This window comes from Cellulosimicrobium sp. NPDC057127 (genome assembly GCF_042670945.1).
Lineage (GTDB): Bacteria > Actinomycetota > Actinomycetes > Actinomycetales > Cellulomonadaceae > Cellulosimicrobium.
In genome coordinates, this window is the sequence record NZ_JBHUUP010000003.1 from 232179 (window position 1) to 286708 (window position 54530).

A 54530-nucleotide genomic window follows, 5' to 3' on the forward strand; every position below is an offset into this window, starting at 1 on the left:
TTCCTCGGCGGACTCGTCATCGGCGCGACGTGCCTGGTGATCGTCGCGTGCGCGTGGCGTGCGCACCTGCCGACGGGGGAGCGTGATGCCGTGCTGGAGTCCGGCGGCGAGACCGACCGCACAGCCGCGACCGGGGCAAACGGTGCGCTCGACGACGCGCGGATGGGGTAGAGTATCCGAGGCTTCACGGGGTCCGGACCGCTCGGAACCGGCTCAGTGATCCAGCCACGGGCTGTGGCGCAGCTTGGTAGCGCACCTGACTGGGGGTCAGGGGGTCGCAGGTTCAAATCCTGTCAGCCCGACGGACATCGCGTTGCCAGGCTGATTTCCACGAGATGGGGATCAGCCTCGTGTTGCATGAGCGCATTCGCATGACAGGTCTCCGCGCCGAAGCGGAGACTCCGCAGTCTTGCCGACGGCAATCTCCCTGCGGCGCAAGGCGGAGTGTCAATCCGGTTCCGCGCACGGCTCCATATAAACTCGGTCTAAGTCGGTAGCGTGTCGGCGAGGATGAGCCTCAGTGCAAGATTCCACATTGCGCTGGCCGACGCACGCCTGGAAAGACACGCGGCACCCGCTGGGTGCATCGATCGCAGACCTCGCAGGAGCAGCAGGATGAAGATCAGCAAGTCGGAGCCGGACCTCGCGACGATCGTGTCCTGGATTAAAGCTGATGAACTCGACCTGCAACCAGACTTTCAGCGAGGTGAAATCTGGGATAAGCGCAGGAAGCAGCGACTCATTGATACTGTCCTGAGAAAGTGGTTCATCCCCGCAGTTCACATTGTCATCGACAGTGACGGCAGGGAAGTTGTTCTCGATGGACAGCAACGATTGGTAGCCTTGAAGGAGTTCTTCTGCGACGAGTTTGCAGTAGACGGCAGGCTCGAGCCTGCTAGCGACCTGATAGCAGGCCTTGATGGAAAACGATTCAGCGAACTGCCTGACCCAGTTCGCCGTGGTATTGAACGATTTTCGATTCAAGTCATCACCCTTACCGAATTTCGGCCACAAGAGCCGAATGAACTGTTCTTTCGGCTAAACCAATCGTACAATCTGACCCCTCCAGAGAAGCGTAACGCGCTGCACGGGCGGGCTCGCGACCAGGTCAAGGACCTCGTTTCGGAGCTCGCCAACATCGGGTTGCTTCGACGAGAGAGCATCGGGTTTTCGAACGGGCGGCTTGCATACGACGACATCATCTCCAGAACGTGCGTGTCGCTCGAAATTGGAACCTTGCGTGAGCACATAAACAACGATGTGGTGGAGCGCTTCTATCGCACTAGCACGTTTTCGACAGGTACAATCGACGCAGTGCTCAGTTCCGGGAGAGCACTGCACCACCAAATCCGACGCGTCGACGAACGCGTCCGTTTCAACAAGGGGACCCTTCAGACGTGGCTGACGTACTGTTGCTGGGCGATTCCAGCGACCGGACCACTGCCAGACACCCTTCTAAACGACTTTGAGAGGGCGCGCGCGAGATTCAGGAAGGGCGAAGTGGTCTCGCCCGACGGATTGGAGGGGGTGATCGCGGTTTACGACGACCGCGCATCCTACCGGGTAACCGATGTCTCATCCGTGCTCGCACGAGATCTCGCCGTTCATCTGTTCTCGATGCTGAGGTTCGGTACCCGGAGCCTCCGACAGTCAGAATTGGTTGCAAGGGAGCTCCACACTCTAGGCAGAGAGCGAGCGCAATCCGCAATCTTCGATTTTATAAAGCTCGCTGACTGGGGCGATCACACGTCGGAATGGACGATGTGATGCGACGCGTCGCCGAAGAGGAAGCGTGGACGAACGCTCGCAAGGCTCACGCAGGGAGCCCGGCCCAACCATTCGAATTTGAACCCGGGGCGACGATTGACCTGGCCGCGCCCTGCGTCGTCGTCGGTGGACGAAACGGCTCTGGGAAATCTCGACTGTTGCGGGCGATCCACAGGGACTTCGAGTCGAGTTCTTTGCTATTGAACGTACACCAGCTGGTCGAGCAGGCGATGAGTGTATTGCGAACGCGCGACGACCTTGCCGAGATGGCCGATGAGTTCGGACCGCTAGGCCCCGATCTTGAACGAGCCGACGACGTCAAACGGGTCGTAGGTCGGGACTACGAGAAAATCGAATGGTTCGGGCTCGAGATCGAGCCAGACGACAACCTTGTTGCCGACCAGTTTCGTTGGTCGGGGGATCAGCCACTCTTTCCCTACTTTCTAGTCCAGTACCGCGCACGTGAATACTCCAGTCTTGAGATGGGATTGGGCGAGTACTCCGTGCATCTCCTCTTTTGGATCCTGGAGCAGCATCGGCATCGGGAAGACCTCACTATTCTATTGGACGAGCCCGATGCGTACCTGCCTCCCGTAGGAGCGTCAAGTCTCCTGCATCGACTCGTGAGCGTCGCCATAAAGCGCAAGTGGCGCATCGTCATGACTACCCATTCGGAAGAAACAATAAGGCACGCGATCCGTGAGGATGCATTTGTATTGTTGCGAGTAGACCACGATGGCGCCGTCATCGCGGAACGTGCTGACGGAGACCCAACCGTCGCGACCAGCGTGCTTTCGCCAGAGTCGGTTCGCCACGTGATTTTCTGTGAGGACGAGTCTGCGGCTGCGCTGACGAATTCGATCTTGAAGGTGTGCGGCGCGGGTCTAAACAGATCGACAACGGTAGTTTGGGGTAATGGCCACGGGTTTCTTCGCTCATTGCACGAACACCTTCCGCGTCCTCCGAAACCCGACGTTCGGTTCTCCTATGTCTTCGACGGTGATCAAAGGGCGGGGATTCCTGGTGATAAGCGGGGACGCTGGCGAGCTATTTGTCTGCCTACGGAGCGCGATCCCGATGCGTTGTTCAGATCCGTGGGGGATTCACGGTCCGCTCTAGCCGATAGGTTGGGCAGCCCCATCGAGGACCTGTCGCGTGTTCTCGACACACTTGAAGGGCTCGACTCCCATGATTGGGTCAACGTGTTGGGCGAACATTACGGGCGGCCGCTAGTCTTATGGGCGCTTAGCACGCTTTGGGTAGAAGCGCATCGGGAGGCCACTGAGGCGTGGGTCGCCGACTTGCGGCGAGCATTTGCATAATCGCCGCTTGAGACCGCAGTGGGCCTGTCTCCGAGGCGATGGGCTCTGGCAGACGGCAGTAGACAAGATTGTCGATCGCGGGTTGGCGGGCTCAGTGCTTACGGTGGTCGAGGATCTTCGCTAATGGCACGGGCCTACGCGCTGCGCGCGCAAGAGCTCCTGATCATGTCGGTCTGACGTTCGTACCGTCTAGCGGACGCGAGAATGGGGGAAGGTAGCTCGTTGCAGGGCGCGCGGCCATGTCGCAGCAGCGCTTAAAAGGCCGTGTTCATCGCTCAATTGCGTTGGGCGCCCAATCGCGAGACTGGTTGTGCACGCGTGTCGTCGACCCGTTACTCGCCGTGTTGCTCCGCCTGCTTCTCCCCGTTCTCGAGGCTCTCAGCGATTTCCGCGGCGATAAGGTCAAGAACAGAGTCGAGGCTGGTCACTCGCTCCGCGACTTTGGTGGCGTCGGTCGCCGGTACATAGCCGTTGCCGGCGCTATTGGCAATGAACCCGTAGACGCCAACGCGGTCGAGGTAAGTCTCGGTTAGTTCGCGGGCCTGGCGCACCATGTAGTCGAGTTCCTTGGGCGTCTCGAGTCGACCGGCCCAGATCGCGTAGACCTTGGGGGCCGCCTTCTGTCGCCAGTGGTCCCAGTGTCGGATCTCAGGCGTGTTGCGCTGCCTATAAAGCTTGAGGTCGGTGGCCTGGAATTTCAGTTCCTTGCGTCGATTGGTCCAGTCTGATCGCACGCTTCTCGCGGGTGTGTCGCCGAACGCCGGCGCCCCAGTGAGTTTAGCTTCACAGCAGACGATCGGCTCGGTCGCGACGCCCTTGGCGGGGGCGGGCCACGCAATGTCGATCTGGTGGAGTTGGGAGAAGCCCTTCACCTGAGTGCGAGGCGCAAGTGGGCTTCCGGTTTTATTGCTGAGAATGGCGGTAAGAACCTCAGAGAAGAAGTTGCCCTTCTTGCGGTAGATTCCGCCAGCGAGCTGCGCGGCCGAGTAGCCAGCGGCCTTGACACTGGCCGGCGCGCGAGGGATCACTTGTTCGATCCGATATGTGTCGATACTCCACAAAAGCCCAAGGAACTCGGTCTCAATCTTCTCGAACCGAGTCACGTCATGATCTTCGATGTGGGCTTTCAAGTCGAGCAGTCGTTCGCCGGGTATGCCGACGAGCCTCTCGACGCGCTGCTGGTCTTCGGGCTTGGACGAGGGCGGCATGGAGTCATTCTGCCCGACGCAAACGCCGTTCCCGCAAGTGTCTCGCCGCGCTGCGCAGTTGCGCGATCTCGTCGTCGCCGAGTCCACATGCTGCGCCGAGCACCGCAGCATCGACTCTCTTGGACACTTCGGCCCAGGAGCCGCTTTTCAGTTTGCGGTCCAAGTTCGGCTTGACCGGCTTGAGCTCCTGCCAGGCGCGCACCATGATGCTGGGGCTCGGCAACGGCAGCAGGGCGGCTTCGCGAGGCTCCATTTTCAGAATGCCTCCCCCGTAGGAGCGTCCGTTCACCTCGGCGCCGAGCATGGTCACCGAGTTCAAGCACATGAACGGGAGCGCGGACAAGGCCTCCTTCGGTACGTCGTCCTTAAGGGTGACGCCGTGCATGGAGTTGAGGAAGCCGGTCCTAGCCGTGTTAGCGATGAGCCGGGGGTAGTTATGGCTCATGTATGTGAAGAACAGGTCGGGGATCGGTGCGAGCGGAGGGCGCCACCACGGTGTGCGGATCTGGCACTTGTACGCCTGATCAACGCCGAGAGACTCACCGTGAGCCGCGTACGCAACGCGCGCTGCGCTGCTGTCGTCAGGAGCAGGGCGAAACAACCAAACTCGCTCACCGGCTTCGCGCAGGGCGTGCCACTGCTGCGTGGTGAAGGCGGAGCCGCGCAGGTGTCGTGTGCCTGGAGGGCTGATGCGCGCGAGCTGAAACGGCTCGAGTCCGTAGTGAAGTCTGGTCGTCTCGTTCAATGCAAAGAACGAGTTGCCGCCCGTGACCGTCCCGAGAGAGGAGGACCCGTATGTGCTGAGGGTCGTGAAGTGCTCAGACGTCACCTCGCGATACAGGCCGCGCGCGGTTTTCGGAATCAAGATGTCGGTCCACTTGCCCGTCTCAGGGGGTGTCACGTTCAGCTGCATGTACGGACGGATCTGAGCGAGGTCCTCGGCGGACTCCACGTGCCAGAGCGAGAAGGCGTCACATCCGCCTCGCCCCTCGGCAAGAAGCAGCACTACGTCCGCCAGGGCGTCTCGAAATTGGAGGCGCTCGAAGAGTACTAAGTTGACGCGCTCGAAGCGCGCCTTCAACCAGCGTCGGATCGGCTCTGCGTATCCAACCGTCAGGAGCTCGGCGGGCAATACCATCGCGAGTCGTCCGTCTGGCTTGAGAAAGCCCGAGGCGTGCGCGAGGCTCGCAGCCCAGGAAGATGCGAGGCCGTTAAGATGTACGCCCTGCCGAAGGGCGGCGCTGGACGAGAGGTGGCGTGAGGCGCCGGCGTGCTGCTGATAGCGGACGAACGGTGGGTTCCCGATCACCGCGTCGACGTAGTCAAGTTGTGCTCCAAGCTGGTCGGGCGTGGGCACTGCGAAGAAGTCTGAAGCGATCAGATGGGCGTCAAGCCCTTCTTCCTCGAGGAGTCGATCGGCTTCGCGAAGCGACGCCTCGTGTAGGTCGATTCCGAACACCTGGCTGTCAAGGTCACTCGTTTGCTGCCCCAATGCCTTGAGCTGCTGGCCGGCAGCCATGAGGAAGACGCCGTCGCCGCAGGTGGGATCGAGCACGAGCGCCTCTGGATCGTCGCGAATGGCCCAACCGGCCAGATGCTCTGCGATCGCGGGCGGAGTGAAGAAGGCGCCCCTGGCCTTGCGCAACTCCGCGCTGTCGCCGGGGAAGTGCTCCATGCCCTCCAGCATACGGTTGAGCCTTGCCTCCTCCCGGACGGCTCGCGGCGGCGGACTGGGGCGCGCACTTCTGACCATCGTCGCATCCTTCGCTTCTTCGTAATCGAAAATCTGTTCGAGGCATCCTGCCAGCCGCCGCTGACATCCAGCGTCCGGGTCTGGCCCGGCCGGCCGAGCAGGCAGTGGTGCGTGCGAGGGGTGGCGCGAGCTTCCCCGTCATCCGAGGTTAGGCGTGTCGGAGGTCCGCCATACCGTCCGCTTGTGACAAGTGAGCGGAGGTACACGGATCAGCAACTCGTCGACGCGACGAGTGCCTCGACGTCTTGGCGAGGAGTGCTGCGCGAACTTGGGCTCGCGGCGAGCTCGGCGTCCGCGATCAGATCAGTTCGTTCGCACGCTGACCGTTTGGGTCTCGACTACGACCACTTCACCGGGCAACGCCGGTGGACGGAGAGCGCCCTCCAAGCGGCGGTAGCGAGCAGCGAGACGTGGACCGACGTAGTCAGCGTCCTGGGACTGCACGGCGGCTCAGCCACCGCAACGTTGAAGGGGCATGCCGCGCGTCTGGGCCTTGACGTCACCCATCTGACGCAGCAATGCGCGGCGTCGGCAACAGACCTCCGTCCCGACATTGTCCATCTCGACCGGGCCGGCTCGATGATGGCAGCCGCCTGGTTCATGCTGTGCGGCCTCGAGGTCTCCTGGCCCCTGGAGCCCTGCCGTTACGACCTGCTCGTTCGTAGGGAGGAAGCCGTGCGCCGAGTTCAGGTCAAGACCACGCGGACACGCGAAGGGAGCGGTTGGAAGGTCTATCTGTCCAAGGGGCGACGTGAGAGGAAGCCGTACGACCCGGATGAGATCGACGACTTCTTCATCATCGACGGTGACCTCTCCTACTACGTGATCCCTCTCGCTACGGTCGGTGGTCTCCACGCGATCCGCCTCGGCGCGTACGAGGCGTACCGTGTGACGGCAACCAGCGGCGGGAGCGACACGACAGAGCCGTCGGCAAGGACCTCTGATAGCGCGAGAACAGCTGTCTGACCGGTGACGCGCTGTAGGCGCGGCGTCGCGACGTGAATTCTCGGGCGGCGGCGTACGCCGCCGCCCGAGAGGCGGTGGTCAGAGAGCCGCGGCCTCGTCGGCTATGGTCGTCGTCGGGCCGTGGCCGGTGTGGACGACGGTCTCCGCCGGGAGCGTGAGGATCCGCCGGCGGATCGAGTCCTTGATGACGCGCTCGTTGGAGTACGAGCGTCCGGTCGCACCGGGGCCGCCCTGGAACAGGGTGTCGCCGCTGAACAGCACGGGAGTGTCCAGCCCTTCGCGGATGAACAGGCAGGTCGAGCCTGGGGTGTGGCCGGGCGTGTGGATCGCCTCGATCGTCAGCCCGGCGACCTTGATGATGTCGCCGTCCCAGAGCTCGTGCGTGGGTTCGTGGTCGGCGTGCGTCAGGCGCCACAGCGCCAGGTCGCCCGGGTTGAGGTACGTCGGCGCACCGAGGAATGACGCGGCGCGCGGGGCCTCGGCGACGTGGTCGTCGTGACCATGGGTGAGCACGATGGCGACGACGCGACGCTCACCCACCTGATTGCTGATCGCGTCTACATCGTGGGCCGGGTCGATGACGACGCACTCGTCGTCGTCACCGACGATCCAGACGTTGTTGTCCACCTCCCACGAGCCGCCGTCCAGGGTGAACACGCCGGACGTCTCGAGGTGCTCGATGCGCGCGCTCACAGCTCCACCACCGATCGCAGCACGGAACCGTCCTTCATCTTGTCGAACGCCGCCTCGACGTCACCGAGCCCGACGCGCTCGGTGACGAAGGCGTCGAGGTCCAGCCGGCCCAGCCGGTACTGGTCCACCAACATCGGGAAGTCGCGCGACGGCAGCGCGTCGCCGTACCAGGCGGACTTGAGCGAGCCGCCCCGGCCGAAGACCTCGTCGAGAGGAAGCGTGATCGTGGTGCCCGGGTCCGGGACGCCGACGAGGACGACACGCCCGGCGAGGTCGCGCGCCTCGAAAGCCTGCTGGTAGGTCGCCGCGATGCCGACGGCGTCGATCACGAGGTCCGCACCGAAGCCGCCGGTGATCTCGCGGATCCGTGCCACGGCGTCCTCCTTCGCGGAGTTCACGGTGTGCGTCGCGCCCAGCGCGCGGGCCGTCTCGAGCTTGTCGTCCGTGACGTCGACGGCGACGATCGTCGTCGCGCCGCCCAGCTTGGCGCCCGCGACCGCTGCGGTGCCCACGCCGCCGCAGCCGATGACGGCGACCGACTCGCCCCGCTTGACCTCGCCGGTGTTGAGGACGGCGCCGATCCCGGCCATGAGCCCGCAGCCCAGCAGCCCGACGGCGGCGTTCTGCTCGTCCGCGATGTCGCCGTCGATCGGGGTGCACTGGCCCGCGGCGACGAGCGTCTTCTCCGTGAAGGCGCCGATTCCGAGGGCGGGGGAGAGTTCCGTGCCGTCCTCGAGCGTCATCTTCTTCGTCGCGTTGTGCGTGTTGAAGCAGTACTGCAGCTGGCCCTTGCGGCACGCGCGGCACTGCCCGCACACGGCCCGCCAGTTGAGGATGACCTTCTGGCCGACCGACACCTCGGTCACTCCCTCGCCGACGGCCTCGACGACCCCGGTGGCCTCGTGCCCGAGCAGGTACGGGAAGTCGTCGCCGACACCGCCCGCGACGTAGTGCTTGTCGGTCTGGCAGACACCGGACGTGAGGACGGCGACGAGCGCCTCACCGGGTCCGGGGTCGGGCACGATGATCGTCTCGACGGTGACCGGTGCGTCCTTGCTGCGCGCGACGACACCCTGTACGCGGTGAGCCATCTGTCCTCCTCGGGTTTCGGGCGGGGAGGCGAACCCCGCACCGTGCGACTGCCCCGAACCTACGGACAACCCGCGGACCGCGGACCTACCCGCGAGGGCGGCCGGCCTACCCGAACGGGTAGTCAGGGCCGGGCGCCGTCACCGGTGCCGGCGACGAGTTGGGCGCGGCGTCGCACCGCGACCACGCGCATCATCGCCGACACGTGGTACTTAACCGTGTTGGTGCTGATGGCCAGCTCGTCGGCGATCTCGCGGTTCGTCCGGCCCTGCGCGATGAGGGTGCGGATCTGGTTCTGCCGGTCGGTCAGCTCTGCCCCGATGCTGTCCTGCGCGGCCGCCGGGTCGGCGCCGTCGAGCGGGAACCGCAGGTGCAGGTGGCCGCCCCACCCGGGCGTCGCCTCGACCGTCCAGTCGCCGTGGAGCTGCTCCACCCGCTGCGCGATGGGCCGGAAGCGGTCGTCCTCGCGACTCGCGGTGCCGTGCCCGTTGTCGTGGACGTCGACCAGGAGGTTCGTCCCGTCGCAGTCCCACTGCACCCGGGCACGTGTCGCGGACTGCTCGTCCATCTGCGCGAGAAGCGCCACCCGGACGCACGAGCGGGCGCTCTCCGCGATGGCGGTCGGCACGGCACGCCCGTTGGCGGGCGGCTGGACGAAGTCGATCGCGAGGGACCCGTAGCGGGTCAGGGTCCGCAGCTCGGAACGCAGGCGCTCGAACGCCTCGACCGCCGGCTCGAGGCCGTCGTTCCTCACCGGACGCCGCTCGTCGAGCGCGATGAGCGCGTCGACGGCGACCTGCTCGGCCTTGATCCGGGCCGAGCGGTCGGTGAGCTCGCTCGAGCGCAGCACGGCGAGCACCGACCGCAGCGCCACCTCGGCGTGCTCGACGTCGCCGCCCTCGTCGATCCCTGGCCCACGCATCCGCAAACCCTACCCAGCAAGCCTGGCGACGAACCGACCTGTCGTCGCGCTCGTCGCTCGGTCGAGCGCTCTGAGGTTCGTGCACGGCATCAGGGAGCGGCCTAGGCTGAGATCAGCAGTCGGCGCCTACCTCGCGGAGGCCTTCATGCCCGGCTCCAGCATCACCGCGTGCCCGCTCCGTGGCCAGGTCGATCCGCGACTCCTGCGATTCAGCGCTGGGGCGACTGCGGGCGTTCTCGCCGTCGTGCTTCTCGTCGTCGACGTCGCACGCCCGTTGAGCCTCGGCCTGCTGGCGTCCCAGGTCGCGCTGTTCGGGTTCACCGCGTTCGTCAGCTTTCAGTGGTCGCTGTGGGCCCAGATCTACGCCCGACTCATCTGGCCGCGCATCGGGCCGCCGGCCAGATTGGAAGACGCTCGGCCGCCGAGGTTCGCACAGCTCGTCGGCTTCGTGCTCACCGCTCTCGCGCTGGCCCTCTTCATCACCGGCTTCGACGTCGCCGGCTACAGCCTGACGCTGCTCGCTCTCGGCGTCGCGGTACTCAACGCGTCCACGGGTTGGTGCCTGGGCTGCAAGGCCTATCTGCTGATCCGCCACCCGCGCCAGGCTTGACCTCGACGGGACGAGCCGCGGTACCGGTGCGACGGGCAGCTCCGCACGTCGCGCGGTGATGGGAGCCCCTACGCTCGCTGCATGCCCACAGTCCTCCTCGTCCGCCATGGCCGCACCACCGCGAACGCCGGAGGGATCCTCGCCGGGCGGGCGCGCGGCGTCCGGCTGGACGCCGTCGGGCGCGACCAGGCGGTCCGGGCGGCCGAGCGCGTGGCCGGTGTGCCGCTCGCGCGCGTGGTCACCAGCCCGCTCGAACGCTGCCGCCAGACCGCGCGGGCGCTCGTCGAGCGCCAGGGCGAGGCGCCGGAGCAGGTCGTCGAGCGCGGCATCACCGAGTGCGACTACGGGCAGTGGCAGGGGCGGGCGCTGAAGGACCTCGCCGGTGAACCACTCTGGAAGGTGGTGCAGACGCAGCCGTCGGCGGCGGCGTTCCCGGGCGGGGAGTCGCTCGCCGCGATGCAGTCCCGCAGCGTCGCGGCGATCCGGCGCCACGACGCGGAGGTGGCGGAACGCTACGGCGCCGACGCGGTCTGGGCCGCGGTGTCCCACGGGGACGTGATCAAGTCCGTGCTCGCGGACGCGCTCGGGATGCACCTGGACCTGTTCCAGCGCATCGTCGTCGGCCCCGCGTCCGTGTCGATCGTCAGGTACGGCCCGCACCGGCCGGACGTGATCGCGACGAACAGCGAGGCCGGTGACCTGTCCTGGCTGCGTGCGGCCGCGCCGGCCGGTGACGCCCCTGTCGGTGGCGGGGCCGGACACGGCGAGCCCGACGGCGAGGCGGGCCTACAGCCGTCCTGACCGGCGGTCCGCTCGTAGAGTGGGGGCCATGCCTACCCTCGTGCACGCGTTCGACTGGCCCGACCGGGTCGTGGTCGGCACGGTCGGAATGCCCGGATCCCGCACGTTCTACCTGCAGGCCCGCGAAGGCAACCGGACGGCCGCCGTCGTCCTCGAGAAGGAGCAGTCCGCCGTCCTCGCCGAGACGATCGACCGCGTCCTCGACGAGCTGATGGACGACTCCGACAACAAGTGGAGCGTCCCCGCCGACGTGCCCGCCGAGCTCGTCGACGACGACCCCCTCGACTTCCCTGTCGAGGAGGAGTTCCGCACGGGATCCATGCGGCTCACCTGGGACCCGCGCACGGCACAGGTGGTCGTCGAGGCGTTCCCGCTCGTGGACGCCGACGACCTGGATCCCGACGAGGACGAGCCCGAGCCGGACGAGGCGCTCCTCGTCCGGATGCCCGTCGGGACCGCACGCGCCTTCGTGCAGCGCACGCGCGCCGTCGTGAAGTCCGGCCGCCCGCAGTGCCCCCGCTGCGGTGAGCCGATGGACCCCGACGGGCACGAGTGCGCGCTGCCCGACGAGGCGTGACGACCACGCACGACGACCTCGACGCGGCACCGCTCGAGGTCGTCGGACGCATCCGCGTCGCGTCCAACGCGACGTTCCGCGCCCGCATCGGCGACGTCGACGTCGTCTACAAGCCGGTGGAGGGGGAGCGGCCGCTGTGGGACTTCCCCGACGGCACGCTCGCTGGCCGCGAGGTCGCGGCGTACCTCGTCTCGGAGACGACCGGGTGGGGCGTCGTGCCCCGAACGTGGCTGCGTGACGGGCCGCTCGGCCCCGGCATGGTGCAGCTCTGGCAAGAGATCGATGCGTCCCAGTCACCGGTCGACGTCGTCCCGACGCCCGACGTCCCGCCCGAGGGCGTGCGGACGGTGCTGGAGGGGCTCGGCGAGGACGACCAGCCCGTCGCCCTCGTCCACGAGGACTCGGCGGCGCTGCGCCGGATGGCGGTGCTCGACGTCGTGCTCAACAACGCCGACCGCAAGGGCGGGCACGTGCTCCCGCTCGCGGACGGGCGACGCCTCGGTGTCGACCACGGCGTGACCTTCCACGTCGAGCCCAAGCTCCGCACGGTGCTGTGGGGCTGGCTCGGCGAGAGCCTCAGCGACGACGAACTCGATGGCGTCCAGCGCGTGCGCTCGGGCCTCGGCACGGATCTCGACGGCGACCTCGCGCGCCGGCTCGGCGACCTCCTCACGGCCGACGAGGTGGCGGCGCTCGCGGACAGGTGCGAACGGCTGCTCACCACGGCGCGGTTCCCCGCGCCGTCGGGAGACATGCCCGCCGTCCCGTGGCCGCTGTTCTGAGGCAACTGCTCAAGCCCTCGGATGAGAACCCACGCTTATTTCGACGGGCCAACGAGGCAGTGCCCTGTCTCAGGCGCCCAGAGGCTCTCCACCTCACTCGTAAGGAAGAGGTCGATCGGGGCTCCGCGCGGACCGGGGCTGCAGTTCGACGTCACGTGTGACCATTCGTCTCCGGCGTCGTAGCCCCACGCGATGTCCCAAACCGGAAGCAGGCGACCATCGGCGAGACGGACCTCGGTCAGGACGCCGTCTCGGTCCTGGAGTACCGCCAGGATCTCCAGGTCACGGGGGTGGGGGTCCACCGGCTCGTACGCCGACGCCATGCCGCACACCATATGCCGAACGACAGGTCGGAGGACCCGGGCCGCAAGGTCAGCGCGCTCCTTGCGGGCACTGGGCGTCGGCGTGTTTCGCCCCCCGCCCGAGCGCCGACGTCGCGTAGTCCGCGATCATCGGCCGTCACGGCCGCGCGGGGTCAGTGCGGGTCCGACGCGTTGAGCGTCGCGACGACCTGGTCGTAGTCGCCGCGCGCCTCGCCGTGGCGCAGGAGCTTCACGCGCTCGACGAGGATCTCGTGGGCGTCGGGCTGGGTGCGGAGCAGCTCGACGACCTCGCTGACGAAGTCGTCGAGCGGCATCGCGAAGGCGCTCTCGCGCTGGCCGGGGAGTAGGTCGGTCGCCACAGACGGCGGCACGATCTCGGTGACGCGCACGCTCGTGTCGGCGAGCTGCAGGCGAAGCGCCTCGCTGAGCATGTGGATCGCCGCCTTGGACGCGTCGTAGCTCGGCGTGGCCTTGAGCGGCGCGAACGCGAGGCCGGACGACACGGTGACGACGGTGGCGTGCGGGCGGGTCTGCAGGTGCTCGACGAACGCACCGATGAGCCGGATCGGACCGAGCACGTTCGTCGTGAAGATCTCCTCGGCGCTCTCGAGGAAGCCCTCGGGGTGGTGCCAGTCCTCGATGCGCATGATGCCGGCCATCGTGACGAGGGTGTCGAGGTCGGGGTGCCGTTCGAGCACCTCCTTGGCGGCCGATGCGATGCTCTCCGGGTCCGTGGTGTCGACGCGGACGGTGTCGATGCCAGGGTGCTCGGCGGCGATCTGCTCGAGCAGCTCGGTCCGCCGCCCACCGACGACGACGGTGCTGCCCTGCTCGTGGAGCGCGACGGCGAGCGCGAGCCCGATGCCGCTCGTCGCGCCGGGGATGAAGACGGTGCTGTTCGTGATGTCCATGGCTCGATCCTCGGCAGCCGTCGCCGGCGGCGGCAGAGACCGGTCAACGGGGGACCGGCGATCCCTGGCACGGACCGCCCCCGCCGACCACGATGGGCCTCATGGACCGTGCCGCCCTCGCCGACTTCCTCCGCCGCCACCGCGAGGCTCTGCAGCCGGGCGACGTCGGGCTGGGACCCGGGCTGCGCCGTCGGGCACCGGGGCTGCGCCGCGAGGAGGTGGCGCAGCTTGCCCTCATGTCCACGGACTACTACACGCGCCTGGAGCAGCAGCGCGGTCCGCAGCCGAGCACGCAGATCCTCGCCTCGATCGCCCGCGCGCTGCGCCTGACGGCCGACGAGCGCGACTACCTCTACCGCGTCGCCGGCCACGGCGTGCCGGACCGCACCGCCGACCCCGGCCACGTCGCGCCCGCGCTCCAGCGCGTGCTCGATCGGCTCTCCGACACCCCGGCGCTCATCCTGGACCCGCTCGGGCAGACGCTCGCGCAGAACGACCTCGCCCGCGCCCTCTACGGCGACGCCACCGCGCACACGGGCTGGGAGCGCAGCGAGATCTACCGCTGGTTCGCCCACCCCGAGACGGCGCGCGCCGTCTATCCCGAGCACGACCGCGCGCGGCAGGGCCGGGCGCTCGTCGCGGGCCTGCGAGCCGCCGTCGGGACCCTCGGGGCGACGTCGCGTGCCGGCGAGCTCGTCACCGCGCTCCAGGAGACCAGCCCGGAGTTCGCCGCGCTGTGGGACCGGCAGGAGGTCGCGCGGCGGTTCGCCGACCACAAGGTGCTCGTGCACCCCGAGGTGGGCGAGATCGAGGTGGACTGCCAGGTGCTGCTCACCGAGGACCAGCTCCAGGCGCTGCTCGTCATCACGGCTGCACCAGGCAGCGAGTCGGAGGAGAAGATCCGACTGCTCGGCGTGCTCGGGACGCAGGACCTCACCGCGGACGAGCCCGCGGACCGGAGCGAGGCAGCGCCGGGCCGACGAGTTTGACACCTCCCACCGGTCCACGTGCCGTACCCGCGACCGAAGGAGACGACCGATGCGTGACGTGATCTACTCGATGAGCACCTCGCTGGACGGCTACATCGCCGGGCCGGACGGCGACTTCGACTGGGGCGGTCCCGATCCGGAGGTGTTCCAGCACTTCACCGACGAGATCCGGCAGGTCGACGTCCACCTGCTCGGGCGTCGGCTCTACGAGACGATGCTGTACTGGGAGGATCCGGACAACGCCGCGTCGTTCGACGAGGGCGAACGCGCCTGGGCGGACCTGTGGAACCCGTTGCCGAAGGTCGTGTTCTCGACCACGCTCACGCAGGTGCAGGGTGCGGCGCGCCTGGCCACGGGTGGGGTGGTGGCCGAGATCGAGAAGCTGAAGGCCGAACCGGGGGAGGGCCTCATCGCGATCGGCGGCGCGACGCTCGCCGCCGAGGCGGCCGCGCACGACCTCATCGACGAGTACCGCGTCATGGTCTACCCGGTGCTGGTCGGCGGAGGCGTCTCGTACTTCGCCCAGCACGGGCGGCACGTCGACCTCGAGCTCGTCGAGAGCCGCGTCTTCCCGACGGACGTCGTCTACCACCGCCACCGGGTCGTGCGGTAGCGGCCGACAACCGGGAGCGAAGGGCACATCTCGGCCGTCGTTGCTAGGTTGCCGTGCGTGTCCTCGAACTGGAAGCGGCGGCGAGCCGCCCGGCGACTCAGGCCCGGCGACGGGCACTCCCTGCCACGCTTCCGCTGGTGGCAGCCGCTCTCGCGCACCCTGTTCCACCTGCGGCTCACCGGCGAGGACGGCCGCGCGGAGACGTGGTCCGTCGACGTGCGGCTCTGGGGCGACAAGGACGACGGCGAGGTGCGCGCCCGCCTGTACCGCGACGGCCGCCATCAGGCGACCTCCAAGCTCCCCGCCGAGTTCCCCGTCACCGGCGGGGTCGTCGAGGTGGCCACGAGCAGCTACGGGCTCAGGCGCTGCCACTACGTGCGCGAGGACGGTACGCAGCAGCAGCTCGTACCCGACCCGGCGTCCGCCGAGGGGCGCCGCGCGCGTCTCGACCGCGAGCACCCAGGCGCCAGCCGGACCATCGGGGTCGTCTCCTGGGCGGTCCTCGCCGTCGCGCTCGTGCTCGGTGTCCCGCAGATCGTGGAACAGGTCTCGCAGATCCCGCCCGTCGCGGAGCGGGTCGGCACCTTCACCTCCCCGATCCACCTCACGGGGACGGTCAACGTCGCGCTCGTGGTTGCGACCCTCGTGGCCAGCACCGAGCGCGCGCTGCGCCTGCGCTACCACTGGCTGCTCGACGGCGGGCTGTTCGATGGCGATGACTGAGCGGTCAGTCGGGGAAGGGGAGCGGGTCACGACGCCCGACGCACGGATCACCGTGCTGCCCGACCCGGCTGAGGTGTTCGACCCGGGCCAGCCGTGGCTCAGCCGCGTCCTGCACCCCCTCGTGTCCGTCGACCTCGCGGCGGTGCACCCGAGGTGGTCGGGCAGGATCCACCTGCTCAGCCCCGTCGAGCCCGAGTCCGGGCTGCTCGGTGAGGAGACCACCCGCCATCACGACGACCAGGTGACCGAGAACTGGATCTCGTTCCACGTCGACGACGACGGGCGCTACCGCTTCCTCGGCGACCGGCGGTTCTTCGAGATCGAGGACCAGGAGGCGCGGGGCAGGGTCTCCGCCTCGCTGGCAGCGACGTACGCGCAGGCGCAGGAGCAGCTCGCGGGCACGCGCGTCCGGTACGCGCAGCTCGGCGCGCTCGTGTGGGGCGACCCGGCGGAACCGACCCGTCAGCGCCTCGGGGCGTCCACCGACAACGCGCTCGTGGACCAGCTCGGTGGCGATCCTGGGCACGGCAACTGGACGGCTTTCGAACCGCCCGCCGCGTACGTGCTCGACCAGGACGACCCGGTCACCCCGACGCTGCGCCTCGCCGACGGGCGCCCGTTCACGTTCGTCGCCGCGACGGCCGGGTACCCGTGGCGCACCCAGGGTCCGGACGCGATCCTGCTGTTCTTCGAGCCCGAGACGCGCACCGCGGTGCTGACCTTCGACTGGAGCTGAGCGTCCCGACCGGCGGGCGGCCGGACGACGTGGCACTGTGGCCCCTGACCGCGTGACGAGAGGGGACCAGATGGCTTGGGGCAGGCGCCGATCGCAGGAGCGCGCACCGCAGCGCGCCGACGACCCGAAGCCCGAGGCCCTCCAGCCCGCCGGCGGTACGCCGGTCGACCGCGGGAGCACGACGGCGGAGCCCGGGCCGGGCGGAAGGGAGCGCCCCGGCGTCTCGCAGCTCTGGGCCGACGGCGTGGGGCGTGCCGGGACGCGGTCGCTCCAGGTGCTGGCGATCCTCGCCCTCATCGCCGTCGCGGTGTTCGTGGTCACGCGGCTGACGCTCATCGTCATCCCCGTGCTCATCGCGCTCGTGCTCGCGGCCGCGATCTCGCCGCTCGTGAGCCTCCTGCGGCGCAAGGGCGTGCCGTCGTTCCTGGCGACGATCATCTCGCTGGTCGCGCTCGTGGCGGTGCTCACCGGCGTCGTGTGGCTCGTCGCCGCGGCCGTCGTCGACCAGTGGCCGACCCTGCGCGACCAGGCGATCGAGGGCTTCGACGAGCTCCAGACGTTCGCCGAGAACCTGCCGTTCGACATCTCCCAGGAGCAGCTGCAGTCGGTGCAGGACTCCGTCGTCGGGTTCCTGCAGTCCGACGCCGTCGGTGCCGGGGCGCTCGCGGGCGTCTCCCAGACCGTCGACTTCGTCGCCGGCTTCCTCGTCATGATCGTCGTGCTGTTCTTCTTCCTCAAGGACGGCCCGGCGATGTGGGAGTTTCTCCTGCGCCCCTTCGAGGGCGAGCGGTACGCGCGCGGCCAGCGCGTCGGCGACGCGACCGTCAGCACGCTCGGCGGCTACGTCCGCGGCACCGCGATCATCGCGCTCGTCGACGCCGTCGCCATCGGCATCGGCCTCGCGATCGTCGGCGTCCCGCTCGTCGTCCCGCTGTCGGTCCTCGTGTTCCTCCTCGCGTTCATCCCGCTCGTCGGCGCGACGCTCGCCGGCATCCTGTCCGCGCTGGTCGCGCTCGTCGCCCTCGGGCCGGTCGAGGCACTCATCGTCGTCGCGATCGTCGTCGGCGTGAACCAGCTGGAGGGCGACCTGCTCCAGCCCGTCGTCATGGGCCGCACGCTGCGCCTGCACCCGCTGGTCATCCTCGTCGCCCTGACCGCCGGCACCGTCCTCGCCGGCATCACCGGCGCCGTGCTCGCGGTCCCGATCGCCGCGTCCATCTGGAAGGCGATCCAGGTCTGGGACGGCCCCGACCTGCCCGCACGGTTCGCCCGGCAGAAGCGGCGGGAGACCGTCGAGACCGGCTGACCACTAGTCTCGGCCCACGTGATCACCACCCTGCTCGTCGCCCACCCCTGGTTCTCCCCGGCCGTGCTGGCCGTGCTCGTGCTGCTCGGCCCGCCCGTCGGCACGTGGCTGCTCGCACGCCCGCGCACCGCGTGGACGCTGTGCGGCGTCTCGCTGCTGCCGGTCGCCCTGCTGACCCTCGTGCCGACGGGCCGCGAGGTGCTCGAGCGCTGCGCCGTCGGCTGGGCGCTGCCGACGTTCGGCCGCGTCGAGCTCATGGCCAACGTGATCCTGTTCGTCCCGCCGGTGCTGCTCGCGGCGGTCGCCACCCGCCGCCCGGTCCTCGCGCTGCTCGGCGGCCTCGCGACGTCCGCCGTCATCGAGACCGTGCAGGCGCTCGCGCCCGCGCTCGGGCGGTCCTGCGACACCAACGACTGGCTGTCCAACGCCATCGGCTCGCTCGTCGGTGCGGCGCTCGCCGCCGTCGCGATCCGGCTCGAGCGCCGGTCACGACCAGCCCGCGTGCGCTGAACGCGCGCCGGGCGCATCGCGGGTAGCGTCGCCCCTCGTGCTCATGCAGGTGATCCTCACCCACCCGTGGCTGCCCCCCGCGGTCCTCGTCGCGCTCGTGGTCCTCGGCCCGCTCGCCGGGCGACGCCTCGTCGACCGCCCGCGCGCCGCATGGGCGGCCTTCGCCGTCTCGCTCCTGCCCGTCGCGTTCCTCACGCTCGTGCCGACCGGCGGCGACGCCGAGCGCTGCGTCCTGAACTGGCAGCTCCCGTCGCTCGGCAACGTCGAGATGCTGGCGAACATCGCGCTGTTCGTCCCCCCGGTGCTGCTCGCGGCCGTTGCGGGCCGACGACCCTGGTGGGCGCTCGCGGGCGGCGTGGTCGGATCCGTGGCCATCGAGGCCCTGCAGACGCTCCTGCCCGCGCTCGGCCGGTCGTGCGACACGAACGACGTGCTCGCCAACGCGATCGGCGCCGCGATCGGGGTTGCGCTCGCGGCGGTCCCGCTCGTGCTCGCGCGGCGCTCCGCACCGAGCGCGGCGCAGGAGGACGCCGACGTCGAGGTCCCCTCGTCGCGCTGACGCCCGCGCCCTCAGGCCTCGCCGCGCTCGAGGCCTGACACGGCCTTCTCGATCCGGCGAGCGCGCACGGCGTCGTCCGGCGCCGTGACGACCTGGGTGATGACCAGGAATCGGTCGACGCGGGACAGCCCGGCGAACCGCGCCGCGGCGGCGGGCGAGCGCTCCAGCGCTGCGGCCAGGTCCGGCGGCACCTCGGCCGCAGCCGGGCCTGCGTACGCGCGGTCCCAGCGTCCGTCGGCCTGGGCCCGCTCCACCTCGGCGTGCCCGCGGGCGCGCATCCGGCCCGACGCGACGAGGTCGGCGACGATCGCGACGTTCCGCCGCGACCACAGCGAGCGGGCGCGCCGCGGGGTGAAGTGCTGCAGGAACGTAGCGGCGTCGCGTGCGTTGCGACGGCCGTCGATCCACCCGCTGCACAGCGCCTCCTCGAGCGCCTCGGCGTAGGTGAGCGACGTCGGCTCGGTCGTGCCCTTCTTCGCGAGGACGAGGCGCACGCCGTCGGACGTGCCCTCGTGGATGTCGAGCCACGCCCGCCAGGCGGGGGCGTCGGGGACGATCAGCGGTTCGGGTGCGGGAGCGTCGTCGGCCATGGTCGCCATCCTCCCGCGCGAGGCGGTCGGGCGCGGTCCTCTTCTCGGGTCACGTGGTAGCCGTCGTAGCCGCCGCGAGCCGGGCGGAGAGCGCGGCCGCGGCCTGGCGCAGCGGCTCCGGGCCGACCACGGTGAACGGGGCGTCGAAGCGCAGCACGAGCGCGACGAGGCTCGGCCAGGACCACGAGCCGACCACGAGGCGGCACGAGCGCTCGTCGACCGCGGTGACCTCGCCGTCGTCGACCCACCGCGCCACCTCGGTCGCCGGCAGCTCGACGACGACCTCGCCGGTGCAGGGCCACCGGTCCTCCGCCTCCGACCCCTTGGACCGCGCGGCGAGGAACGAGCGCGCGTCCGGCGCGGGCAGCGGTCGCGGGACGAAGCGGACGCCGCCGGGCGTGCGCGGGGACAGGCGGTCGAGGCGGAAGATCCGCCAGTCGTCCCGGCCGAGGTCCCACGCGACGAGGTACCAGCGGCCGCTCTTCGCGACGACGTCGTGCGGCTCGACGTGACGCGGCGGGCCGTCCGCGCCCGCGTAGTCGACGCGCAGCGTCCGGCGGTCGCGCACCGCGGTGCTCACGGCCTCGAGCACGTCCGGTGCCACGCGAGCCACCGGTTCCGAGCCGGTGAACCGGATGCCGTCGACCCGGTGGCGGAGCCGCGAGGGCATGACCTGCCGGACCGTCGCGAGCGCCCGCTCCGCGGCCTCGTCGACGGCGACGCCGCTGGACGGCGCGCTCTGCAGGGCCACGGCGATCGCCACGGCCTGCTCGTCGTCGAACAGCAGGGGCGGGAGGTCGGACCCCGCCGCGAGGCGGTAGCCGCCGTGCCGGCCCTTCGTGGCATCGATCGCGTACCCGAGCTCGCGGAGCCGGTCCACGTCCCGGCGCACGGTGCGCGGCGTCACGCCGAGCCGCTCGGCGAGCACCTGCCCGGGCCAGTCGCGCCGCGTCTGCAGGAGCGACAGGAGTGACAGCATCCGTGACGAGCCTCCGATCATGCGACCAGTCTGCTGCACTCAGCGGACCGCACCTGTCCTCTGAGGCTGGGAGCGTCCTCCTGACGGCGGACCGCCGCACCGCACCAGCGACGAGAAGGACATCTCATGAGCATCAGCACCACCACGCACCTCAACTTCCGCGGGACCGCGCGCCAGGCGCTCGACTTCTACGGCACCGTCTTCGGCGGGGACGTCGTCGCGACGACGTACGGCGACGTCGGCATGCCGAAGGAGCTGCCGGGTGCCGACAAGGTCGTCTTCGGCCAGGTCACGACCGCGGACGGGTTTCGTCTCATGGCGTACGACGTGCCGGGCCACGACGACACCGACCCCGCCGCGATCGCCGGCACCACCACGCGCGAGAACGGCGCCACGATCACCGACCGCACGTTCTTCCAGTCGGTGCGTGGCGAGACGCTCGCCGAGGTCGCCGCGTACTGGGAGGCGCTGTCCGACGGCGCCGACGTGATCGAGCCCCTCGCCGCGTCGCCGTGGAGCCCGGGGTTCGGCATGCTGACCGACCGGTTCGGCGTCACGTGGGTGCTCGACGTGCAGCCCGCGCACGCCGGCTGACGCCCCGCGCGCTCGGCGCCGTGGGAGACGGCGCCGAGCGCGACCGGCCGCCGAGCGGGACCAGGGCCCCGGCGAGGACGGCGCCGCCCACCGCCCAGGCGAGGTCCCCGATCGTGTCGGTGTACCCGACGCCGATCCGGTCGTCGAGGTACGTGTAGCCGGCCCACTCGCCGATCTCCCACAGGATCGCGCCGAGCGCACCGAGGCCGGTCGTCGTGACGACCGCCGCGACGCGACGTCGCGCACCGGGATCGGCACCGACGCCGGGAGCGAGGCCCCAGCGCGCCAGGGCGAGGTAGGCGACGGCCGCGATGAGACCCGTGCAGGCGGCGTGCACGGGCAGGTCGAGCCACGGCACGGCCTCGTACCAGGAGAGCTGCGCCGCCCAGGCGGCGAGCAGCAGCGACGCGCTGTACGGGACGTCCAGCGCGGCGGGGACCCCGAGCGCGCGCGGGACCATGGTGCCGCCGAGCACGAGCAGGAACAGGGCGGCGCCGAGCCCGCCCAGCACGAACGGGGCGACCAGGAGGCTGACGAGCGCGGCGACCCGGACGAGGTCGCCGGGGACGAGCGGGGGAGTCCTGCTCCGCACGCGCGTCACCGTGCGGCCGCGACGCGGTCGGCCACGGCCCCGGCGACCTCGGTGGGGGTGGTCTCGGGCAGCCAGTGGCCGGTGTCGAGCTCGACGAAGCGGTACGGCGCCCGCACGAAGCGCTCGGTGTCCTCCGCGGCGCGCCGCCCGAGAGCCTGGTCGCCGCTTCCCCACACGTACGTGGTGGGGACGGTGACGTCGGCGACCGGCGTGCGGGCCAGCGGGAGGGCGCGGTACCAGTTCAGCGCCGCCCGCAGTGCGCCCGGCTCGCGCATGCGCGCGGCGTAGCGGTCGGCGTCCTCGGCGGGTACGCCGGAGCGGCGGAGCAGGGACGGCATCGCGCGGGACAGCAGCACCTCGGGCAGCACGGGCAGCTGGAAGAAGCCGGCGTAGAGCGACCGCAGCGCCTGGTCCGAACGCGTGAGCGAGCGCACGAGCGCGCCCGGGTGCGGTGTGGAGAGCACCGTGAGGCTGCGCACCCGCTCGGGCGCCCACGCAGCGAGCGCCCACGCCACGTTGCCGCCCCAGTCGTGGCCGACGAGGTGCGCCGGTCCGGTCCGGTCCAGCAGCGCCAGGACGTCCTGGACGAGGAAGTCGAGCCGGTACGCCGCCCGTGCGAGGGGACGCGCGCGGGGCGAGTAGCCGCGCTGGTCGAGCGCGACGGTGCGCAGCCCGGCCTCGTGCAGCAGCGGTGTCGCACGCGTCCAGCTCGACGAGTCCTCGGGGAAGCCGTGGAGCAGGACCACGGTCTCGCCGTCGGCGGGGCCGTCGTCGTGCACGTCGAACGTGAGCTGGCCGCGGCGGATCTCGTGGAGGCGGGGCGTGGTCACCGTCCCAGGGTGCGGGCCGCGACGGGCACCGGCAATCGGTCGCCGGCGGTCAGGTGGCGACGACGCGCAGGTAGTCGGCGAGACCGGTCGCATCAGCGGCGGGGCCGAGGTAGCCGACGTACCCGTCGGGCCGCACCAGGACCACGCCGCCGTGGCGCAGCCCGGTCGCGTCGGCGAGGCGCGCCGCGTCCTGGCGGGAGACCGCCAGCTCGGCGACGCCGATGGGCAGGTCGGGTGCCGCGGCGCCGCCGAGGAGGCCGCCGGGGTCGTGGTCGGGCAGGACGACGGCGAGGTGACCCGGGGTGCGCGCGAGCGCGGCGCCGACGTCGGTGTCCGGCAGGTGGAGGAAGTCGCCGGGGCGCAGCGCCCCGCCCTCGCCGCGGACGACCGGGCTGTCCCGGTAGCGCACCCGCTGCTGCTCGACCGTCTCGGACAGGCGGGTGACGATCGTCGACGACTGGAGGCCGAGGTGCACGACGGCGTCCCGCACCCGCTGCGCGACGGGGTTGCTGAGGGTGCCGACGCGCGTCAGGCGCGTCGCGAACGCGATGACGTCCGCGCCGACGGGGTGGCGCTCGGCGTGGTAGCTGTCCAGCAGTGCGTCCGCGGACCCGTCCCGGGCCGGGGCCTGGACGGCGCGCGCGAGCTTCCAGCCGAGGTTGGCCGCGTCGTGCAGGCCGGTGTTCATGCCGAGGCCGCCCGCCGGGCTGTGGATGTGCGCCGCGTCTCCCGCGACGAAGAACCGGCCCTGACGGTAGCGGCCCACCTGGCCGTGCTTGAGCCGGAATCGCGTGAGCCAGTGCGCGGTGCGGATGCGCAGCGCGACACCGCGCTCGTCGAGCGTGTGCTGCAGCCAGTCCTGGGTCACCTGCCGGTCCGGGTCCGTCCCGTCCGGCAGCTGCGCGAGGACGCGGACGCGGTCGCCGGGGAGCGGGAACAGCAGGCTCGTGGTGTCGCCGGGGGAGAAGAAGGTGTGGAAGCTCGAGCGGTCGTAGCCGTGGTCGCCGTCGACGTCCCCGATGAGGAAGTCGTCGCCGGCGAACGAGCCCTCCAGGTGCTCGCCCATGACGTGGCGCACGGCGCTGCGCGCCCCGTCGGCACCGACGACGTACCGCGCGCGCACGGTCCCGGTCGTCCCGTCGCCCCGGGCCGTCTCGGCCACGACGTGGCCCTCGTGCTCGGTGGCCCCGGTGAGCGTGGTCGACCGCTCGACCGTGACGCCCAGGGCGGCGAGCCGCTCCGCCAGCACCGCCTCCGTGTCGGTCTGGAGCAGCGACACCGAGTACGGGTGGGTGGCGGTGATCGCGTCGAACGGGATGCGCCCGACGTCGTGCCCGCGGGTGTGCAGGGCCATGCCCGTGATGGTCCTCGCGCGGGCGAGGATCCCGTCGAGCGCACCGAGCGCCTGCAGGTGGTCCAGCGTGCGGGAGTGGACGACAATGGCGCGCGACTGCGTCGTCGGCGCGTCGAGGGTGTCCACGACGCGCACGGAGACGCCGCGACGAGCGAGGTCGGCGGCGAGCGCGAGCCCGACCGGACCGGCCCCGACGACGAGCACGTCGACGAGCGGCGCGGTGACGTCGTCGGGAGGCTGACGTGCCACGGGACCGTCTCCTTCGTCGGGCGACCGGGGTTGTCCGTCGTGGCCAGGATCGGGGCAAGACGCCGGGGCGTCAACGGGTCTGGTCGCCGCGCGAGGTGACCGCTGTCCGGTGAGTATCGGGACGTGGACCCGTCATCGCGCCGTGCGACGCTCCGCCGTGCCGAGCAGGGCACGACGCCGGCCGCGGCGCTCGCGCTCTTCGACGCGCTGCCCGCCGCGGACCCGGGTGCCCTGGTCGGGACGTGGCGCGGATCGGGCGTCCCGACGGGCCACCCGCTCGACGGCACGCTCGAGGCGCTCGGCTGGTACGGCAAGCGGTTCCTCGACGGGGGAGACGCGCACCCGCTGCTGTTCGACGACGGCCGTGGCGGCGTCCTCGCCCTGAACCCGGCGCTCGCGCCCCTCGGCCTCGTGGTGCGGGTCGCACCCCTGCTGCGCCGGCCGGGCGTCGCGCGCCTCGTGCGCCCGGCGCTCCCGGCCGCCCGCACCCGCTGGCCGCGGGCCCGCCTGCGCTCGACGGCGTACCGCGGCGTCGTGAGCGCGACCATGACCTACGACGCGCAGCCGATCGACGACCACCTCCGCGCCGTCGACGACGACACCCTGCTCGGGCTCATGGACGCCCGTGGGAGGCGCCCGTTCTTCTTCGCGCTCCGGCGGACCTAGCGTCGGGCGAGGTGGAGGCCGCCCGCCACGCCCGCCGTCACGCCAGCGGCGACGAGGAGGACGACGGCGACGGTGTCGGCCGGCGGGCCGAGGAGGTACGTCTCCACCTCGGGCGCTGTCTCGGACGGACGCTGCCACGTGCAGACCAGACGGGACGGGGCGATGCCGTACTCCGCGTCGACGAACGACTCCTGGCTGACGATCCCGTGGGGCCACGGCCGGAGCAGGCAGTCGAGCGCCTCGTCGCCGGAGTGCTGCCACAGCGAGAGCAGCACGGGCGACGCGGCGACCGCGAGCGCGCCGACCAGCAGCAGCGCTGCGGCGAGCCGGTACGGGCCGCCGGCTCGCACGGGTCGCCCGGCGTCATCGTCCGGCTGCATGCGCACCGGGCTCAACCGCAGCTGTCGCAGATGCCCGTGGCGGGGAGCGTCATGAAGCACGTCGGGCACACGGCCGGCGGCTTCTCCGGCTCGGGCGCGCGGCGGGGCGTCGCCGTCCGCGCGCGCGGGGCGGACGACGTCCGGCGTGCCGGGGCGGGGGGCGGCGGGGCGACGGGGCCGGTGGCGTCGAAGCCGTGCTTGCGCAGGATCGTCACCGCGTCGACCTTGCCGCCGGCCAGCTCGTCGGCGGTGGCGACGCGACCGGTCGCGTGCCGGTGGGCGACGCCGAGGATCGCCTTGGCGTCGTAGGTGCGGCCGTCGTGGTCGAGCGTCTCGCGGACCGACGGCGTGAACCCGTAGACGCCGAGGAAGTTCTCGGCCCCGCGGTCGTCGTGCTCCGCGATCGCGGCGAGGATGTGCTGGCGGGTCACGGCGGAGAAGGTAGCCACCCGTCGAGCGTAGTCCGCCCCGCGCGGGGCGCAGGACCGCTCAGGTCAGGCGCCGCTCGATGCGCACGGTCACGGTGTCGCCCACGTCCTTGCCGAGCCGGGCGCGCAGCCGGGCGTTGAGCGACAGCATGTGCCCGCCCTGGCCCGTGGGCATGAGACCGACGTCACGGACGGGGACGTCGTCGACGGTCGCGTCGACGCGCACCGAGCGACCGGTGCCGAGCAGCTCGGCCGATGCGGGCACCTCGACGCACGTCCAGGTCTCGCCCCGGACCTCGACGCCGATGGGTCCGGTGAAGGTGTGGTCGAGGTCGGCGGGCAGGCTCGTCGTCACAAGGGGCTCCTCGGTGCACGGTGGGGTGTTCCGGGGCCAGACCGCGGACGGCGCCGGAACTCATCGCTCGGGCCCCGGTCGCTGGTGGCGCGCGGGCGTGCGCCCGGTCAGGACACCTTGCCCTGGACGAGCCGGCGCCAGTAGATCGGTGGCTGGAGGTAGCGGTCGAACAGCAGCAGGCTGCCGCGCGGCCGGGCGAGGTCCACCAGCGGGAAGCCCGGGTCGGGCCGGCCCTCGCGGTCGTACTCGGCGAGCAGCAGCTCGCGCCGCGACGTCGTCACGGGGGCGACCGTGTAGCCGTCGTAGTGCTGCATCGGCGTGCCCTTGCGCCGCGCCTGGATGTTGCGCGCCACGACGGGCACCTGGCGTCGCAGCGCGCCGCCGGACGGCATCGCGTCGACGGCGGCCGCGTCGCCGAGCCCCCACACGCGCGGGTGGGCGACGTGCTGGAGGGTGCGCGGGTCGACGGCGACGAAGCCGTCGCTCTCGGGGGTGGCGAGTCCGCTGTCCGCGATCCAGCCCGGTGCCCGGTGCGGTGGCGCCACGTACAGGGCGTCGTACGCCGTGGTGCTCGTGCCGTGCTGGCCGCGCAGCCGGACCGTGCGGTCGGCGGCGTCCACGGAGTCGAGCCTCGTGCCGGTGCGCACGTGCACGCCGTACCGGTCGGCGGCGGCGCGCAGCGCGGGCTCGGCGCGCGGGTCGTCGACGAGCCGGTGCGCCTCGACGACGAGCTGGATGTCGATCGCGTCGAGCACGCCCGCGCGCCGCCAGTGGTCGGCGGCGACGAACAGGGGCTTGTACGCGACGGGGAAGCACGGCACGTGCCGGGCGGACACCGCGAACACGACGCGGCCCGACGTGAGCGAGGACAGCATCGTCCACGTCTTCGCGGCCAGCCCGGTCACGTAGCTCGTCGCGGCGTGGGGCGTGCCGACGGCCTCCTGCGCGCCCGGCACCGCGTCCCAGTCGACCTCCGCGCCCGGGCACACCGCGAGGTCGCCGTACCCCAGCTCGGTGCCGCCGGCGAGGCGCACGACGGAGCGCTCGGCGTCGACACCGACCACACGGTCGGCGTACCGGCGCACCCCGTCGGGCACGACGTCGTCCTGCGGCCGGGTGAGGTCGTCCACCGTGGCCATGCCGGCGGCCACGTAGGACAGCAGCGGCCGGTACTCGTGCACGTCCTTCGGCTCGACGACCGCGACGTCGCGGCAGCCGTCGCGCCGCAGGCGCCCTGCGAGGGACAGGCCGGCGTTGCCGCCGCCGAGGACGAGGACGTCGTGCTGGGCGGGAGGGGTCATGCCGATCACGCTACGGCGCGGTCCCCGCGCACGCCGTCCGGGGGCGGACCGGTGCTCGCGACCGCTGGCCCTCGCCCGTCGGAGCGGCGATGATGCCGCCGTGAGGCTGCGCAACGACGCGAGCGGCTACGGGGCCGTGACGAAGACCCTGCACTGGGTCACCGTCGTCGCGCTCGCGGCGCAGCTCGCGGTCGGGTACCTGCTCGACGACGACGACGGCGGTCAGGGCCGCGGTCGCGGGCGCGGCGGCGAGCCGGGGCGCGGCCGGGGCCGTGGCGGGGACGACGACGGTGTGGCGGGGCTGCTGGACGGCGACGCGGACTCGCTGCTCGCGGTGCACGTCGCCCTGGGCCTGATGATCCTCGTCGTCACCCTCGTGCGCCTCGCCTGGCGCCGCCGCACACCCCTGCCGCCGTGGGCGCCGGGCCTGTCCGCCGGCGAGCGTCGCCTCGCGCACGGCACCGAGCTCGCGCTGTACGGGGCGCTGCTCGTCATGCCCGCGACCGGGATCCTGCTGCTCCTCACCGACGACGACCTGCTGTGGCTGCACGTCGCCAGCCACGTCGTGCTCTTCGTCGCGCTCGCGCTGCACCTCGGGCTCGTCCTCAAGCACCAGCTCGTCGACCGCGACCGGCTGCTCGCGCGCATGCTCTGAGCGGGGCGGAAGACCCCCCAGGTGAGGGATGGTCGCGCGCCGGGGCGCGCGCGAGCCTGGGAGCGACGGCCCGTCCTCGGCCGTCGTGGAGGAGGCCACCATGTCCACCCCGTGCGCACCGCACCCCGCGTGCTCGTCGTCGGCGCGGGACCGTCCGGGCTCGCGACCGCGGCCGAGCTGACCGCGCGCGGCGTCCGGGCGTCCGTGCTGGAGCGCGGCGACGTCGGCGCGGCGTGGTCCGCGCGCTACGACGCCCTGCGGTTCAACACCTCCCGCCGTCGGTCCGCGCTGCCCGGCGCGCCGTTCCCGCGCGCGTTCGGCCAGTTCCCCACGCGCGACCAGTACGTCTCGTACCTCCAGCGGTACGCCGCCGAGCGCGGCGTCGTCGTCGAGACGGGCGTGGACGTGCGCACGATCCGGCGCGACGGCGGCTCCTGGGCCGTCGACACGGCGGACGGGAGCCGCCGCGCGGACCACGTCGTCGTCGCGACCGGGATCTACCGCGAACCCGTCGTGCCGTCCTGGCCCGGGACGTTCGACGGCGAGCTGCTCCACGCGGCGCGGTACCGCGACCCGTACCCGTTCGTGGGCCGGCGCGTCGTGGTCGTCGGCGCCGGGTCCACGGGACTGGAGATCGCGCACGAGCTCGCGCGGGCGGGTGCCGCCGAGGTGCACCTCGCGGTCCGCACGCCGCCGAACATCCTGCTGCGCGAGGTCGGCGGTCTGCCCGGTGACCTGCCCGTCCCGCTCCTGCTGCGCCTGCCCGTGCGCCTCGTGGACCGGTTGCTCTTCGCGCTCCAGCGGGCCACGGTCGGCGACCTGTCGCCCCACGGGCTCCCGCGCCCCACGCAGGGTGCCGTCTCCCAGCTCCTCGCCCGGGGCGCGGGCACCGCGATCGTCGACCCCGAGGTCCTCGAGTCGATCCGCTCCGGCGCGGTGCGGTGCGTGCCGTCCGTCGTGCGGCTGGAGCGCGACGGCGTCGTCCTCGCCGGCGGCGACGTCGTGCCCGCCGACGTCGTCGTCGCGGCGACCGGGTACCGCACCGGCCTGGAACGGCTCGTGGGCGCGCTCGACGTCCTCGACGACCGTGGCATGCCGTGCGAGGGCGACGGCGCCGAGGCCGCGCCCGGGCTGCGGTTCGTCGGCTTCGTCTTCCGCCCAGGGCTCGCCGGCTACGTCGGGCGCACCGCCCGGCGGGTGGCGCAGGAGATCGCCACCGCCGACGCACGGACGCTCACGACGGCCCCGTCCTGACCAGCGCCGTCGCCGGTTCGTCCGCGAGCAGGGCGGCGAGCTCCGGCCGGCTGGTCACCCCGAGCTTGGCGAAGACCGTCTTGACGTGGCCGCGCACCGTCTCGGGGGTGATCCACAGCTCGCGCGCGATCGCCGCCGTCGACGTGCCGCGCAGCAGCAGCCCGGTCACCTCCCGCTCGCGGTCGGTCAGGCGGCGCAGGCGCAGCAGGACGGGCGCGACCTGGGCCCGGCTCGCCGGCTCGCAGACCAGCGCGACGGCGCCGTCGTCGAGCAGCGTCCCGCGCACCGCGAGCCAGTCCCCGCCGACCGACCGTGCCCGTGCGAACGCCGGCGGGCCGGTGGCGCCCGCGGCGAGCGCGCGCGTGCGCCGCGCCACCTCGTGCAGCACGATCGTGCTCGCCAACGAGTCGTCCTCCAGCGGGCCGAGCCACCGCGACGCGCGCTCGCTGACGGACCGCACCGCACCGCCGTCGTCCAGGACCACCAGGGCCGGTGCGCTCGGGTCCGCGCCGGGTGCCGCGGCGCCGAGCAGGAGCGCGGCGCGCAACCCGTTGCCGACGTGCGGGCACGCCCGGGCGACGAGCGCGACCTCCGCCGCGGAGAAGAACGGGTCGCCGGCTCGCCGGGTCAGGCACGCGTGCCCCCACGTGGTGGACGCGGAGCGGAACACGGTGCGCAGCTCGTCGCCGTACCCGGCCGGGCGGTACACCGCCCGCCAGCGTGCGCTGCGGGCGAGGTCCCCGTCCGTCGCGCCCGACAGCGAGGCCGCCGCCACCTCCCGCTCCGCCAGATCGCGGAACGCGTTCACGTCGCCCTCGGCGCCCTCCAGCTCGATGAGCGCGAGGTGCTGCACACGCGTGACACCCTCGGCGTGCACGCCGGTCAGCAGGAGCGTGTCCGGGTCGACGAGGAGCCAGCCCGCCGCGGCGTACGGGACCTCGGCACGCACCGCTGCCGCGACGTCGCGCAGGAGCAGCAACGGATCGTGCGCCCGCGCGCACCGCCGCGCCACCTGCTCGAGGAGTCGGTGACCCCGGGGATCTCGCACGCGCGGCATCGTCACTCCATCGTCGTCCCGGGCGGCCGGGGTGTCGAGGTCCGTGCCGTGCCCGGTGAGACCCGCTCGGGTCGGACGGGGACGCCGTCGACGACGAGACGGGCTCGCGGGCTACCTACGAGGACCGGCCGGTCGTGGCGCCGTCCGGCCGGGGGTCCGCCGCGCTCGGTGCGCCGCCGAGCAGGGTGCGCAGCCGCTCCTGCCGTGCCTGGTACCCCGGGCCGAAGCGCCGCTCGGCCCGTTCCCTGCGCCGCGGACGGCCCGCGTACCGCCGCCGCGCCCAGTACGACGACGGCTTCGCGAGGCGCACCGCGCCCACCAGCGCGACCACGGGCACCACGACGCCGATGAGCCCGGTCGCGAGCTTGCCCTTGAGGACCGCCACGAACGCGAGGACCAGGTGCACCACGACCGTCACGACGTACGCGACGCGGCCCGCCGTCGACGCGTCGTCCGGCGTCTCGCCGACCGGCGACGCCGACAGCAGCAGCGCGCCCCCGAGCGCGCCGCCCACGAGGATCGCGACGATCGACCGCTGCCCCTCGGGCGTCCAGTACACGTCGTCGACGTACAGCCACAGCGCGAACTCGTCGAGCGCGAGCGCCGCGCCCGCCCCGAAGAGCAGCGCCAGCACCTCCGACCACGGGCTGCCGGGGGAGTAGCGGAACTCCAGCATCCCCGTGAGCAGCACGAGCAGGATGCCCCACACCTGGTGGTGCACGTGCACCCCGCCGATCGTCACGTCCCCGACCAGCCCGCGGCGCTCGCGGCCGCCCGCCGACGCCTCACCGGCCGCGTCCTGCCTGCCCGCCGGGGCCTGGGCACCCGGCGCGCTCGACGCGCGGATGTGCCGCGTGATCGCCCGCACGACCACGAACGTCACCACGAACCCGACGAGCGCGAACAGCGCGGGCGCCCGACCGGCGTCGACCACGTGCTCGGTGTACCAGGCCATGCGCCGCGCACCTCCTCGTCCGCCACGCCCATCGTGGTCCAGGTCCACCGTGCCGTCGAGCCCACACCGCGGCTAGCGCTCTCCGGCCCAGGTGTGCCAGACTCGCCGTGCGTCAGAAACCGGTTTCCGGACTGGCTGCACGAGTACTGACCACACGACGAAGGAGTTGGGTGATGTCACGACGTCGGGCGTTCCCGCGAGCCCTCGGGCTGCTGACCGCGACGACCACGGCCGCGGTGCTGGCGACGACGGGCGCCGGTGCGGCAGCGGGTGCCTCGGCGCCGCCGGGCGGACCGGGGGCGACGGACCTCGGCCGGCAGACGCTCGCGCCGGACGACGGCTGGGCCGCCGCGAACGGCGGCACCACGGGCGGTGCGGCGGCGGACGACGCGCACGTGGCAGTCGTCGACACGTGGGACGAGCTGCGCGCCGCGCTCGGGGGCGCGGACGCACGCGGGAGCACCACGCCGCGCATCGTCTACGTCGACGGGGAGATCGACGCGTTCGCGGGCACGAGCTGCGAGGCGATCGCCGCGACCGTGCCCGTCGAGGGCTCCGACGAGCCGTTCTCCATGGAGGACTACGTCGCCGCCTACGACCCGGAGACGTACGGCTGGGAGCCGCCCGCCGGCCCCCTGGAGGACGCGCGCGTCGCGGCCGCGGCCGCGCAGGCGAAGGTCACGCTCCAGCACGTCGGGTCCAACGTCACGCTCGTCGGGCTCGGCGACGACGCGCGGGTCGTCGGCGCGAGCCTGCGCGTGCGGGACGCGCGCAACGTGATCGTGCGAAACCTGACGCTGTCCGACGCGCGCGACTGCTTCCCCGAGTGGGACCCGGGCGACGGCGAGGCGGGGAACTGGAACTCGGCGTACGACAACCTGTCGGTCTGGACGTCGGAGAACGTGTGGGTGGACCACAGCACGTTCGACGACGGCGACAACCCGCCGTCGTCGCTCCCGACGGTGTTCGGGCGTCCGTTCGAGATCCACGACGGCCTGCTCGACGTCACGCACGGGTCCGACTACGTGACCGTCTCGTGGAACCACTTCGCCGACCACGACAAGACGGCGATCCTCGGGTCCTCGGACAGCCGCACCCAGGACGCGGGCAAGCACAAGGTGACGTACCACCACAACCGGTGGACCGACGTCGGCCAGCGCGCGCCGCGTGTGCGGTTCGGCGACGTGCACGTCTACGACAACCTCTACGAGCGGACGCGCGAGGGGATCTTCCAGTACTACTGGGGCGCCGGGATCGACTCGAGCATCTACGCCGAGAACAACGCGTTCGAGCTGGCCGACGGCGTCGACCCGGCCCGCGTGATCACCCGGTGGAAGGGCGAGCGGCTGTTCGAGACCGGCTCGACGGTGAACGGCGCGCCCGTCGACCTCGTCGGGCTCTACAACGCCTCGGTCGCCGAGGCGGACCGCCTCGAGGACGCCGCACGCTGGACGCCCACGCTCCACGGGCGGATTGACCCCACGTGGGCGGTACCGGCGATCGTGCGCGCCTCCGCGGGAGCGGGCGTGATCGGTCCCGTCGACGCCGCGCCCTACGACGCCGGCGCGACGTACGGCGCCGGCGACCTCGTCGTGCACGACGGCGCGCTGTACCGCGCGCAGTGGTACGCCCGCGGCACCACGCCCGGGGCCTCGCCGTGGGGGCCGTGGGAAGAGCTCGCCGTCGACGCGGACGGCACGCCCGTGTGGACGCCCACGCGGGTCTTCACCGCCGGCGACGCCGTCGTCCACGACGGCGCCGTGTGGGTCGCGCAGTGGTGGACCCGCGGGCAGGAGCCCGGCGCCACCTCGTGGGGGCCGTTCCGCCGCGCGGGCTGAGCGCGCGGCTGCCGCGCCCGCGTGTCCTCGCTCCGTCGGAGGACCGCGGGTGCGGCCGCGTCCCGGCCGTCGGCCGCTACGTGCTCACCGCAGGAGTCCTGGCGGTCTTCGTCGCCCCGGTCGCCGACGCGTGGGCGCTGCTCGGCGAGACCCTGCGCTGAGGAGCCGGGTAGACGTCGCGGAACGTCGGCTCGAACGGGCGTCTGCGCAGGCGCATGCCGGCCTCCTCGGGCGTGCGGCCGCCCTTGGCCGCGTTGCACGGCTCGCACGCCGCGACGGCGTTGAGCCACGTCGTCGTGCCGCCCTGGCAGCGCGGGACCACGTGGTCCATCGTCGTCGCCGTCCCGCCGCAGTACGCGCAGCGGTGCGCGTCCCGGCGCAGCAGCGCCGCACGGGAGTACGGTACCCGCCCCTGCCGCTCGTACACCCACCGGGCGTGCACGTACCGGACGAGCTCCACCGAGCGCGGCCGCTGGTACGGGCCGAACGTCTCGCCCTCCACCGCCTCGAGGACCGCAGCGACGCGCCGGTGCAGCATGCGGATCGCGTGGCGCAGCGAGACGCGGCCGAGCACCTGGCTCCCGCCGAGGTTGTAGATGACCACCTCGCTCATCGTCCGCCTCCCTCCGTCGTACCGGTCCTCGGGACGACGAGAGCCGCCCCAGGACGACGACCCAGGACGGCTCAGCAGGCGGACGACGGGGGCGTCGTCTACCTGACGAGCGCCCTATGGGACACGACGGCGGACCTCGCGTGCTGCATCGGGTCCACCCGCCTTCCCTGGTTCGTCGTCACGGTCGAGCGTCCGGACGGCACGCCCGGACGGGAGAAGGCTATGCCGGTGCAGGCCCGGCGTCCACGGTTTAGCCGTGCCGAGGCAGGGGCCGGCCCGCTACCGTGGCCGGTCGGGTCGCCCGGACCCGGCCGGGACGACGTGAGGAGAGCGGGCGTGGAGCTCACGGAGCGCACGACGTGGCGGGGGCGCGAGGTCGCGTGGGCACGGCTGGGCAGCGGACCACCGCTCGTGCTGTGCCACGGCACGCCGTGGTCCTCCGCGCTGTGGGCGCCGTACGCGCAGGCGCTCGCGACCGAGCACACCGTGCACGTGTGGGACATGCCCGGCTTCGGCGCGTCGTCGAAGCACGCCGACCACCGCGTCGACCTGGCCACGCAGGGCGAGCTGTTCGCCGACCTGCTCGCGCTGTGGGGCCTGGACGCGCGTACCGGCGGCACCCCGGCGCACGTCGTGGCGCACGACGTCGGCGGTGCCGTCGCGCTGCGCGGCCGGCTGGTGCACGGGGTCCCGCTCGCGTCGGTCTGCCTGGTCGACGCCGTGGTGCTGCGCCCGTGGGGGTCGCAGTTCTTCCGCCTCGTGGCGGAGCATGCCGACGTCTTCGAGCGGCTGCCGGCGGCCGTGCACCGTGGCGCGCTCGAGGCGTACGTGCGGGGCGCGAGCCACCGCGGGCTGGACGACGACACGCTGTCCGCGCTCGTCGGGCCGTGGCTGGGCGATCCCGGACAGACCGCGTTCTACCGTCAGGTCGCCCAGGCGGACGAGCGGCACACGGCCGAGCTCGAACCGCTGCTCGGGCAGGTCCGTGCGCCGACGCACGTCGTGTGGGGCGCCCAGGACGCGTGGGTGCCGGTCGACCGCGCGCACCGGTTGCGCGACGCCGTCGGCGGGACGCTCACCGTCGTCCCGGACGCCGGGCACCTCGTGCAGCTCGACGCACCCGTGGCGCTCGCGACGGAGCTGCACCGCTGGCTCGTGTCCGTGCGCTGACGGGACCGGGGACGCTGGTCGCACGTGGCGAGCGGGTCACGCGACGTCTGTCGGCGCGGCCGTGAGCGGCAGGCGCACGACGAAGCGGGTGTCGCCCGGCCGGGAGGTGACGGCGAGGTCGCCGTGGTGCTTGTTCACGACGATGCGCCAGGAGATGTCGAGGCCGAGCCCGGTGCCCTGCCCGACGGGCTTGGTGGTGAAGAACGGCTCGAAGATGCGCGACCGGATCGTCTCGGGGATGCCAGGACCGGTGTCGGCGATCTCGATCTCGGCCGTGTCGTCGACCCGGCGCGTGGTCACCGTGAGGGTGCCGTGGCCGTGCTCCTGGCCGCCGGGACGCGCGCCCATCGCCTGGGCGGCGTTCTCGACGAGGTTGGTCCAGACCTGGTTGAGCTCCGCGGCGAACACCGGCACCGGGGGGAGCGTCGTGTCGTACCGGCGCACCACCTCGATCCCGGCGAGGGAGTGCTCGAGCATCGTGAGCGTGGAGTCGAGCAGCTCGTGGAGGTCGACGGGCCGGAACGGGGCGCGGTCGAGCTGGGAGTACTGGCGCGCGGCACCGACGAGGGAGGAGATGCGCACCGTCGCGTCCTCGATCTCCGCCATGAGCTGCTCGGTCTCGATGGTGTACGCGAGCCAGCTCACCGCACCGGTGAGCGCCCCGGCGTCGACGCGCTGCACCACCCGCTCGAGCCACGGCTCGTCGATGCCCGCCTGCACGAGCGCGGGCGCGACGCGCCAGCCCTCCGGCATGCCGTGGTCGTCGAGCCAGTCGGTGAGCCGGTCCTCGAGGTCGGAGGTCGCGAGGGCGCCGACGGCGTCCGCGTCGCGCGCGTCGGCGTACCGTTCGAGAGCCTCCTCCTGGAGGCGGATGAGCACCGCGAGCGTGGCGCGGTCGTACGGGCCGTCGGCGATGAGGGCGAGCTTGTGCCGCATCGCGGCGACGCGCTCGCGCAGCGTGCCGGTGGCCCGCACGGCCGCGGCGGCGGGGTTGTTGAGCTCGTGCGTCAGCCCCGCGGACAGGGACCCGAGCGCGAGGAGGCGCTCGCGCTGCCCCACGAGCTGCTGCGCGTCGCGCGTGCCCCAGAACATGCCCTCGAGCAGGTGCACGGCCATGGGGAACCACTCGGTCATGAGCTTGGCGAAGTCGGGCGCGGCGAGCACGAAGAGGCGCGAGGGCTCGAGGACCCGGGCGCTGTGCAGGTACGTCTGCGGCAGGCGGTCCCCGAGGTAGGCGTTCCACGCGCCCATGTAGACGCCGACCTGGTGCGTGCGGCTGATCTCCACGTCGTCGGCGCCGACCTGCCGGTACAGCGCGACGGCGCCGTCGAGCAGGACGTAGAAGTGCTCGGCGGGCTCGCCCTCGCGGCACAGCCAGCCGGGCGCGGCGTGCTCGACGTGCCCGGTGCGGCACAGCCACGCGAGCTGGTCGTCGGTGAGATGCTCGAAGAGGAACGTGGCGCGCAGCTCGTCGACGTCGCACGGCAGCCAGCCGCTCGTGCCCGACGGGGTGGGGGACTGGTCGGTGCCGGTCATGGTGTCGCCTCCGGTGGTGTCGATCCGGGCCGAGAGCGGGGAAGAACCGTTCAGAGCTGTGCGGGGCTGTTCAGAGCTGTTCCAGGTAGCGGTGCACGAGCATGACGGCCATGGCGCCCTCACCCACCGCGGACGCGACGCGCTTGGCCGACTCCGAGCGCACGTCCCCGGCGACGAACACGCCGGGCACGGACGTCTCCAGGTGGTACGGGACGCGGTCGAGCGGCCAGCCGGCGGGCGGTGCGCCGTCGAGGGACAGATCCGGCCCGGCGAGGACGTACCCGCGCGCGTCGCGAGCGACGAGGCCGTCGAGCCAGTCGGTGTGCGGGGCGGCGCCGATGAACACGAACGCCCAGCCGCAGTCGACGCGCGTCGTGGCGCCGGTGTCGGCGTCGCGCAGCTCGAGGTGCTCGAGGTGGTCCTCGCCGATGGCGGAGACCACCTCGGTGCGGGTCAGGACGCGCACCCGCGGGTGCGCCTCGACCTGCTCGACGAGGTACGCGGACATCGAGCGGGACAGGGTGTCGCCGCGCACGACGAGCGTGACCTCCTTGGCCTCGCGCGCCAGGTAGAGGGCGGCCTGCCCGGCGGAGTTCGCGCCGCCGACCACGTACACCTCCTGGTCCTGGCACGCGGCGGCCTCGGTGAGGGCGGAGCCGTAGTACACGCCACGGCCCACGAGGTCGGCGAGGCCCGGACCGTCGAGCAGCCGGTAGGTGACGCCGGAGGCGAGGACGACGGCGTGCGCGTCGATCGACGAGCCGTCGCCGAACCGCACGCCGCGCGCGGGGCCGTCGACGACGAGCTCGACGGCGTCGCGCGTCGTGACGATCTCGGCGCCGAACCGCACGGCCTGCCGGCGGGCGCGCTCGGCGAGCTGCCCGCCGGAGATCCCGTCGGGGAAGCCGAGGTAGTTGTCGATGCGCGAGCTCTGCCCGGCCTGCCCACCGGTCGCGGTGCGTTCGACGAGCACCGTCCGCAGGCCTTCCGACGCCCCGTACAGGGCGGCGCTGAGACCGGCCGGGCCCCCGCCGACGACGACGAGGTCGTAGAACTCCTCCGCCGGCCTGGTCGCGAGCCCCACCCTCTCGGCCAGGGTCGCGTCGTCGGGCGCGAGCAGCGCGTCGCCGCCCGGGGTGACGACGAGCGGCAGCGTGGTGCCGTCCGTCCGCGCGGCGGCGAGCAGGCGTGCGCCCTTGTCGGAGTCGGACGCGTACCAGCGGTAGGGCACGCGGTTGCGTGCGAGGAACTCACGCACCTGCGACGAGCGCGCCGACCAGCGGTGCCCCACGACGACGGCCTCGTCCGGCCGGCGCCGGTCGGTGGCGCGCCACGCCTCGAGCTGGGCGTCGACGACGGGGTAGAGCTTCTCCTCGGGCGGGTCCCACGGCTTGAGCAGGTAGTGGTCGAGGTCGACGACGTTGATCGCCTCGATCGCCGCGTCGGTGTCCGCGTACGCGGTCAGGAGCACGCGCCGTGCGGCGGGGTACAGGTCCATCGCCTGCTCGAGGAGCTCGACGCCGGTCATGCCGGGCATCCGGTGGTCGGCGAGGATGACCGCGACGTCCTCCCCGCGCAGCGCGAGCTCGCGCAGCGCGGCGAGCGTCTCCTCGCCGGACTCGGCGCGCACCACGCGGTACCGGTCGCCGTAGCGTCGTCGCAGGTCGCGCGCGACGGCCCGGGACACGCCCGGGTCGTCGTCGACGGTGACGATCGCGGCTCGCGACGGCGGTGCGGTGGGTTCCACGCGTCCTCCTCGGTCGGCCCCCGACGGGCCGCTGCCCATCCTTCACCGCGACGGCCGCCGCGTCCACGAGACGCCGGGGCGCGCTCCGCGCTCGCGGTCGACTCAGGCGACGCCGTGCCCGGCAGCGCGCAGCGCGTCGACCGCCTCCTCGAGCCGCGGTTCCGGGACGAGCACGAGGTCCGCGTGGAAGGTCGAGGCCACGAAGACGGGGACGCCGGCGTCCGCGAGCGGCACGAGGGCGGAGGCGAGCACGCCCGGCTCGTCCAGGCCGTGCGCGTCGGCGTAGAGCCCCGCCCAGCGCTCGCCGTCGCCACCGAAGGGCGACGCGTGGCGCAGCGTGGTGAGGCCCTCGGGCGCGCGGACGAGCGCGACCCACTCGTCGTCCTCCGGGAACGTCGCCCCGGGGTCGTGGGCGAGGACGAACCGGTCGGGCAGCACGCGCAGGATCATGCCCGCACGCTAGCGGCGGCGTCCCACGTCCGGGCAGGCGCCGCGGACGGCGTCAGTCGAGCAGCCCGACGGCGTAGCCGACGAAGTAGAGCGCGGCGAGCACCGCGACGCCGCCGATGACCGCGACCCAGATCCACGGCACGGCGCGTGCGGGGCCCTGCTCGTCGTGGCCCTGCGGGGCGCTCACCTGGTCCTCCGCGGGCGGAGTCTCGCCGGGCTGCACGTCGCCGCTGGCGGAGAAGTCGGCGGCGGGGGACCGCCGGGAGGACTCGGTGGGGTCGGGATCGGACGGCGTGTGACGGGTCATGCTCGCTCCTCGGTGCTGGTGGGCGGTGGTGTACGGGCCGGTGGTACTCGTGGGGCCGTGGGGACGTGCCGTCCGACGGCAGTCACGGCGGTCACGGCGTGCGCCAGTCGTCGGACGTCAGGTGCGAGCCGGCCATCGGCCCCATGCGCAGCATGCCGCCGTCGACGGCCCAGGAGGCCCCGGTCACGTAGGTGGCGGACGGCCCGCACAGGAAGGCGACGACGGCGGCGACCTCGCGCGCGTCCCCCGGCCGTCCGAGCGGGACGCCGGGGCGGTGGGCGGCGTGCGGGTCCTCGTCCTCCTGGCCGGTCATCGGCGTCGCGATCTCCCCGGGCGCGACCGCGTTGACGGTGATGCCGTGCTCGGCGAGCTCGAGCGCCGCGACCTGCGTGAGCAGCCCCAGGCCGCCCTTGGCGGCGCAGTACGGGGCGGCGCCGACGCGCGGGGCGTGCTCGTGGACGCTCGTGACGTTGAGCACCCGGCCGCCGCGCCCGCCCGCGACCATGCGGCGCGCCGCGGCCTGCAGGAGCACGAACGGCCCGTCGAGGTCGGTGGCGATCACCTCGCGCCACCGCGCCAGGTCGAGGTCCAGGAGCGGGGTCGAGGTGCCGGTGCCCGCGACGTTGACGAGCGCGTCGAGCCGCCCGAGCTCGTCGGCGATCTCGTCGACCGCGGGGGCGAGGGCGGCGACGTCGGTCACGTCGAGCCGGCGCAGCACCGTGCGGGCGCCGGCGTTCTGCACCTCCCGGGCGGTGCGCGCGGGGTCGTGGTCCGGGTCGTGCCAGGTGAGCGCCAGGTCGAACCCGGCCTCGGCGAGCGCGACGGCGCACGCCCGGCCGATGCCGGACTCCGCACCGGTGACGAGGGCCACGGGGCGCGAGCCGGCGCCGTCGGGTGCGCGGCGCGCGCCGGTGCGCGGGTCGAGGTCCGGGGTCGCCATGCCCCCAGCCTGGGAGGCGACCGCGTCGTACGCACGCGGGACCCGGCCGACGGTCGCCCGGCGGTGCCCGAGCGGCGAGCGGGCGCGCCCCGTGCCTACGGTGGCCGTCCACCGCGAACGAAGGAGGGGCGATGACGAACGACGCGACGCACGGCACCGGACCCGACGGGACGGCCCGTGAGGAGCTGCCCGTGCCCGACTACGACCACCTGCCGGTCGCGGCGCTCGGGCACCGCATCCGGTCGCTCGACGCGGGCGGGGTCGAGACGCTGCTCGCGTACGAGCGCGCGCACGGCGACCGGCTGCCCGTCGTGCAGGTGCTCGAGCAGCGGCTCCAGGAGCTGCACGACGGTGCGGAGCCGTCGGGCGGCGACCCGTCGGGCGTCGCGCCGGAGCAGGCTCCACCGCCGTCCGGGGGCAGCCCGGTGAGCCCGCAGACGCAGGGACCGCCGCAGAACCCGCCGTCACAGGGCGTGCCGACCAACCCGGCGCAGCCACGCCGCTGAGGCACCGCCCGGGCGCGGCGGGTCGGCACGCGTCCCACGGCCGCCTCAGCGGGCGAGGCGCTCGACGACCGCCGCGTACAGCGGGGGCACGGCCGCGGCGAGGGGCACGATCGCGCCCCTCGCCGGGCTGGACGCCCACGCGAGCAGCCCGGTCGTGAGCAGGCGGTAGTCGCGCGTGGCGCGCGCCCACGCCCGCTCGTAGCCGGCGGCGTCGTCGAGGTGGTCGACGGCGGCCTGCGCCTGCGCGAGCCCGACCCGCACGCCCTCCCCGGTGAGGGCGTCGACGTACCCGGAGGCGTCGCCGACGAGCCGCACCCGTCCCGCCGTGCGGCGTCGCGCCCGACGGCGCAGCGGCCCGGCGCCCAGCACGCGCCCCTCGACGGGCGCGCCCGCCAGACGCGCGGCCAGCTCCGGGAACCGGGCGAGGAGATCGACCCCGTCCGCCGGAGCGGCGCCGCGCGGCGCGAGGACCGCGACGCCGACGAGGTCGGGCGCGACGGGCGTCACGTACGCCTCGGCGTGCGCCGACCAGTGCACCTCTACGAGGTCGGACCACGGCGCGACGCGGTAGTGCGTGCGCAGCCCGTACCGTGACGCCGCTGTGCGGTACGGCGCACCGTCGAGGCCGGCGAGGCGCCGGACGGTCGAGTGCAGGCCATCGCAGCCGAGCACCCAGCGGGCCCGCACGCGCGTCGTCGCGCCGCGCGTCCCGGCGAGCACGACCTCGACGCCGCGGGCGTCCTGGTGCAGCTCCCGCACGGTCGCGTGCCGCACGTGCGCGCCGACGTCCACGGCGCGGGCGTGCAGGGCCGCGTGCAGGGCGGTGCGCCGCACGCCGCGCCCGGGCCCGGCGCCGAAGGGGTGCTCCGCGTGCCGGGTGCCGTCCGCGGTCCGGTAGCTGATGCCGGCGAGCGGGTGGCCCGGGGGGTCCGCGCCGAGCTCGCGCACCGCGTCGAGGGCGCCCGGCAGGAGACCCTCGCCGCACGCCTTGTCGAGGCCCCCGTCGAGGACGGCCGCACGCTTGTCGACGACGAGCACGTCGTGCCCGGCCGCGCGGGCGCGCACGGCGGCGGCGAGGCCGACGGGGCCGCCGCCGACGACGAGGACGTCGACGCCCTCGGTCACGGTGCGTCGCGCACGAGGCCCAGCGCCCGCTCCTCGGCGGGGATGCGGAAGGCGGCGAGCAGCACGGCGTTCAGCACGGTGAACGCGATCGCGGTCACCCACGCGGTGTGCACGAGGGGCAGCGCGATCCCCTCGACGACGACGGCGACGTAGTTGGGGTGGCGCAGCCAGCGGTACGGGCCGCGGTCGACGAGCGGCAGGCCGGGCACGACGATGACGCGCGTGTTCCAGCGGGGGCCGAGCGTCGCGATGCACCACCACCGCAGCCCCTGGCTCGCGAGCACGAGCACGAGCATGGTCCAGCCGAGCCAGGGCAGGAAGGGCCGGTCGGCGAGCCAGACCTCGGCGACGCACGCGACGAGGAGCCCCGTGTGCAGGGCGACCATCGCGGGGAAGTGGCCGCGCCCGGTCTCGATCCCGCCCCGTGCGAACGACCAGCGTGCGTTGCGCGCGGACACGACGAGCTCCGCGAGCCGTTCGAGGGCCGTCGCCCCGACGAGCGCGACGTACCACGCGAGGCTCACGCCACGGCTCCCACGCGGTGGGTCGTCCCGTGCTCGACGGGCGGCGCGCCGTCGAGCCGCAGCAGCACGAGCTCGGTGCTCACGCCCGGTCCGAACGCCATGAGGACGGCGGGGGAGCCGGGTGGCGCGGTGGAGGTCTCGAGCGTCGCGGCGAGGACGTGCAGCACGGACGCCGACGACAGGTTCCCCGTGCGGCGCAGGCTCTCGCGGCTGTGCCGCAGGTGCGTCTCGTCGAGGCCGAGCGCGTCGCGCACCGCGTCGAGGATGCGGGGACCGCCGGCGTGCACCACCCAGGTGGGCACCTGGTCGGGCGTGAGGTCGTGCTCGACGAGCAGCGCCTTGACGTCGCCCAGGAGGTGGGCGCCGACCAGCTCGGGCAGACGCGCGGAGAGGACGACCTCGAATCCGGTGTCGCCGACGTGCCAGCCCAGCTCGTCGGCGGTGCCGGGGTGCAGGGTGGAGCGGGACTCGACGACGCGTGCCGTGCGACGTGCCGCCACCGGTGCCCTCGTGCCGTGGGAGCGTCGTGCGAGCGGGTGCTCGTCGCCCACGACGACGACCGCGGCGGCGCCGTCGCCGAACAGCCCGCTCGCCGCGAGGTTGGCCGTCGAGTCGTCCCCGTGCTGCAGCGTCAGGGAGCACAGCTCGACCGCGACGAGGAGGGCGACGTCGCGCGGTCGCCCGCGCAGCAGGTCGTCGGTGCGGGCGAGGCCCGTGGCACCGCCGGCGCAGCCCCAGCCGAACGACGGCGTGCGTCGCACGTCCGCGCGCAGGCCGAGCCGGGCCGCGAGGAGGACGTCGACGGACGGGGCGCCGACGCCCGTCACGGAGGTGACGACGACGTGGTCCACGTCGTGCGCGGCCACGCCCGCGTCGTCGAGGGCGCGGCGCGCGGCCGTCTCGGCGAGGTCGGTCGCCGCGGTGAGGAACGCGTCGTTGGACGCGCCGAACGTGCGCAGCCCTGCGTACTCGCCGAGCGGGAGCGCGAGGTGGCGCACGTCGACGCCCGCGTGGGAGTGCAGCCGCCGCGCGAGCGCCGTGCGGACGGGGTCGTCCGTGAGCAGCGGGGCGATGACGTCGGTGATCTCCGACTGGGTGTGGGACCGGTCGGGGAGCGCGGTCCCGACCGCGACGAGACGCGACATGTCGGCATCGTGCCACCGGTCCGACGATCTCGCGCGGGGACGGTGCGAGCGACGGCGCCGCTGCTAGCGTGCCCGCATGCCGCAGCCGCCGGGGACGTCCGCCGACCGACGGTCCGGCCCGTCGGCGGTCGCGACCGCGCGCGGCTTCGTCGTCGCGGCGCACGCCGCTCCCGCGGCGCTCGTCACGGCCCTCGCGTGCGCGCTGTCCCTCGGCATCGGCGCCGGCGCCGCGACCACGGTGCTCGTCACCGCGGCGGTCCTGGCGGGCCAGCTGTCCGTCGGCTGGTCCAACGACTGGATCGACGCCCGCCGCGACCTCGCCGTCGGTCGCGCCGACAAGCCGGTGGTCAGCGGTGCCGTGACGCCCGGCGCGCTGCGCGGCGCCGCGCTCGTCGCCCTCGCGGCGTGCGCCGTGCTCTCCCTCGCCACGGGCCCGGTGCCCGGCGTCGTGCACCTGGTCGCCGTGGGCGGGGCGTGGGCGTACAACGCGGGGCTCAAGGCGACCTGGTGGTCGTGGGCCCCGTACGCCGTCTCGTTCGCGCTGCTCGCCGTGTTCGTCGTGCTCGCCGCGCCCGGCGACCGCGTGCCCGCGGGCTGGGCCCTCGCCGCGGCGGCGCTGCTCGGCTCCGGCGCGCACGTGGCCAACACGCTGCCCGACCTCGAGGACGACGCCGCGACCGGCGTGCGCGGGCTCCCGCACCGGCTCGGGCGTCGCACGGCGAGCGTGGTCGCGCCCGCGCTGCTCGCCACGGCGGTCGTCGTCGTGGTGCTCGCCCCCGCGGGCGCACCGGGCGTCGCGGCGTGGGCCGGCGGGGTCGTGGCGCTCGTCCTGGCCGCCTCGGCGGGCGTCGTCGGCGCGACCCGGCCGCGCTCGCGCGCACCGTTCGCGCTGTCCATGGCGGTGGCGGCGCTGTGCGTCGTCCTGCTCGTGGTCGCCGCGCCGGACGTCGCACGGGTCCCCTGAGCGGGGCCGTCAGCCCGGTGCGCCGCCGGTGCCGGTGCCGGTGCCGGCGCCCGCGACGCGCAGGCCCGCCACGACCGCCCGGGCGCCCGGGGGCGGGCGGTCGCCGTACGTCACGGCGAGCACCCGGCGCTCGGCCCCGGGCAGCCGGTCGGTCCGGACGCCGTCGTGGCGGTGCGCCCGCAGCGCGAGCCCGGGCAGGACGGACACGCCGGCACCCGCGGCCACGAGCGCCTGCACGGCGACGTAGTCGTCCGTCTCGAACGCGACGCGCGGCGTGAACCCGGCGCGCTCGCACCGGGCCACGAGGTCGGCGCGGCAGCGCTCGCAGCCGGCGATCCAGTCCGCGTCCGCGAGGCCGTCGAGCGAGGCGGGGCCTGCGGCCGTGACGAGGTGCAGCTCCTCGGTGAGCACGGGCACGGCGACGAGCCCGTCGAGATCCGCGGGGGACCGGTCGTGCTCGAACACGAGCGCGACCTCGACCGCCCCGCGCCGCAGCGCCGCCAGCGCCTCCGGCGGCTCGGCCTCGACGAGTCCCACGCCCAGTCCGGGGTGCTCGCGCCCCAGGCGCGCGACGACGTCGGGCACGAGCGTCGCGAGCGCCGACGGGAACGCCGCCAGGCGCACGCGTCCCGCGGCGAGCCCGGCCAGGGCCTCGACCTCCTCGCGCGCGGCCCCCACGCGCCCGAGGATCTCCTCCGCGCGGCGGGCCAGCAGCAGCCCGGCCTCCGTCAGGCGCACGCCCCGCCCGTGGCGTGCCACGAGCGGCACCCCGACCTCCGCCTCGAGCCGGGCCAGGTGGTGGCTCACCGACGGCTGCGCGTAGTGCAGCGCCCGCGCCGCGCCGGTCACGGATCCTTCGCGCGCCACCGCGGCGAGCACGCGCAACCTCGTGAGGTCCATGGCACGACCGTACGCGACGTATCGATGGCGCCGATGGGTGCAGCGCGAACAGGCATTGGACCTATGGGTGCGCGCGCGGGACCGTGGACGCATGGTCCGCACCGACACCACGCCCACCCCGCCGGGGACCGCCGCCGCACCCGGCGCGCCGGCCGTCGAGCTCGCGCCGCCGACCCTGCGCGACGTGCTCGACGCCCGCAGGCTCCTCGCCGCGCACCTCGAGACCACGCCCGTGCGCCGCTACGCGCCCCTCGACGACGCGACGGGCGCCCGCGTCGTCGTCAAGCACGAGAACCTCCAGCCCACCGGCGCCTTCAAGGTGCGCGGAGCCCTCAACCTCCTGCTGCGCACCACCGACGCCGAGCGCGCCCGGGGCGTCGCCGCCTTCTCCACCGGCAACCACGCGCAGGCCGTCGCCCACGCCGCCCGTGCGACCGGGACGCCGTGCACGATCGTCATGCCGCGCGACCCGAACCCCACCAAGGCCGCCGCCGTGCGGGCGATCGGCGCCGACCTCGTGCTGCACGGCGCCACGTTCGACGACGCGCGCGCCCGCGCCACGGCCCTGGCCGCCGAGCGCGGCGCGCGCCTCGTCAGCGCGGCGAACGAGCCCCACCTCGTCGCGGGCGTCGCGACGGCCTACCTCGAGCTGCTCGAGCAGGCGCCCGACCTCGAGGCGGTCGTCGTCCCCGTGGGCGGGGGGAGCGGTGCCGCCGCCGCGTGCCTGGTCGCGGCCGCGCTCGCGCCGGACCTCGAGGTCGTCGCGGTGCAGTCCGACGCCGCCCCGGCGGCGCACGACTCCTGGCGCGCCGGGACGCTCGAGTCGCGCGCGATCCGCACGCGCGCCGAGGGCCTCGCGACCGGGTGCGGGTTCGCCCTGACGCAGGCGGTGCTGCGCGAGCACCTCGCGGACTTCGTGCTCGTCGACGACGACGCGATCGACCGCGCCGCCGGGCTCTTCCTCACCGGCGCGCGCACCGTCGCCGAGACCGCGGGTGCGGCCGGCCTGGCCGCCGTCCTGGCCGACCGCGACCGGTTCGCCGGTCGCCGCGTCGGGGTCATGTGCACGGGCGGGAACGCCAGCCCGGCGGAGCTGCGCCGCGTGCTGGCCACGGTGCCGGGCTGAGCCGGCGGCCCGGACGCGCCGTCGCGCGATCGTACGTCCGACCGCACGCCCGGGCGGCAGCACGGTCCGCGCACGCCTAGTCTCGGACCCATGGCCCGGTACCTGGACGTGCACCCCGACAACCCGCAGCCGCGGGCGATCTCTCAGGTCGTCGCGATGCTCGGCGACGGCGCGCTCGTCGCCTACCCGACCGACTCCGGGTACGCGCTGGGCTGCCGCATGGACGACCGCGACGGCGCCGACAGGATCCGGCGCATCCGCCACCTCGACGACCGCCACCACTTCACGCTGGTGTGCGCGGACTTCGCGCAGCTCGGCCAGTTCGTCATGGTCGACAACTCCGTGTTCCGGGCGATCAAGGCCGCGACGCCCGGCCCGTACACGTTCATCCTCCGCGCGACCTCCGAGGTGCCGCGCCGGCTCGCGCACCCGAAGAAGAAGACCGTCGGCGTGCGCATCCCGGCCGACACGGTGGCGCAGGCGATCGTCGCGGCGCTCGGCGAGCCGATCCTGTCGAGCTCGCTCATCCTGCCGGGAACCAGCGACGCCCTCACCGACGGGTGGCAGATCAAGGAGGAGCTCGACCACGTCGTCGACGCGGTCGTCGACGGCGGCGAGCGCGGCAGCGCACCCACGACCGTGGTCGACGCGTCCGAGGGCGTCCCCGAGGTCGTGCGCGTCGGCGCGGGCGACCCGTCGCGCTTCGCGTAGACGGCTCGCAGGAACACCGGTCGCGGCGGTTCACGCGTCGCGGCCGAGCAGCGCCCGCATGCGCGCGAGGTCGACCGGGTCCACCAGCACGGCCAGCTCGTGACGCACCCACCAGTCGCCCGTGCGGCGCCTTTCCTCGCGCGTCGTGAACCGGTACCGGAACAGCCGCGCGCGCACCCACCGCGGTGCGGGCCCCGCCGGGTCGTCGGCGAACGGGTCTCCGCGCAACAGCCGCAGCGTCGCCGCGTCGCCCTCGAGCAGGCGCAGCAGCAGCACCTCGAACCAGCCGACGCCCGGTGACCCCAGGGCCAGGAACCACATCTGCCAGTCGAGGCGCAGGTGGTACGGCGCGACCTGCGGCGGACGACGCCGGACGTCTCCCGGCTTCCCGCGGAACGCGTACTCGCGCCAGTCGTCCTGACCCGGCGACCGCGCCGTCGAGCCCTCCAGCACCACCTCGTCCCGGCGGCGCGAGACCGACCCGAACGCCCCGTAGGCGTTGACGAGCCGGAACGGCTCGAAGCTCGCGTTCATCAGCTGGCGGCGTGCGACGAGGTTGCGCCCCGGCCGCCAGCTCAGCACGAGCAGCAGCGCCGTCACCGCGACGACGACCACCACCTGGGCGACCGGCCCACCGAGCCCGCCCGCGCCGTCGGCAGCGGCGGCCGTCGCCGTGCCCGTCGGCACGCCGGGGCCGAGCCCGAACCAGCCGCCCACCACCGCCCACGACCCGTCGCTCACCAACGACAGCCCGAGCACGACCGTCAACCAGTTCAGCCACGCGAAGTTGCCCGTCACCACGAGCCACAGCTGCGTGAGCACGACGAGGGCCCCCGCCCAGCTCGCGACCGGCTGCGGCGCGAAGAACGCGAACGGCACCACGAGCTGCGTCACGTGGTTCCCCGCGACCTCGACCCGGTGCCACCACCGTGGCGCCCGGTGCGCGTGCCACGAGAACGGGCCGGGCAGCGGCTGCGTCTCGTGGTGGTAGTCCAGCGCCGACAGGTCGCGCCACACCCGGTCCCCGCGGATCTTGATCAGCCCCGCGCCCAGCTCGACCCGGAACAGGCACCACCGCGCCAGCACGAGCACGAGCACCGGCGGAGCGACCCCACCACCGGAGGACCCGAGGAAGGCGACGAGGAACGTCACCTCGCACAGCAGCGACTCCCAGCCGAACCCGTAGAACCGACCGCCCGCGTTCACCACCGACAGGTACGCCGCCCACAGCACGAGGAACGCCACCATCGGCAGCCACCACGGCCCGAGCTGCGGCACCCCCGCCACCAGCAGCGCTGCCAGCACCACGCCGCCCGCGCCCAGACCGACCACGAACCGGTCCGAGCACCGCCACCGCAGCACGCTCGGCCCGTCCCGCCAGGACGTGCGCCCGAGCAGCCGCACCGCGGGCGTCAACCCACGCTCGCCGAGCAGCACGGGCCACTGCCGCACCACCGCCCAGAACGCCACCACGAGGACCGCGGCCGTCCCGCGCTGCAGCACCTCGCGCGCGACGTCGTAGTCACCCGCCCAGAACCACGAGCCCAGCCACGTCACGAACCCCGAGCCCTCCATCCGCCCACCGTAGGCATGTGACCCGCGTCTCACCCGCCGCCCGGGCCGCCGCCCACGGCCGCCTCTAGCATCGGCACATGAGCAGCCCGTCGAGCCGCACCGGCCTCACCCAGTCGACCGACCGCATGCGCGACGCCGGGGTCGCCCCCGCCGCGATCGACGTCTTCACGCGCTTCTACCGGCTCCTCGAGTCCGGCGCGACCGGCATGGTCCCCGAGTCCGACGTCGACCCCCTCACCGACGTCGTGCGCCGCGAGGACCTCGACGTCCCCGCCGACGACGCGCGCGCCGCCCTCGAGCGCACAGCCGTCATCAAGCTCAACGGCGGCCTCGGCACCTCCATGGGCATGGACCGCGCCAAGTCGCTCCTCACCGTGCGCGACGCCGACCCCGACCGCGACCACGACGCACTCACCTTCCTCGACGTCATCGTCGCCCAGGTCCGCGCCGCCCGGCGCGCGACCGGCGCCCGCCTGCCCCTGCTGCTCATGAACAGCTTCCGCACGCAGACCGACACCCTCGCCGCCCTCGCACCCCACGACGACCTCGCGGTCGAGGGCCTCCCGCTCGACTTCCTCCAGAACCGCGAGCCCAAGCTCCTCGCCACCGACCTCACACCCGTCGACTGGCCCGCCGACCCCTCGCTCGAGTGGTGCCCGCCCGGCCACGGCGACCTCTACACCGCCCTGTACGCCTCCGGAGCCCTGCGCGCCCTCCTCGACGCCGGCTACCGCTACGCCAGCGTCTCCAACTCCGACAACCTCGGCGCCGCACCCGACGCCGCCATGGCCGGCTGGTTCGCCGCCAGCGGCGCACCCTTCGCCGCCGAGGTCGCCCGCCGCACACCCGCCGACCGCAAGGGCGGCCACCTCGTCGTCCGCCGCTCCGACGGCCGCCTCGTCCTGCGCGAGACCGCCCAGACCCCGAAGGACGACCAGGACGCCGCCGCCGACATCTCCCGCCACCGGTACTTCAACACCAACAACCTCTGGTTCGACCTCGAGGCGCTCGCGGCCGAGCTGGACCGGACCGGGGGAGTGCTCGAGCTGCCCCTCATCCGCAACACGAAGACGGTCGACCCGACGGACCCGTCGTCGCCCGAGGTGGTGCAGATCGAGTCCGCGATGGGCGCGGCCGTCGAGGTGTTCGACGGCGCCGTCGCCATCGAGGTGGGCCGCGACCGGTTCCTGCCCGTCAAGACGACGAACGACCTGCTCGTGCTCCGCTCGGACGTGTACGACCTCGACGACGAGTACCGGTTCGTCGCGCGCACCGACGCGCCGTTCGTCGACCTCGACGGCGCGCACTACAAGACGATCGCCGGGTTCGACGCCCGCTTCGCGGACGGCACGCCCTCCCTGCGGGGCGCCCGTTCGCTCACGGTCCGGGGGGACTGGACCTTCGGCTCGGGCGTCACCGTCGTCGACGACGCGGCGCTGGCCGACCCGGGCGGGTCGTCGCGCGTGCCCGACGGCGCGGTCGTGGGGCCGGACGGTGTCAGCGCCTGACGCTCAACGGCCGAGGTCGACCACGCGGTCCTCTCCGCGCACCGCGGCGAGCGCACCCGACGTCGCCGCCGCGAGGTCGGCGTCGAACCGGTCGAGCTCGTCCGGCGGGACGAGGAGCGTGAACCGCGCCTCGGCCTCGTACGCGACCCCGTCCAGCACGCCGTCGTGGGCCGTCGCCCAGTCCTGCAGGACTCCGTGCAGCCGGCCCGCCTCGGCGTGCGGCACGTCCACGGTCAGGCGGGTGCGCACGGCGCGCCGCACGAGCCGGGCGTCGTCGAGGGCCTCGCTCACCGCCGTCGAGTAGGCGCGCACGAGGCCACCGGCGCCGAGCAGCACGCCCCCGAAGTAGCGCGTGACCACGGCGACGACGTCCGTGACGTCGCGGTGGCGCAGCACCTCGAGCATGGGGACCCCTGCGGTGCCGGAGGGCTCGCCGTCGTCGGAGGAGCGCTGCCGGTCCGCGTGCGTGCCCACGACCAGCGCGACGCAGTGGTGCCGGGCGTCCCAGTGCTCCTTGCGGATCGCCGCCACGACGGCGTCGGCCTCCGTGACGTCGGCGACCGGGGCGAGGTGGGCGAGGAAACGGGACTTCTTGACCACGAGCTCGCGGTCCACCGGCGCCGCGATCGTCGAGGGGAGGGGCGTCGCGGGCACGGTTCGAGCGTAGACGTCATAAATAGTGTGCCAAGCGCTACACTCCGACCGTGACCTCCCGCGAAGCACCCCACCCCGGGCCCACGACGACGCCGACGGACGGACCGGCGGGCGCCCCGGCAGGGGGGCCTGCGCGGTACCCGCGCCCCACCGTCACCCTGGCCGAGGCGGAGTGGGTGTGGCGCACGCTCGCGACCGAGGCGATGACGCAGGCGGCCAAGCCGGAGACGGTCCGTCTCGCCGTCATCGCCGGGCTCACGCGGGCGACGGGCGCGCGCTACTCGGACCTCCTGCGCTGCACGGTCGACGCGATCGACCTCGGTCCCGGCGGTGCCCGGGCGGGGGAGGGGAGGGTCGTGCTGACGCACGGCAAGCACCGCACCGTGCGTGAGCACGTCCTGAGCGCGAGCGTCGTCGTGGTGCTGCGCCGCTGGATGGCGGTGCGCGAGGAGCTCGCGGCGGACCTCGAGGGCTCCGTGCCGCGCGCTCTGCTGCTCACGGTGCACCACACGCACGACAACGGCGTGACGGTCGCGAGCGGGCTGCCGATCACCAAGCAGGGCCTCGTGCTGTCGTGGCGGCGCTTCGTGCACCGGACCAACGCCCGCTACGGCGCCGTGCGCGCGCCGCTGCCCACGCGGTTCGAGCAGGTGCGGCGCGCGTGGGTCGAGGCGTCAGGTGCGGACGGTCCCGGCGGAGCCGTCGGGCCCGGCCTCGGTGCGGACGCCGGGCGGGACGCCCTCCTCGCCGCCGAGCTCCTGGAAGAGCGTGACGTGGAGTCCGGCGGGCGCGTCGAGGCGTGAGTTGAGCGAGCCCCAGGGCGTACGGGTCGGGGGAGCGACGAGCTCCGCGCCCGCGTCGACCAGGCGGTCGGTCGTCGCCGCGGCGTCGTCCACCTCGAACGCGACGCGCAGGTGGCCGGCGACCTGGCGCCCCACCTCGACGTCGTCGATGGCACGCTTGTGGGCCGGGTTCGCGATCTCCAGGGTGGCGTGGCCGACGTCGAGGATCGCCACCCGTTCGTCGTCGCCCTGGGCGTAGGCGGCGCGCTGGGGGAGGCCGAGGACGTCGCGGTAGAACGCCAGGGCGGCGTCGTAGTCCTCCGCCTCGACGACGAGCCGGAGCTGGCGGACGGGTTGCCGGGGCGAGATGGTCATGCGCCCGAACGTAGCCTCGTGTGCCGCTGATGTCAGGAGTGAGATAAATAGTGTGCCAAGCGCACAACCAGATCCTCGCCCTGACCCGACACCGCACCCACAGCCCAGGACAGGAGGACCTCGCACCACTGGGCCGACACGCCGACGGGCCGCCCCGCTGTCGCGGAGACGGCCCGTCCGGGAGGTGCGGGGTGCCGGAGCCTACACCTCGCGCCTCGCGGCGTCCTCCGCCTTGGAGGCGGCGCCGGTCTCGGTGGACTCGCCGGCGGTCGACAGGTCGCCGCCGGAGGACTCGAGGTGCGCGCGGACGAACCAGTGGAAGAGCTCGAGCTCGTGCAGGTGACCGATGAGGAGGTCGTTCGTGACGTCGTCGAGCTCCTCTGTGGCGGTCGCCGCCGCGCGGTGGTCCGTGATCACACCGACGTACACCTCGTCGAGGGCGCCGAGGTGCGCGATCGTCGAGGCGCGGCCGAGCGAGTAGTCCTCCCACGTGCGGCCGGCGACGATGGCACCGGGGGTGCCGAGCGGCGAGACGCCCAGGGTCGCGATCCGCTCGGCGATGGCGTCGACCATCGCGCGGACGGCGTCGACCTGCGGGTCGAGCATCTCGTGCACGGCGATGAAGTGCGGCCCGACGACGTTCCAGTGGATGTGCTTGAGCGTGAGCTGGAGGTCGTTCAGCGCGTGCAGGCGCTCCTGGAGGATCCCGGCGAGCTTCGCGCCCTCCTCGGGCGTGAGCGACGGGACGGTGTACTTCGGCAGGTCGGTGCGAGCAGCCATGTGGTGGCGCCTCCTCGTGTCGGTGCGCGCGCCGCGGGTGCGGCGGACGGGCGATCGGCTCCGTCGTCACCATCCTGGTGCGCCGCGGTGCGCTTCGCAGGTCGAGCGACGAGCACGCCCGACGGCGACCCGTCAGCGTCCGCGCAGCAGCACGACCGTGAGCGCGAGCAGGGCGGCGCCGCCGGCGGCCAGCACGACCGGGGACGTCGCGGTGCCGGCGACGAGGAGCAGCGCGACGCCTGCGAGCTGGACCGCGGTCTGGATCACCGCGAACCGCCGGACGTCGGGCAGCAGCGCTCGCACCTCGACGCGGGACCCGAGGGGTACGTGCGCGGCCCACCACGCGACGCGCAGCAGCAGGTGCGCGAGCAGCACGAGGACCAGGACCGCGGGCGAGAACGCCGTGGCCTGGCCCGCGAGCGCCAGGCCGCCGAGCACGACGAGCACGTGCGGGGCGGGCGGGGTGCAGAGCCAGGCGACGAGGGCTCCGGCTGCGGCGGCCACGGCCCAGCGTGTCGCGGCGTCGGTGTCCACGGGTGCGAGCGCGACGACGGCGTAGGCGGTGGCGACGACCAGCAGCACGAGGCGCACGGCGAGGCCGCCGGTGCTGCGGTGGGTGTCGACGTCGACGGTTGCCGGCCGGTGCGTCGTCCTGCCGCGGCGGTGCAGCCGCTCGGTGAGCACGTTCATCGAGCGTTCCTCGCGGTCGTGGTGGTGCGGCGGTCGCGGCTGCGCCGGCGTGCGGCGAGGTGGAGGGCCGTCGCGGGTCCGAGGGTGTCGTCGTGCGGTCGGTCGGGCTCCGTCGGGCCGACGCGTCCGTCGTGACGGCCGGGGAGGTGCGGGGTCCAGCGCACGACGTCCACGCCGGCACGGCGGAGCGTGGCGACGCGGTCCTCGCGTTCCCGTCGGGCGATGCGCCAGGCGACGGTGACGCGTGGTTCGGCGTCGGCGAGGGAGACGGGAGGGAGCGTGTCGACGACGACGACCACGTGGCCGGCGTCGTGCCACTGCCGCGCGAGGCGTGGGGCGCCGTCGTCCAGGAGGGTGGAGAAGACGTAGACGGCGGACCCGGCGGGGACCTGGGGGGCGCGCAGGCGTGCCGAGGGTTCGCCGACGGGCCGGGCGAGCGCGAGCCCGTGCAGGACGCGGCGCAGGTGTCGGCGTCCGCCGCCCGGGCGCACGGGGCGGTGCAGCCGGCCGAGGTCGTCGAGGGCGACGCGGTCGCCTGCGTCGAGCACGGTCTGCGCGACGGAGGCGGCGGCGTGCCGGGCGAGGTCGAGCGACGTCGGCTCGTCGTGGCGCGGTGCGCCGGCGCCCCACGTGGTCAGGTCGGACCCGACGTCGTCGCGCGAGTCGACCACGAGCACGACGGTGGCCTCCGCGGTGCCGTAGGTGCGGCGGACGTACAGGGTGTCGAGGTCGGGCGACCGGCGGGCGGTGGCGCGCCAGTCGACGCGGCGCGCGCTGTCCCCGGGTCCGAACGCGGCGACGTCGCGCAGCTCGCTGCCGTCGCCGGGACGGCGGGACGTGCGGGGGCCGGCGAGGCCGCGCAGCCGTGGCGAGCTCGGGAGGTCGCGCAGCGCCGCGGGGCGGGGCAGCACGAGCAGCGGGGCACCGGTGGTCGTGACGGGCCCGTGCTCCTGGACGCCCTCCACCCCGTACGCGAGAAGGTCGACGCGGAACGCCGGCAGTGCACCGGTGCGTGCGGACCGTGCGCGGACGCCGACGTCGCGCGCGCCGCCGGTGAGGTGGAGCACGCGCTCGGCCGTCTCCCCGCCGGGTGCGACGACGCGGACGCGGACGGTCTGCGCCCCCGCGGGGCCGTGGAGGTGCAGGCGGGCGCCGAGCGTGCCGG

59 protein-coding genes, 1 tRNA gene and 1 pseudogene (2 of these 61 cut by a window edge) are annotated in these 54530 nt (G+C 73.4%); 28 read left to right on the forward strand and 33 right to left on the reverse strand.

The genetic code is table 11. The features are described from left to right. From ACFTZA_RS04520 to ACFTZA_RS04535, 4 genes are all read left to right on the forward strand, one after another. On the forward strand, nt 1–171 hold the final stretch of the coding sequence (locus ACFTZA_RS04520) for an MFS transporter (protein WP_378191229.1). The gene continues 1197 nt to the left of window position 1, outside the view; 171 of the gene's 1368 nt are visible here — the last part of the coding sequence; the start codon falls outside the window, past its left edge; it ends in the stop codon at nt 169–171. Between the two features lie 57 nt (nt 172–228). Beyond that, a tRNA-Pro gene (locus tag ACFTZA_RS04525) sits at nt 229–302 on the forward strand. 313 nt (nt 303–615) lie between these two features. Continuing rightward, on the forward strand, nt 616–1767 hold the full coding sequence (locus tag ACFTZA_RS04530) for a DUF262 domain-containing protein (RefSeq protein WP_378191231.1): 1152 nt from the start codon (nt 616–618) through the stop codon (nt 1765–1767). Then, nucleotides 1755–3089, forward strand: a complete 1335-nt coding sequence (locus ACFTZA_RS04535; RefSeq protein ID WP_378191233.1) for a hypothetical protein — start codon at nt 1755–1757, stop codon at nt 3087–3089. Before ACFTZA_RS04530 ends, ACFTZA_RS04535 begins: the two co-directional genes overlap by 13 nt. Nucleotides 3090–3421: 332 nt before the next feature. Here the strand turns inward: ACFTZA_RS04535 and ACFTZA_RS04540 are convergent, their stop codons facing one another. Together ACFTZA_RS04540 and ACFTZA_RS04545 are read right to left on the reverse strand one after the other, a co-directional pair. Beyond that, entirely contained in the window at nt 3422–4297 is an 876-nt protein-coding gene (locus ACFTZA_RS04540) for a hypothetical protein (protein ID WP_378191236.1), read from the reverse strand. Between the two features lie 4 nt (nt 4298–4301). Further along, on the reverse strand, nt 4302–5972 hold the full coding sequence (locus ACFTZA_RS04545; RefSeq protein WP_378191238.1) for an N-6 DNA methylase: 1671 nt from the start codon (nt 5970–5972) through the stop codon (nt 4302–4304). 405 nt (nt 5973–6377) lie between these two features. Here ACFTZA_RS04545 and ACFTZA_RS04550 point away from each other — a divergent pair, with 405 nt between their 5' ends. Continuing rightward, entirely contained in the window at nt 6378–7016 is a 639-nt protein-coding gene (locus ACFTZA_RS04550; protein WP_378191240.1) for a group I intron-associated PD-(D/E)XK endonuclease, read from the forward strand. Nucleotides 7017–7094: 78 nt separating this feature from the next. Here ACFTZA_RS04550 and ACFTZA_RS04555 read toward each other — a convergent pair whose 3' ends face one another. The 3 genes from ACFTZA_RS04555 to ACFTZA_RS04565 all read right to left on the reverse strand — a co-directional run bounded on the left by ACFTZA_RS04555 (nt 7095) and on the right by ACFTZA_RS04565 (nt 9720). After that, nucleotides 7095–7709: an MBL fold metallo-hydrolase gene (locus ACFTZA_RS04555; protein ID WP_378191242.1), complete on the reverse strand. Its 615-nt coding sequence runs from the start codon at nt 7707–7709 to the stop codon at nt 7095–7097. Further along, nucleotides 7706–8800 (reverse strand): S-(hydroxymethyl)mycothiol dehydrogenase, encoded by a 1095-nt coding sequence (locus ACFTZA_RS04560; RefSeq protein WP_378191244.1) that lies wholly within the window; start codon nt 8798–8800, stop codon nt 7706–7708. Before ACFTZA_RS04560 ends, ACFTZA_RS04555 begins: the two co-directional genes overlap by 4 nt. A 122-nt stretch (nt 8801–8922) precedes the next feature. Beyond that, nucleotides 8923–9720 carry a LuxR C-terminal-related transcriptional regulator gene (locus ACFTZA_RS04565; RefSeq protein WP_378191246.1) on the reverse strand — a complete coding sequence of 266 codons (798 nt, stop codon included), beginning with the start codon at nt 9718–9720 and terminating at the stop codon, nt 8923–8925. A gap of 145 nt (nt 9721–9865) precedes the next feature. On the opposite strand from ACFTZA_RS04565, the gene ACFTZA_RS04570 reads away from it, so the two are divergent. The 4 genes from ACFTZA_RS04570 (at nt 9866) to ACFTZA_RS04585 (ending at nt 12490) form a co-directional block, all read left to right on the forward strand. After that, a complete protein-coding gene (locus tag ACFTZA_RS04570) occupies nt 9866–10330 on the forward strand; it encodes a DUF4395 domain-containing protein (RefSeq protein ID WP_378191248.1) in 465 nt (154 codons plus the stop codon). Between the two features lie 81 nt (nt 10331–10411). Then, the gene (locus ACFTZA_RS04575; protein WP_378191250.1) at nt 10412–11131 is read left to right on the forward strand and encodes a histidine phosphatase family protein; all 720 of its coding nucleotides are present in this window, start codon (nt 10412–10414) and stop codon (nt 11129–11131) included. Nucleotides 11132–11159: 28 nt separating this feature from the next. After that, entirely contained in the window at nt 11160–11708 is a 549-nt protein-coding gene (locus tag ACFTZA_RS04580) for a DUF3090 domain-containing protein (protein ID WP_378191252.1), read from the forward strand. After that, on the forward strand, nt 11705–12490 hold the full coding sequence (locus tag ACFTZA_RS04585) for an SCO1664 family protein (RefSeq protein ID WP_378191254.1): 786 nt from the start codon (nt 11705–11707) through the stop codon (nt 12488–12490). Before ACFTZA_RS04580 ends, ACFTZA_RS04585 begins: the two co-directional genes overlap by 4 nt. Nucleotides 12491–12965: 475 nt before the next feature. Here ACFTZA_RS04585 and ACFTZA_RS04590 read toward each other — a convergent pair whose 3' ends face one another. Beyond that, nucleotides 12966–13724, reverse strand: coding sequence for an SDR family oxidoreductase (locus ACFTZA_RS04590; protein ID WP_378191256.1), 759 nt, complete (start codon nt 13722–13724; stop codon nt 12966–12968). A 101-nt stretch (nt 13725–13825) separates the two neighbouring features. Between ACFTZA_RS04590 and ACFTZA_RS04595 the strand changes: the two genes are divergently transcribed. The 7 genes from ACFTZA_RS04595 (at nt 13826) to ACFTZA_RS04625 (ending at nt 19160) form a co-directional block, all read left to right on the forward strand. Then, nucleotides 13826–14713, forward strand: coding sequence for a helix-turn-helix transcriptional regulator (locus ACFTZA_RS04595; protein ID WP_378191258.1), 888 nt, complete (start codon nt 13826–13828; stop codon nt 14711–14713). Nucleotides 14714–14762: 49 nt separating this feature from the next. Then, nucleotides 14763–15326 (forward strand): dihydrofolate reductase family protein, encoded by a 564-nt coding sequence (locus ACFTZA_RS04600; protein ID WP_378191259.1) that lies wholly within the window; start codon nt 14763–14765, stop codon nt 15324–15326. Nucleotides 15327–15383: 57 nt separating this feature from the next. Beyond that, on the forward strand, nt 15384–16049 hold the full coding sequence (locus ACFTZA_RS04605) for a hypothetical protein (RefSeq protein ID WP_378191261.1): 666 nt from the start codon (nt 15384–15386) through the stop codon (nt 16047–16049). After that, nucleotides 16042–16785, forward strand: coding sequence for a hypothetical protein (locus tag ACFTZA_RS04610; RefSeq protein WP_378191263.1), 744 nt, complete (start codon nt 16042–16044; stop codon nt 16783–16785). The genes ACFTZA_RS04605 and ACFTZA_RS04610 overlap by 8 nt, the downstream gene beginning before the upstream one ends. Before the next feature lie 70 nt (nt 16786–16855). Beyond that, nucleotides 16856–18091 carry an AI-2E family transporter gene (locus tag ACFTZA_RS04615; RefSeq protein WP_378191265.1) on the forward strand — a complete coding sequence of 412 codons (1236 nt, stop codon included), beginning with the start codon at nt 16856–16858 and terminating at the stop codon, nt 18089–18091. 18 nt (nt 18092–18109) lie between these two features. Further along, a complete protein-coding gene (locus tag ACFTZA_RS04620) occupies nt 18110–18601 on the forward strand; it encodes a VanZ family protein (protein WP_378191267.1) in 492 nt (163 codons plus the stop codon). 43 nt (nt 18602–18644) lie between these two features. Further along, complete coding sequence (locus ACFTZA_RS04625; protein ID WP_378191435.1) at nt 18645–19160, forward strand: VanZ family protein; 516 nt, start codon at nt 18645–18647, stop codon at nt 19158–19160. Nucleotides 19161–19171: 11 nt separating this feature from the next. On the opposite strand, the gene ACFTZA_RS04630 is transcribed toward ACFTZA_RS04625, so the two are convergent. Together ACFTZA_RS04630 and ACFTZA_RS04635 are read right to left on the reverse strand one after the other, a co-directional pair. After that, the gene (locus ACFTZA_RS04630) at nt 19172–19750 is read right to left on the reverse strand and encodes a YdeI family protein (protein ID WP_378191269.1); all 579 of its coding nucleotides are present in this window, start codon (nt 19748–19750) and stop codon (nt 19172–19174) included. Nucleotides 19751–19799: 49 nt separating this feature from the next. After that, nucleotides 19800–20750 carry a helix-turn-helix transcriptional regulator gene (locus ACFTZA_RS04635; protein ID WP_378191271.1) on the reverse strand — a complete coding sequence of 317 codons (951 nt, stop codon included), beginning with the start codon at nt 20748–20750 and terminating at the stop codon, nt 19800–19802. A gap of 105 nt (nt 20751–20855) precedes the next feature. Between ACFTZA_RS04635 and ACFTZA_RS04640 the strand changes: the two genes are divergently transcribed. Then, nucleotides 20856–21323, forward strand: coding sequence for a VOC family protein (locus tag ACFTZA_RS04640; protein ID WP_378191272.1), 468 nt, complete (start codon nt 20856–20858; stop codon nt 21321–21323). On the opposite strand, the gene ACFTZA_RS04645 is transcribed toward ACFTZA_RS04640, so the two are convergent. Genes ACFTZA_RS04645 through ACFTZA_RS04655 form a run of 3 tightly spaced genes read right to left on the reverse strand, consistent with a single transcriptional unit; the run spans nt 21283 to nt 24348 of the window. After that, a complete protein-coding gene (locus ACFTZA_RS04645) occupies nt 21283–21915 on the reverse strand; it encodes a hypothetical protein (RefSeq protein WP_378191274.1) in 633 nt (210 codons plus the stop codon). The two genes, ACFTZA_RS04640 and ACFTZA_RS04645, sit on opposite strands and share 41 nt — an antisense overlap. A gap of 5 nt (nt 21916–21920) precedes the next feature. Beyond that, a complete protein-coding gene (locus ACFTZA_RS04650) occupies nt 21921–22745 on the reverse strand; it encodes an alpha/beta fold hydrolase (RefSeq protein WP_378191276.1) in 825 nt (274 codons plus the stop codon). Nucleotides 22746–22794: 49 nt separating this feature from the next. Further along, nucleotides 22795–24348: an FAD-dependent monooxygenase gene (locus ACFTZA_RS04655; RefSeq protein WP_378191278.1), complete on the reverse strand. Its 1554-nt coding sequence runs from the start codon at nt 24346–24348 to the stop codon at nt 22795–22797. 123 nt (nt 24349–24471) lie between these two features. On the opposite strand from ACFTZA_RS04655, the gene ACFTZA_RS04660 reads away from it, so the two are divergent. Further along, nucleotides 24472–25014: a DUF4334 domain-containing protein gene (locus ACFTZA_RS04660; protein WP_378191279.1), complete on the forward strand. Its 543-nt coding sequence runs from the start codon at nt 24472–24474 to the stop codon at nt 25012–25014. Here ACFTZA_RS04660 and ACFTZA_RS04665 read toward each other — a convergent pair. From ACFTZA_RS04665 to ACFTZA_RS04680, 4 genes are all read right to left on the reverse strand, one after another. Continuing rightward, a complete protein-coding gene (locus ACFTZA_RS04665) occupies nt 25011–25394 on the reverse strand; it encodes a hypothetical protein (protein ID WP_378191281.1) in 384 nt (127 codons plus the stop codon). The genes ACFTZA_RS04660 and ACFTZA_RS04665 overlap by 4 nt on opposite strands. Nucleotides 25395–25405: 11 nt before the next feature. After that, nucleotides 25406–25843, reverse strand: coding sequence for a hypothetical protein (locus tag ACFTZA_RS04670; protein WP_378191283.1), 438 nt, complete (start codon nt 25841–25843; stop codon nt 25406–25408). 40 nt (nt 25844–25883) lie between these two features. Next, on the reverse strand, nt 25884–26177 hold the full coding sequence (locus ACFTZA_RS04675) for a DUF1905 domain-containing protein (RefSeq protein ID WP_378191284.1): 294 nt from the start codon (nt 26175–26177) through the stop codon (nt 25884–25886). Nucleotides 26178–26284: 107 nt separating this feature from the next. Further along, complete coding sequence (locus ACFTZA_RS04680; RefSeq protein WP_378191285.1) at nt 26285–27478, reverse strand: NAD(P)/FAD-dependent oxidoreductase; 1194 nt, start codon at nt 27476–27478, stop codon at nt 26285–26287. Between the two features lie 100 nt (nt 27479–27578). Here ACFTZA_RS04680 and ACFTZA_RS04685 point away from each other — a divergent pair, with 100 nt between their 5' ends. After that, nucleotides 27579–28133, forward strand: coding sequence for a cytochrome b (locus ACFTZA_RS04685; RefSeq protein WP_378191287.1), 555 nt, complete (start codon nt 27579–27581; stop codon nt 28131–28133). A 111-nt stretch (nt 28134–28244) separates the two neighbouring features. Next, nucleotides 28245–29387 carry a flavin-containing monooxygenase gene (locus tag ACFTZA_RS04690; protein WP_378191289.1) on the forward strand — a complete coding sequence of 381 codons (1143 nt, stop codon included), beginning with the start codon at nt 28245–28247 and terminating at the stop codon, nt 29385–29387. Here the strand turns inward: ACFTZA_RS04690 and ACFTZA_RS04695 are convergent. Continuing rightward, nucleotides 29368–30435 (reverse strand): LuxR C-terminal-related transcriptional regulator, encoded by a 1068-nt coding sequence (locus tag ACFTZA_RS04695; protein WP_378191291.1) that lies wholly within the window; start codon nt 30433–30435, stop codon nt 29368–29370. The two genes, ACFTZA_RS04690 and ACFTZA_RS04695, sit on opposite strands and share 20 nt — an antisense overlap. Before the next feature lie 124 nt (nt 30436–30559). Continuing rightward, nucleotides 30560–31399 (reverse strand): hypothetical protein, encoded by an 840-nt coding sequence (locus ACFTZA_RS04700; protein WP_378191293.1) that lies wholly within the window; start codon nt 31397–31399, stop codon nt 30560–30562. A gap of 173 nt (nt 31400–31572) precedes the next feature. Between ACFTZA_RS04700 and ACFTZA_RS04705 the strand changes: the two genes are divergently transcribed. Then, nucleotides 31573–33237, forward strand: a complete 1665-nt coding sequence (locus tag ACFTZA_RS04705) for a carbohydrate-binding protein (protein WP_378191295.1) — start codon at nt 31573–31575, stop codon at nt 33235–33237. A 76-nt stretch (nt 33238–33313) separates the two neighbouring features. Here the strand turns inward: ACFTZA_RS04705 and ACFTZA_RS04710 are convergent, their stop codons facing one another. Beyond that, nucleotides 33314–33850, reverse strand: coding sequence for an HNH endonuclease (locus tag ACFTZA_RS04710; protein ID WP_378191298.1), 537 nt, complete (start codon nt 33848–33850; stop codon nt 33314–33316). Between the two features lie 336 nt (nt 33851–34186). On the opposite strand from ACFTZA_RS04710, the gene ACFTZA_RS04715 reads away from it, so the two are divergent. Then, a complete protein-coding gene (locus ACFTZA_RS04715; protein WP_378191300.1) occupies nt 34187–35020 on the forward strand; it encodes an alpha/beta fold hydrolase in 834 nt (277 codons plus the stop codon). A 36-nt stretch (nt 35021–35056) separates the two neighbouring features. Here ACFTZA_RS04715 and ACFTZA_RS04720 read toward each other — a convergent pair whose 3' ends face one another. The 5 genes from ACFTZA_RS04720 to ACFTZA_RS04740 form a co-directional block, all read right to left on the reverse strand. Next, the gene (locus tag ACFTZA_RS04720) at nt 35057–36556 is read right to left on the reverse strand and encodes an ATP-binding protein (protein WP_378191302.1); all 1500 of its coding nucleotides are present in this window, start codon (nt 36554–36556) and stop codon (nt 35057–35059) included. Between the two features lie 70 nt (nt 36557–36626). Continuing rightward, nucleotides 36627–38303, reverse strand: a complete 1677-nt coding sequence (locus tag ACFTZA_RS04725; protein ID WP_378191304.1) for an FAD-dependent oxidoreductase — start codon at nt 38301–38303, stop codon at nt 36627–36629. Nucleotides 38304–38405: 102 nt separating this feature from the next. After that, nucleotides 38406–38753, reverse strand: coding sequence for an ACT domain-containing protein (locus ACFTZA_RS04730; protein WP_378191306.1), 348 nt, complete (start codon nt 38751–38753; stop codon nt 38406–38408). Nucleotides 38754–38805: 52 nt separating this feature from the next. After that, entirely contained in the window at nt 38806–39060 is a 255-nt protein-coding gene (locus ACFTZA_RS04735; protein WP_378191308.1) for a DUF6480 family protein, read from the reverse strand. A gap of 91 nt (nt 39061–39151) precedes the next feature. Next, complete coding sequence (locus ACFTZA_RS04740; RefSeq protein ID WP_378191310.1) at nt 39152–40000, reverse strand: SDR family oxidoreductase; 849 nt, start codon at nt 39998–40000, stop codon at nt 39152–39154. Between the two features lie 131 nt (nt 40001–40131). Here ACFTZA_RS04740 and ACFTZA_RS04745 point away from each other — a divergent pair, with 131 nt between their 5' ends. Further along, on the forward strand, nt 40132–40506 hold the full coding sequence (locus tag ACFTZA_RS04745; RefSeq protein ID WP_378191312.1) for a hypothetical protein: 375 nt from the start codon (nt 40132–40134) through the stop codon (nt 40504–40506). Between the two features lie 45 nt (nt 40507–40551). On the opposite strand, the gene ACFTZA_RS04750 is transcribed toward ACFTZA_RS04745, so the two are convergent. Genes ACFTZA_RS04750 through ACFTZA_RS04760 form a run of 3 tightly spaced genes read right to left on the reverse strand, consistent with a single transcriptional unit; the run spans nt 40552 to nt 43300 of the window. After that, a complete protein-coding gene (locus ACFTZA_RS04750) occupies nt 40552–41631 on the reverse strand; it encodes an NAD(P)/FAD-dependent oxidoreductase (RefSeq protein ID WP_378191314.1) in 1080 nt (359 codons plus the stop codon). Continuing rightward, nucleotides 41628–42155, reverse strand: coding sequence for an isoprenylcysteine carboxyl methyltransferase family protein (locus tag ACFTZA_RS04755; RefSeq protein WP_378191316.1), 528 nt, complete (start codon nt 42153–42155; stop codon nt 41628–41630). The genes ACFTZA_RS04750 and ACFTZA_RS04755 overlap by 4 nt, the downstream gene beginning before the upstream one ends. Further along, nucleotides 42152–43300: a type III polyketide synthase gene (locus ACFTZA_RS04760; protein ID WP_378191318.1), complete on the reverse strand. Its 1149-nt coding sequence runs from the start codon at nt 43298–43300 to the stop codon at nt 42152–42154. The genes ACFTZA_RS04755 and ACFTZA_RS04760 overlap by 4 nt, the downstream gene beginning before the upstream one ends. A 76-nt stretch (nt 43301–43376) precedes the next feature. Here ACFTZA_RS04760 and ACFTZA_RS04765 point away from each other — a divergent pair, with 76 nt between their 5' ends. Further along, the gene (locus tag ACFTZA_RS04765; protein ID WP_378191320.1) at nt 43377–44264 is read left to right on the forward strand and encodes a UbiA family prenyltransferase; all 888 of its coding nucleotides are present in this window, start codon (nt 43377–43379) and stop codon (nt 44262–44264) included. A gap of 9 nt (nt 44265–44273) precedes the next feature. Here the strand turns inward: ACFTZA_RS04765 and ACFTZA_RS04770 are convergent, their stop codons facing one another. After that, complete coding sequence (locus ACFTZA_RS04770; protein WP_378191322.1) at nt 44274–45164, reverse strand: LysR family transcriptional regulator; 891 nt, start codon at nt 45162–45164, stop codon at nt 44274–44276. Nucleotides 45165–45255: 91 nt separating this feature from the next. Between ACFTZA_RS04770 and ACFTZA_RS04775 the strand changes: the two genes are divergently transcribed. Beyond that, complete coding sequence (locus tag ACFTZA_RS04775) at nt 45256–46290, forward strand: threonine/serine dehydratase (protein WP_378191324.1); 1035 nt, start codon at nt 45256–45258, stop codon at nt 46288–46290. Between the two features lie 90 nt (nt 46291–46380). Beyond that, nucleotides 46381–47001: an L-threonylcarbamoyladenylate synthase gene (locus ACFTZA_RS04780; RefSeq protein WP_378191326.1), complete on the forward strand. Its 621-nt coding sequence runs from the start codon at nt 46381–46383 to the stop codon at nt 46999–47001. 30 nt (nt 47002–47031) lie between these two features. On the opposite strand, the gene ACFTZA_RS04785 is transcribed toward ACFTZA_RS04780, so the two are convergent. Beyond that, nucleotides 47032–48576 (reverse strand): lipase maturation factor family protein, encoded by a 1545-nt coding sequence (locus ACFTZA_RS04785; RefSeq protein ID WP_378191329.1) that lies wholly within the window; start codon nt 48574–48576, stop codon nt 47032–47034. Nucleotides 48577–48653: 77 nt separating this feature from the next. Between ACFTZA_RS04785 and ACFTZA_RS04790 the strand changes: the two genes are divergently transcribed. Further along, the gene (locus ACFTZA_RS04790; protein ID WP_378191331.1) at nt 48654–50084 is read left to right on the forward strand and encodes a UTP--glucose-1-phosphate uridylyltransferase; all 1431 of its coding nucleotides are present in this window, start codon (nt 48654–48656) and stop codon (nt 50082–50084) included. Between the two features lie 3 nt (nt 50085–50087). Here the strand turns inward: ACFTZA_RS04790 and ACFTZA_RS04795 are convergent, their stop codons facing one another. After that, nucleotides 50088–50738, reverse strand: coding sequence for a YigZ family protein (locus ACFTZA_RS04795; RefSeq protein ID WP_378191333.1), 651 nt, complete (start codon nt 50736–50738; stop codon nt 50088–50090). A 203-nt stretch (nt 50739–50941) separates the two neighbouring features. Here ACFTZA_RS04795 and ACFTZA_RS04800 point away from each other — a divergent pair. Next, nucleotides 50942–51334, forward strand: a pseudogene (locus tag ACFTZA_RS04800) (tyrosine-type recombinase/integrase); the annotation flags it as partial. A 78-nt stretch (nt 51335–51412) separates the two neighbouring features. Here the strand turns inward: ACFTZA_RS04800 and ACFTZA_RS04805 are convergent. The 4 genes from ACFTZA_RS04805 to ACFTZA_RS04820 form a co-directional block, all read right to left on the reverse strand. After that, the gene (locus ACFTZA_RS04805; protein WP_378191335.1) at nt 51413–51895 is read right to left on the reverse strand and encodes a VOC family protein; all 483 of its coding nucleotides are present in this window, start codon (nt 51893–51895) and stop codon (nt 51413–51415) included. 201 nt (nt 51896–52096) lie between these two features. Then, nucleotides 52097–52675: a Dps family protein gene (locus ACFTZA_RS04810; RefSeq protein WP_378191337.1), complete on the reverse strand. Its 579-nt coding sequence runs from the start codon at nt 52673–52675 to the stop codon at nt 52097–52099. Between the two features lie 132 nt (nt 52676–52807). After that, complete coding sequence (locus ACFTZA_RS04815; protein ID WP_378191339.1) at nt 52808–53365, reverse strand: hypothetical protein; 558 nt, start codon at nt 53363–53365, stop codon at nt 52808–52810. After that, nucleotides 53362–54530: the 3' portion of a DUF58 domain-containing protein gene (locus tag ACFTZA_RS04820; protein WP_378191341.1), read on the reverse strand. The gene runs 217 nt beyond the window's last position; 1169 of the gene's 1386 nt are visible here — the last part of the coding sequence; the start codon falls outside the window, past its right edge; its stop codon occupies nt 53362–53364. Before ACFTZA_RS04820 ends, ACFTZA_RS04815 begins: the two co-directional genes overlap by 4 nt.

Coding starts and splice junctions, on each gene's coding strand:
- ACFTZA_RS04530 (WP_378191231.1), top strand. CDS start 616: ATGAAGATCAGCAAGTCGGAGCCGGACCTCGCGACGATCGTGTCCTGG.
- ACFTZA_RS04535 (WP_378191233.1), top strand. CDS start 1,755: ATGGACGATGTGATGCGACGCGTCGCCGAAGAGGAAGCGTGGACGAAC.
- ACFTZA_RS04540 (WP_378191236.1), bottom strand. CDS start 4,297: ATGCCGCCCTCGTCCAAGCCCGAAGACCAGCAGCGCGTCGAGAGGCTC.
- ACFTZA_RS04545 (WP_378191238.1), bottom strand. CDS start 5,972: ATGGAGCACTTCCCCGGCGACAGCGCGGAGTTGCGCAAGGCCAGGGGC.
- ACFTZA_RS04560 (WP_378191244.1), bottom strand. CDS start 8,800: ATGGCTCACCGCGTACAGGGTGTCGTCGCGCGCAGCAAGGACGCACCG.
- ACFTZA_RS04565 (WP_378191246.1), bottom strand. CDS start 9,720: ATGCGTGGGCCAGGGATCGACGAGGGCGGCGACGTCGAGCACGCCGAG.
- ACFTZA_RS04570 (WP_378191248.1), top strand. CDS start 9,866: ATGCCCGGCTCCAGCATCACCGCGTGCCCGCTCCGTGGCCAGGTCGAT.
- ACFTZA_RS04575 (WP_378191250.1), top strand. CDS start 10,412: ATGCCCACAGTCCTCCTCGTCCGCCATGGCCGCACCACCGCGAACGCC.
- ACFTZA_RS04580 (WP_378191252.1), top strand. CDS start 11,160: ATGCCTACCCTCGTGCACGCGTTCGACTGGCCCGACCGGGTCGTGGTC.
- ACFTZA_RS04590 (WP_378191256.1), bottom strand. CDS start 13,724: ATGGACATCACGAACAGCACCGTCTTCATCCCCGGCGCGACGAGCGGC.
- ACFTZA_RS04595 (WP_378191258.1), top strand. CDS start 13,826: ATGGACCGTGCCGCCCTCGCCGACTTCCTCCGCCGCCACCGCGAGGCT.
- ACFTZA_RS04600 (WP_378191259.1), top strand. CDS start 14,763: ATGCGTGACGTGATCTACTCGATGAGCACCTCGCTGGACGGCTACATC.
- ACFTZA_RS04610 (WP_378191263.1), top strand. CDS start 16,042: ATGACTGAGCGGTCAGTCGGGGAAGGGGAGCGGGTCACGACGCCCGAC.
- ACFTZA_RS04615 (WP_378191265.1), top strand. CDS start 16,856: ATGGCTTGGGGCAGGCGCCGATCGCAGGAGCGCGCACCGCAGCGCGCC.
- ACFTZA_RS04625 (WP_378191435.1), top strand. CDS start 18,645: ATGCAGGTGATCCTCACCCACCCGTGGCTGCCCCCCGCGGTCCTCGTC.
- ACFTZA_RS04630 (WP_378191269.1), bottom strand. CDS start 19,750: ATGGCCGACGACGCTCCCGCACCCGAACCGCTGATCGTCCCCGACGCC.
- ACFTZA_RS04635 (WP_378191271.1), bottom strand. CDS start 20,750: ATGATCGGAGGCTCGTCACGGATGCTGTCACTCCTGTCGCTCCTGCAG.
- ACFTZA_RS04640 (WP_378191272.1), top strand. CDS start 20,856: ATGAGCATCAGCACCACCACGCACCTCAACTTCCGCGGGACCGCGCGC.
- ACFTZA_RS04665 (WP_378191281.1), bottom strand. CDS start 25,394: ATGCAGCCGGACGATGACGCCGGGCGACCCGTGCGAGCCGGCGGCCCG.
- ACFTZA_RS04680 (WP_378191285.1), bottom strand. CDS start 27,478: ATGACCCCTCCCGCCCAGCACGACGTCCTCGTCCTCGGCGGCGGCAAC.
- ACFTZA_RS04700 (WP_378191293.1), bottom strand. CDS start 31,399: ATGGCCTGGTACACCGAGCACGTGGTCGACGCCGGTCGGGCGCCCGCG.
- ACFTZA_RS04705 (WP_378191295.1), top strand. CDS start 31,573: ATGTCACGACGTCGGGCGTTCCCGCGAGCCCTCGGGCTGCTGACCGCG.
- ACFTZA_RS04710 (WP_378191298.1), bottom strand. CDS start 33,850: ATGAGCGAGGTGGTCATCTACAACCTCGGCGGGAGCCAGGTGCTCGGC.
- ACFTZA_RS04720 (WP_378191302.1), bottom strand. CDS start 36,556: ATGACCGGCACCGACCAGTCCCCCACCCCGTCGGGCACGAGCGGCTGG.
- ACFTZA_RS04730 (WP_378191306.1), bottom strand. CDS start 38,753: ATGATCCTGCGCGTGCTGCCCGACCGGTTCGTCCTCGCCCACGACCCC.
- ACFTZA_RS04735 (WP_378191308.1), bottom strand. CDS start 39,060: ATGACCCGTCACACGCCGTCCGATCCCGACCCCACCGAGTCCTCCCGG.
- ACFTZA_RS04740 (WP_378191310.1), bottom strand. CDS start 40,000: ATGGCGACCCCGGACCTCGACCCGCGCACCGGCGCGCGCCGCGCACCC.
- ACFTZA_RS04745 (WP_378191312.1), top strand. CDS start 40,132: ATGACGAACGACGCGACGCACGGCACCGGACCCGACGGGACGGCCCGT.
- ACFTZA_RS04760 (WP_378191318.1), bottom strand. CDS start 43,300: ATGTCGCGTCTCGTCGCGGTCGGGACCGCGCTCCCCGACCGGTCCCAC.
- ACFTZA_RS04765 (WP_378191320.1), top strand. CDS start 43,377: ATGCCGCAGCCGCCGGGGACGTCCGCCGACCGACGGTCCGGCCCGTCG.
- ACFTZA_RS04770 (WP_378191322.1), bottom strand. CDS start 45,164: ATGGACCTCACGAGGTTGCGCGTGCTCGCCGCGGTGGCGCGCGAAGGA.
- ACFTZA_RS04775 (WP_378191324.1), top strand. CDS start 45,256: ATGGTCCGCACCGACACCACGCCCACCCCGCCGGGGACCGCCGCCGCA.
- ACFTZA_RS04780 (WP_378191326.1), top strand. CDS start 46,381: ATGGCCCGGTACCTGGACGTGCACCCCGACAACCCGCAGCCGCGGGCG.
- ACFTZA_RS04785 (WP_378191329.1), bottom strand. CDS start 48,576: ATGGAGGGCTCGGGGTTCGTGACGTGGCTGGGCTCGTGGTTCTGGGCG.
- ACFTZA_RS04790 (WP_378191331.1), top strand. CDS start 48,654: ATGAGCAGCCCGTCGAGCCGCACCGGCCTCACCCAGTCGACCGACCGC.
- ACFTZA_RS04805 (WP_378191335.1), bottom strand. CDS start 51,895: ATGACCATCTCGCCCCGGCAACCCGTCCGCCAGCTCCGGCTCGTCGTC.
- ACFTZA_RS04810 (WP_378191337.1), bottom strand. CDS start 52,675: ATGGCTGCTCGCACCGACCTGCCGAAGTACACCGTCCCGTCGCTCACG.
- ACFTZA_RS04815 (WP_378191339.1), bottom strand. CDS start 53,365: ATGAACGTGCTCACCGAGCGGCTGCACCGCCGCGGCAGGACGACGCAC.